Annotated in this window: 57 protein-coding genes and 1 tRNA gene (2 of these 58 only partly in view); 21 read left to right on the top strand and 37 right to left on the bottom strand. The window is 73.8% G+C overall.

Annotated elements, in window-relative coordinates; genetic code table 11:
• From CXY01_RS12805 to CXY01_RS12795, 3 genes are all read left to right on the top strand, one after another.
• Positions 1-1,630, top strand: the 3' portion of a protein-coding gene (locus tag CXY01_RS12805) for a glycoside hydrolase family 94 protein (RefSeq protein WP_146927812.1). Its footprint begins 833 nt before the window's first position; 1,630 of the gene's 2,463 nt are visible here — the last part of the coding sequence; its start codon lies beyond the left edge, outside the window; its stop codon occupies positions 1,628-1,630.
• Between the two features lie 28 nt (positions 1,631-1,658).
• A complete protein-coding gene (locus tag CXY01_RS12800; protein WP_146927811.1) occupies positions 1,659-2,645 on the top strand; it encodes an aldose epimerase family protein in 987 nt (328 codons plus the stop codon).
• Positions 2,646-2,706: 61 nt separating this feature from the next.
• A tRNA-Gly gene (locus tag CXY01_RS12795) sits at positions 2,707-2,777 on the top strand.
• Between the two features lie 29 nt (positions 2,778-2,806).
• Here CXY01_RS12795 and CXY01_RS12790 read toward each other — a convergent pair.
• On the bottom strand, positions 2,807-3,457 hold the full coding sequence (locus tag CXY01_RS12790; RefSeq protein WP_146927810.1) for a hypothetical protein: 651 nt from the start codon (positions 3,455-3,457) through the stop codon (positions 2,807-2,809).
• Positions 3,458-3,547: 90 nt separating this feature from the next.
• Here CXY01_RS12790 and CXY01_RS12785 point away from each other — a divergent pair, with 90 nt between their 5' ends.
• Positions 3,548-4,165 carry a TetR/AcrR family transcriptional regulator gene (locus CXY01_RS12785; RefSeq protein WP_246125310.1) on the top strand — a complete coding sequence of 206 codons (618 nt, stop codon included), beginning with the start codon at positions 3,548-3,550 and terminating at the stop codon, positions 4,163-4,165.
• Between the two features lie 42 nt (positions 4,166-4,207).
• On the opposite strand, the gene CXY01_RS12780 is transcribed toward CXY01_RS12785, so the two are convergent.
• Together CXY01_RS12780 and CXY01_RS12775 are read right to left on the bottom strand one after the other, a co-directional pair.
• Entirely contained in the window at positions 4,208-4,855 is a 648-nt protein-coding gene (locus CXY01_RS12780; RefSeq protein ID WP_246125308.1) for an LON peptidase substrate-binding domain-containing protein, read from the bottom strand.
• Positions 4,856-4,973: 118 nt separating this feature from the next.
• Complete coding sequence (locus CXY01_RS12775; RefSeq protein WP_246125306.1) at positions 4,974-6,431, bottom strand: YyaL domain-containing protein; 1,458 nt, start codon at positions 6,429-6,431, stop codon at positions 4,974-4,976.
• Positions 6,432-7,004: 573 nt separating this feature from the next.
• Between CXY01_RS12775 and CXY01_RS12770 the strand changes: the two genes are divergently transcribed.
• On the top strand, positions 7,005-7,775 hold the full coding sequence (locus CXY01_RS12770) for an ion transporter (RefSeq protein ID WP_146927809.1): 771 nt from the start codon (positions 7,005-7,007) through the stop codon (positions 7,773-7,775).
• On the opposite strand, the gene CXY01_RS12765 is transcribed toward CXY01_RS12770, so the two are convergent.
• Positions 7,768-8,382: a GNAT family N-acetyltransferase gene (locus tag CXY01_RS12765; RefSeq protein ID WP_146927808.1), complete on the bottom strand. Its 615-nt coding sequence runs from the start codon at positions 8,380-8,382 to the stop codon at positions 7,768-7,770. The two genes, CXY01_RS12770 and CXY01_RS12765, sit on opposite strands and share 8 nt — an antisense overlap.
• Positions 8,383-8,454: 72 nt before the next feature.
• Here CXY01_RS12765 and CXY01_RS12760 point away from each other — a divergent pair, with 72 nt between their 5' ends.
• Positions 8,455-8,694 (top strand): hypothetical protein, encoded by a 240-nt coding sequence (locus CXY01_RS12760; RefSeq protein WP_146927807.1) that lies wholly within the window; start codon positions 8,455-8,457, stop codon positions 8,692-8,694.
• A 3-nt stretch (positions 8,695-8,697) separates the two neighbouring features.
• Here CXY01_RS12760 and CXY01_RS12755 read toward each other — a convergent pair whose 3' ends face one another.
• From CXY01_RS12755 to CXY01_RS12730, 7 genes are read right to left on the bottom strand one after another with little or no spacing between them, the layout of a single operon-like run.
• Positions 8,698-9,066, bottom strand: a complete 369-nt coding sequence (locus CXY01_RS12755) for a nuclear transport factor 2 family protein (RefSeq protein WP_146927806.1) — start codon at positions 9,064-9,066, stop codon at positions 8,698-8,700.
• A 58-nt stretch (positions 9,067-9,124) separates the two neighbouring features.
• Positions 9,125-9,703 (bottom strand): hypothetical protein, encoded by a 579-nt coding sequence (locus CXY01_RS12750; RefSeq protein ID WP_146927805.1) that lies wholly within the window; start codon positions 9,701-9,703, stop codon positions 9,125-9,127.
• Positions 9,700-10,275: a DUF6286 domain-containing protein gene (locus tag CXY01_RS12745; RefSeq protein WP_146927804.1), complete on the bottom strand. Its 576-nt coding sequence runs from the start codon at positions 10,273-10,275 to the stop codon at positions 9,700-9,702. The genes CXY01_RS12750 and CXY01_RS12745 overlap by 4 nt, the downstream gene beginning before the upstream one ends.
• Positions 10,272-10,634, bottom strand: coding sequence for an Asp23/Gls24 family envelope stress response protein (locus tag CXY01_RS12740; RefSeq protein ID WP_146927803.1), 363 nt, complete (start codon positions 10,632-10,634; stop codon positions 10,272-10,274). The genes CXY01_RS12745 and CXY01_RS12740 overlap by 4 nt, the downstream gene beginning before the upstream one ends.
• A complete protein-coding gene (locus CXY01_RS20870) occupies positions 10,627-10,803 on the bottom strand; it encodes a hypothetical protein (protein ID WP_186813398.1) in 177 nt (58 codons plus the stop codon). Before CXY01_RS20870 ends, CXY01_RS12740 begins: the two co-directional genes overlap by 8 nt.
• Positions 10,804-10,812: 9 nt before the next feature.
• Positions 10,813-11,211 (bottom strand): Asp23/Gls24 family envelope stress response protein, encoded by a 399-nt coding sequence (locus CXY01_RS21195; RefSeq protein WP_246125304.1) that lies wholly within the window; start codon positions 11,209-11,211, stop codon positions 10,813-10,815.
• The gene (locus CXY01_RS12730; protein WP_146927802.1) at positions 11,208-11,663 is read right to left on the bottom strand and encodes an Asp23/Gls24 family envelope stress response protein; all 456 of its coding nucleotides are present in this window, start codon (positions 11,661-11,663) and stop codon (positions 11,208-11,210) included. Before CXY01_RS12730 ends, CXY01_RS21195 begins: the two co-directional genes overlap by 4 nt.
• Positions 11,664-11,794: 131 nt before the next feature.
• On the opposite strand from CXY01_RS12730, the gene CXY01_RS12725 reads away from it, so the two are divergent.
• The 4 genes from CXY01_RS12725 to CXY01_RS12710 are packed head-to-tail and all read left to right on the top strand — an operon-like array spanning position 11,795 to position 16,344.
• Positions 11,795-12,349, top strand: coding sequence for an RNA polymerase sigma factor (locus tag CXY01_RS12725; protein WP_146927801.1), 555 nt, complete (start codon positions 11,795-11,797; stop codon positions 12,347-12,349).
• A complete protein-coding gene (locus CXY01_RS12720) occupies positions 12,340-12,792 on the top strand; it encodes a hypothetical protein (RefSeq protein WP_146927800.1) in 453 nt (150 codons plus the stop codon). The genes CXY01_RS12725 and CXY01_RS12720 overlap by 10 nt, the downstream gene beginning before the upstream one ends.
• A 55-nt stretch (positions 12,793-12,847) precedes the next feature.
• Positions 12,848-15,433 carry a circularly permuted type 2 ATP-grasp protein gene (locus CXY01_RS12715; RefSeq protein WP_146927799.1) on the top strand — a complete coding sequence of 862 codons (2,586 nt, stop codon included), beginning with the start codon at positions 12,848-12,850 and terminating at the stop codon, positions 15,431-15,433.
• Positions 15,430-16,344 (top strand): transglutaminase family protein, encoded by a 915-nt coding sequence (locus CXY01_RS12710; protein WP_146927798.1) that lies wholly within the window; start codon positions 15,430-15,432, stop codon positions 16,342-16,344. Before CXY01_RS12715 ends, CXY01_RS12710 begins: the two co-directional genes overlap by 4 nt.
• 7 nt (positions 16,345-16,351) lie before the next feature.
• On the opposite strand, the gene CXY01_RS12705 is transcribed toward CXY01_RS12710, so the two are convergent.
• The 4 genes from CXY01_RS12705 to CXY01_RS12690 all read right to left on the bottom strand — a co-directional run bounded on the left by CXY01_RS12705 (position 16,352) and on the right by CXY01_RS12690 (position 19,602).
• Positions 16,352-17,281 (bottom strand): hypothetical protein, encoded by a 930-nt coding sequence (locus CXY01_RS12705; RefSeq protein ID WP_146927797.1) that lies wholly within the window; start codon positions 17,279-17,281, stop codon positions 16,352-16,354.
• Positions 17,282-17,440: 159 nt separating this feature from the next.
• On the bottom strand, positions 17,441-17,968 hold the full coding sequence (locus tag CXY01_RS12700; protein WP_146927796.1) for a DinB family protein: 528 nt from the start codon (positions 17,966-17,968) through the stop codon (positions 17,441-17,443).
• Positions 17,969-17,977: 9 nt separating this feature from the next.
• A complete protein-coding gene (locus CXY01_RS12695) occupies positions 17,978-18,160 on the bottom strand; it encodes a hypothetical protein (protein ID WP_146927795.1) in 183 nt (60 codons plus the stop codon).
• 182 nt (positions 18,161-18,342) lie between these two features.
• Positions 18,343-19,602, bottom strand: coding sequence for a sigma-54-dependent transcriptional regulator family protein (locus CXY01_RS12690; protein WP_246125302.1), 1,260 nt, complete (start codon positions 19,600-19,602; stop codon positions 18,343-18,345).
• A 216-nt stretch (positions 19,603-19,818) separates the two neighbouring features.
• On the opposite strand from CXY01_RS12690, the gene CXY01_RS12685 reads away from it, so the two are divergent.
• The 3 genes from CXY01_RS12685 to CXY01_RS12675 all read left to right on the top strand — a co-directional run bounded on the left by CXY01_RS12685 (position 19,819) and on the right by CXY01_RS12675 (position 23,772).
• Positions 19,819-20,436, top strand: a complete 618-nt coding sequence (locus tag CXY01_RS12685; protein ID WP_146927794.1) for a TetR/AcrR family transcriptional regulator — start codon at positions 19,819-19,821, stop codon at positions 20,434-20,436.
• 4 nt (positions 20,437-20,440) lie between these two features.
• Positions 20,441-21,577 (top strand): methyltransferase, encoded by a 1,137-nt coding sequence (locus CXY01_RS12680; RefSeq protein ID WP_246125301.1) that lies wholly within the window; start codon positions 20,441-20,443, stop codon positions 21,575-21,577.
• Between the two features lie 188 nt (positions 21,578-21,765).
• Complete coding sequence (locus CXY01_RS12675) at positions 21,766-23,772, top strand: NHL domain-containing thioredoxin family protein (RefSeq protein WP_146927793.1); 2,007 nt, start codon at positions 21,766-21,768, stop codon at positions 23,770-23,772.
• 117 nt (positions 23,773-23,889) lie between these two features.
• On the opposite strand, the gene CXY01_RS12670 is transcribed toward CXY01_RS12675, so the two are convergent.
• From CXY01_RS12670 to CXY01_RS12635, 8 genes are all read right to left on the bottom strand, one after another.
• Positions 23,890-25,326, bottom strand: a complete 1,437-nt coding sequence (locus CXY01_RS12670) for a GGDEF domain-containing protein (protein ID WP_146927837.1) — start codon at positions 25,324-25,326, stop codon at positions 23,890-23,892.
• 145 nt (positions 25,327-25,471) lie between these two features.
• The gene (locus CXY01_RS12665; protein ID WP_146927792.1) at positions 25,472-26,113 is read right to left on the bottom strand and encodes a biliverdin-producing heme oxygenase; all 642 of its coding nucleotides are present in this window, start codon (positions 26,111-26,113) and stop codon (positions 25,472-25,474) included.
• 248 nt (positions 26,114-26,361) lie between these two features.
• Positions 26,362-26,532 carry a hypothetical protein gene (locus tag CXY01_RS12660; RefSeq protein ID WP_246125299.1) on the bottom strand — a complete coding sequence of 57 codons (171 nt, stop codon included), beginning with the start codon at positions 26,530-26,532 and terminating at the stop codon, positions 26,362-26,364.
• A gap of 102 nt (positions 26,533-26,634) precedes the next feature.
• Positions 26,635-27,654, bottom strand: coding sequence for a chymotrypsin family serine protease (locus tag CXY01_RS12655; protein ID WP_246125297.1), 1,020 nt, complete (start codon positions 27,652-27,654; stop codon positions 26,635-26,637).
• A gap of 71 nt (positions 27,655-27,725) precedes the next feature.
• The gene (locus CXY01_RS12650) at positions 27,726-29,513 is read right to left on the bottom strand and encodes an ABC transporter ATP-binding protein (protein WP_146927790.1); all 1,788 of its coding nucleotides are present in this window, start codon (positions 29,511-29,513) and stop codon (positions 27,726-27,728) included.
• Positions 29,510-31,393 (bottom strand): ABC transporter ATP-binding protein, encoded by a 1,884-nt coding sequence (locus CXY01_RS12645; RefSeq protein WP_146927789.1) that lies wholly within the window; start codon positions 31,391-31,393, stop codon positions 29,510-29,512. The genes CXY01_RS12650 and CXY01_RS12645 overlap by 4 nt, the downstream gene beginning before the upstream one ends.
• On the bottom strand, positions 31,393-33,798 hold the full coding sequence (locus tag CXY01_RS12640) for a glycoside hydrolase family 9 protein (RefSeq protein WP_246125296.1): 2,406 nt from the start codon (positions 33,796-33,798) through the stop codon (positions 31,393-31,395). Before CXY01_RS12640 ends, CXY01_RS12645 begins: the two co-directional genes overlap by 1 nt.
• A 153-nt stretch (positions 33,799-33,951) precedes the next feature.
• Positions 33,952-34,665, bottom strand: a complete 714-nt coding sequence (locus CXY01_RS12635) for a helix-turn-helix transcriptional regulator (RefSeq protein WP_146927788.1) — start codon at positions 34,663-34,665, stop codon at positions 33,952-33,954.
• Positions 34,666-34,729: 64 nt separating this feature from the next.
• Between CXY01_RS12635 and CXY01_RS12630 the strand changes: the two genes are divergently transcribed.
• The 5 genes from CXY01_RS12630 (at position 34,730) to CXY01_RS12610 (ending at position 38,540) form a co-directional block, all read left to right on the top strand.
• The gene (locus CXY01_RS12630; protein ID WP_146927787.1) at positions 34,730-35,434 is read left to right on the top strand and encodes an alpha/beta fold hydrolase; all 705 of its coding nucleotides are present in this window, start codon (positions 34,730-34,732) and stop codon (positions 35,432-35,434) included.
• A gap of 92 nt (positions 35,435-35,526) precedes the next feature.
• On the top strand, positions 35,527-36,351 hold the full coding sequence (locus CXY01_RS12625) for a DUF4397 domain-containing protein (RefSeq protein WP_146927786.1): 825 nt from the start codon (positions 35,527-35,529) through the stop codon (positions 36,349-36,351).
• A 242-nt stretch (positions 36,352-36,593) separates the two neighbouring features.
• Positions 36,594-37,076 carry a class F sortase gene (locus CXY01_RS12620; RefSeq protein WP_246125294.1) on the top strand — a complete coding sequence of 161 codons (483 nt, stop codon included), beginning with the start codon at positions 36,594-36,596 and terminating at the stop codon, positions 37,074-37,076.
• 110 nt (positions 37,077-37,186) lie between these two features.
• Positions 37,187-37,744 (top strand): RNA polymerase sigma factor, encoded by a 558-nt coding sequence (locus CXY01_RS12615; protein WP_146927834.1) that lies wholly within the window; start codon positions 37,187-37,189, stop codon positions 37,742-37,744.
• Positions 37,745-37,751: 7 nt separating this feature from the next.
• On the top strand, positions 37,752-38,540 hold the full coding sequence (locus CXY01_RS12610) for an anti-sigma factor (RefSeq protein ID WP_246125292.1): 789 nt from the start codon (positions 37,752-37,754) through the stop codon (positions 38,538-38,540).
• 107 nt (positions 38,541-38,647) lie between these two features.
• Here CXY01_RS12610 and CXY01_RS21050 read toward each other — a convergent pair whose 3' ends face one another.
• From CXY01_RS21050 to CXY01_RS12575, 7 genes are all read right to left on the bottom strand, one after another.
• A complete protein-coding gene (locus CXY01_RS21050; RefSeq protein ID WP_222594549.1) occupies positions 38,648-38,953 on the bottom strand; it encodes a DUF6458 family protein in 306 nt (101 codons plus the stop codon).
• A 93-nt stretch (positions 38,954-39,046) separates the two neighbouring features.
• Entirely contained in the window at positions 39,047-41,101 is a 2,055-nt protein-coding gene (locus CXY01_RS12600; RefSeq protein ID WP_146927783.1) for a S9 family peptidase, read from the bottom strand.
• Between the two features lie 13 nt (positions 41,102-41,114).
• Complete coding sequence (locus tag CXY01_RS12595; RefSeq protein ID WP_186813397.1) at positions 41,115-42,140, bottom strand: type IV toxin-antitoxin system AbiEi family antitoxin domain-containing protein; 1,026 nt, start codon at positions 42,138-42,140, stop codon at positions 41,115-41,117.
• A gap of 260 nt (positions 42,141-42,400) precedes the next feature.
• Positions 42,401-44,491 (bottom strand): bifunctional copper resistance protein CopD/cytochrome c oxidase assembly protein, encoded by a 2,091-nt coding sequence (locus CXY01_RS12590; RefSeq protein WP_146927782.1) that lies wholly within the window; start codon positions 44,489-44,491, stop codon positions 42,401-42,403.
• Positions 44,492-44,679: 188 nt separating this feature from the next.
• The gene (locus CXY01_RS12585) at positions 44,680-45,333 is read right to left on the bottom strand and encodes a copper resistance CopC family protein (protein WP_146927781.1); all 654 of its coding nucleotides are present in this window, start codon (positions 45,331-45,333) and stop codon (positions 44,680-44,682) included.
• Entirely contained in the window at positions 45,330-46,085 is a 756-nt protein-coding gene (locus tag CXY01_RS12580) for a YcnI family copper-binding membrane protein (RefSeq protein ID WP_146927780.1), read from the bottom strand. The genes CXY01_RS12585 and CXY01_RS12580 overlap by 4 nt, the downstream gene beginning before the upstream one ends.
• 81 nt (positions 46,086-46,166) lie before the next feature.
• Positions 46,167-46,802, bottom strand: coding sequence for a hypothetical protein (locus tag CXY01_RS12575; protein ID WP_146927779.1), 636 nt, complete (start codon positions 46,800-46,802; stop codon positions 46,167-46,169).
• A gap of 173 nt (positions 46,803-46,975) precedes the next feature.
• Here CXY01_RS12575 and CXY01_RS12570 point away from each other — a divergent pair, with 173 nt between their 5' ends.
• The 3 genes from CXY01_RS12570 to CXY01_RS12560 all read left to right on the top strand — a co-directional run bounded on the left by CXY01_RS12570 (position 46,976) and on the right by CXY01_RS12560 (position 49,749).
• Entirely contained in the window at positions 46,976-48,781 is a 1,806-nt protein-coding gene (locus CXY01_RS12570) for an MDR family MFS transporter (protein ID WP_146927778.1), read from the top strand.
• A 64-nt stretch (positions 48,782-48,845) separates the two neighbouring features.
• Positions 48,846-49,307: a QcrA and Rieske domain-containing protein gene (locus CXY01_RS12565; RefSeq protein ID WP_146927777.1), complete on the top strand. Its 462-nt coding sequence runs from the start codon at positions 48,846-48,848 to the stop codon at positions 49,305-49,307.
• Position 49,308: 1 nt separating this feature from the next.
• Positions 49,309-49,749 (top strand): hypothetical protein, encoded by a 441-nt coding sequence (locus CXY01_RS12560; RefSeq protein ID WP_146927776.1) that lies wholly within the window; start codon positions 49,309-49,311, stop codon positions 49,747-49,749.
• Here CXY01_RS12560 and CXY01_RS12555 read toward each other — a convergent pair.
• The 7 genes from CXY01_RS12555 to CXY01_RS12525 all read right to left on the bottom strand — a co-directional run.
• On the bottom strand, positions 49,710-50,366 hold the full coding sequence (locus tag CXY01_RS12555; RefSeq protein ID WP_146927775.1) for a hypothetical protein: 657 nt from the start codon (positions 50,364-50,366) through the stop codon (positions 49,710-49,712). The two genes, CXY01_RS12560 and CXY01_RS12555, sit on opposite strands and share 40 nt — an antisense overlap.
• Positions 50,363-50,893, bottom strand: coding sequence for a SigE family RNA polymerase sigma factor (locus CXY01_RS12550; RefSeq protein ID WP_246125291.1), 531 nt, complete (start codon positions 50,891-50,893; stop codon positions 50,363-50,365). Before CXY01_RS12550 ends, CXY01_RS12555 begins: the two co-directional genes overlap by 4 nt.
• An 8-nt stretch (positions 50,894-50,901) precedes the next feature.
• Positions 50,902-51,921, bottom strand: coding sequence for an amidoligase family protein (locus CXY01_RS12545; protein WP_146927773.1), 1,020 nt, complete (start codon positions 51,919-51,921; stop codon positions 50,902-50,904).
• 37 nt (positions 51,922-51,958) lie between these two features.
• On the bottom strand, positions 51,959-52,513 hold the full coding sequence (locus CXY01_RS12540) for a hypothetical protein (RefSeq protein ID WP_146927772.1): 555 nt from the start codon (positions 52,511-52,513) through the stop codon (positions 51,959-51,961).
• 152 nt (positions 52,514-52,665) lie between these two features.
• On the bottom strand, positions 52,666-53,226 hold the full coding sequence (locus CXY01_RS12535) for a hypothetical protein (protein WP_146927771.1): 561 nt from the start codon (positions 53,224-53,226) through the stop codon (positions 52,666-52,668).
• A gap of 27 nt (positions 53,227-53,253) precedes the next feature.
• On the bottom strand, positions 53,254-54,735 hold the full coding sequence (locus CXY01_RS12530) for a dihydrolipoamide acetyltransferase family protein (protein ID WP_146927770.1): 1,482 nt from the start codon (positions 54,733-54,735) through the stop codon (positions 53,254-53,256).
• Positions 54,736-54,746: 11 nt separating this feature from the next.
• Positions 54,747-55,701 carry the 3' portion of an alpha-ketoacid dehydrogenase subunit beta gene (locus CXY01_RS12525; RefSeq protein WP_146927769.1) on the bottom strand. The gene runs 32 nt beyond the window's last position, so only the last 955 of its 987 coding nucleotides appear in the window; the start codon falls outside the window, past its right edge; it ends in the stop codon at positions 54,747-54,749.

Raw genomic sequence — 55,701 nt, 5'->3', positions numbered from 1 at the left:
GGCCGACGACGCCCACCAGGTGGTCAACAAGGAGCGCGCGCACGCGCTGCTGGGCCGGTTCGCGACGACCGAGCAGACGGACGCCGCGTTCGAGAAGCTCCGCGCGCACTGGACGGGCCTGCTGTCCACGTACTCGGTCAAGAGCGACGACGAGAAGCTCGACCGGATGGTCAACATCTGGAACCAGTACCAGTGCATGGTCACGTTCAACATGTCGCGCTCGGCGTCGTTCTTCGAGACCGGGATCGGCCGCGGGATGGGCTTCCGCGACTCCAACCAGGACCTGCTGGGCTTCGTGCACCTCATCCCCGAGCGGGCCCGCGAGCGCATCATCGACATCGCGTCCACGCAGTTCGAGGACGGCTCGGCGTACCACCAGTACCAGCCGCTGACGAAGCGCGGGAACAACGACATCGGCTCCGGCTTCAACGACGACCCGCTGTGGCTCATCGCCGGCGTGGCCGCGTACATCAAGGAGACCGGCGACGTCGCGATCCTCGACGAGCCGGTGCCCTTCGACAACGAGCCCGGCTCCGAGGTCCCGCTGTTCGAGCACCTGGTCCGCTCGTTCCAGTTCACGGTGGACAACCGCGGGCCGCACGGCCTGCCCCTGATCGGCCGCGCCGACTGGAACGACTGCCTGAACCTCAACTGCTTCTCCACCACCCCCGGCGAGTCGTTCCAGACCACCGAGAACCAGGCGGGCGGGGTCGCGGAGTCGGTGTTCATCGCCGCGCAGTTCGTCCTCTACGGCGCGGAGTTCGCCGAGCTGGCGTCCCGCCGCGGCCTGACGGAGGTCGCCTCGCAGGCCCGCAAGGTCGTCGACGAGGTCCGCGCCGCCGTGCTCGACCACGGCTGGGACGGCGACTGGTTCCTGCGCGCGTACGACTACTACGGCAACCCGATCGGCACGGACGCCAAGCCCGAGGGCAAGATCTGGATCGAGCCGCAGGGGTTCGCGGTCATGGCGGGCATCGGCGTGGACGGCGTCGAGCCGACGTCGCCGGCCATCAAGGCGCTCGACTCCGTCGGCGAGATGCTGGGCACCCCGCACGGCCTGGTGCTGCAGTACCCGGCGTACACGACGTACCAGATCGAGCTCGGCGAGGTCTCCACCTACCCACCGGGGTACAAGGAGAACGGTGGCATCTTCTGCCACAACAACCCCTGGGTGATCATCGGCGAGACCGTGGTGGGCCGTGGCGCCAAGGCGTTCGACTACTACAAGCGGATCACGCCGGCGTACCGCGAGGACATCTCCGACGTGCACAAGCTCGAGCCGTACGTGTACGCGCAGATGATCGCCGGCAAGGAGGCGTCGCGTGCGGGCGAGGCCAAGAACTCCTGGCTCACCGGTACGGCCGCGTGGAACTTCGTGGCGGTGTCCCAGTACCTGCTCGGCGTGCGGCCCGACTACGACGGCCTGGTCGTCGACCCGCAGATCGGTCCCGACGTCCCGTCGTTCACCGTCACGCGCGTCGCCCGCGGTGCCACGTACGAGATCCACGTGACCAACTCCGGCACGGAGGGCGCCCGCGGGCGCCTCACCGTCGACGGCACGCCGGTCGAGGGCAACCTCGTCCCGTACGCCGCCGAGGGCTCGGTCGTCCGCGTCGAGGTCACCGTCTGACCCCGCGGGGGCACGACGGGATGCTCTGATGACGGCTGTCCAGGAAGTCGAAGCGCTGACGTCGCCGTTCGGCGTCGACACGCGGCTGATCACGCTCCGCAACAGCACGTGGGAGCTCGACGTGCTGCCGGCGACGGGTGCGTCGCTCGCGGGTGGTCGCGTCCGCACGTCCGACGGCGTGTGGCGGGACCTGCTGCGCCCGACCCGCCGGACCGCGCTCGGGGAGCCGGAGAAGTGCTCCAGCTTCCCGATGGTGCCGTGGTCGAACCGGATCCGGGACGGCGTCCTGCCGTTCGGCGGGCGCACCTGGCAGCTGCAGCGCAACGGCGCGGACGGCACGGCGATCCACGGCGCCGCCCGGCACTCCGCCTGGACCGTCATCGAGCTCACCGACACCCGCGTGGTGCTCGAGCTGGACACCTGCGACCTGGTGGGCGTCAACTTCCCGTGGCGGTTCCGGTCGCAGATCACGTACGCGCTCAGCGGCGACCGGCTGACCGTCGGCACGTCGGTGCGCAACGTCGACCTCGTGCCGTTCCCCGCCGGGTTCGGGCACCACCCGTACCTGCAGCGAACGCTGTCCCCCGTCGGCACCGCCGCACCGCCGACGCCCGGCCAGCCGGTGCTCGAGGTGCCTGCGCAGAAGGGCTACTCGCTGGTCAACGCCCTCCCGTCGGGTCCCGCCGGCTCGGTCCCGCAGCGCGCCGACTTCCGCGTGGCCCGGCCGCTGACCTCCGCGTTCGTCGACGACGTGCTCACCGCGTGGGAGCCCGGCGCCCCCGTGCGGATCCGCTACCAGGACCTCGGCGTCAGCGTGGACCTGCACGCCGACCCCGTGTACGCCCACCTCGTGCTGTACGCGCCCCGCAAGCGGCCCTTCTTCGCGGTCGAGCCCGTGACCAACGTGAACGACGGCTTCGCGCTGCACGCCGCCGGGGTCCCGGGCACGGGCGTCTTCGTCCTCGACCCGGGCGAGGAACGCTGCGGGGCGTTCACGATGACGCTGCGGACCTGAGTTCGCTCGTCCGAGCCATCCAGGTATGCTCTCTTCCCGGACCGGTCCTCGACCGGTTCGCGCGGGTGTAGTTCAGTGGCAGAACTTCAGCTTCCCAAGCTGATAGCGCGAGTTCGATTCTCGTCACCCGCTCCGTGCAGGATCCCCGGGGGAGCCCCGGGTCAGCTGGCCAGGTCGTCGATCCACGAGGACCGCAGCCGGAGCGCCCGTTCGATGCTCCCCACCACGGCGGCGACGCCGACCGTGACCAGCAGCCACCCGGGCAGATTGAGCGGCGACTTGAAGGTGCCCACGGCCTGCGCGACAGGCGGGATCTCCGAGATCGTCTCGGCGAGCGCCGGCAGCGCGAGGCAGAGCCCGACGAGCACGGCCAGCAGCGAGAGCGCGCCGACACCCCTGCTGGCCACCGGGTGGTCGCGGTCGAAGCGCGCCCGCCGCCCCTCGGCGGACCGGGGGTGCGGGACGAGCTGGCGCTCCGACCCGTCGGCGGCCACGAGGTGGCACCGCTTCATGCCGAAGCCGCCGACGACGACCTCGATCTCGCCTCCGGGCACCGGGAACCGGGCGGGCACCCGCGACACCATGCGGAGCGCGCCGTCGACGTAGAGCCGGGCGCGGACCTCGCCGTCGTCCTTGTCGCCCGCCTGGCGGACGTCGACGGCGTAGGACGACGGGCGGCCGTCCGGGCCGACGAGCTCCAGCGTGAAGAGGGACCGCGACAGCAGCTGCCACCAGCGGAAGCGTGGCAGCGGGCTCCCGTCGCCCGGCTTGACTCGCTTCGCCTGCCGGCGGCGCCGCCACTCCTGCATCATCACCACGCTCCTCCCGGGTCGTTAGTACACCGTGCTAGTCGCGACGCTAGCACGGTGTACTAGTACGATGTCTGCGGAGGTGGACGCACTGTGACGACGCAGACCGGGGACGAGCACAGCACTCGGGACAAGATCCTGATCGCTGCAGCGAGCATGCTCGGAGAGAACCCGACGGCACGGCTGTCCGTCCGCTCCGTCGCGGCGCGAGCGGGAGTGAGCACCGGGTCGCTCCGGCACTTCTTCCCCACGCAGCAGGCCCTCGTGGACACCGTCGTCGCCGGCGTGTACGACGTCGAGATCCCCGGCGACCCGATCCGCGACCTCGACACACCCCCGGCCGACCGCCTCGTCGCGTGCCTGCAGCAGGTGCTCGCCCTGGTCGGGACCGGCGAGAAGGCCAGGCAGTCGTGGCGCTCGGTCCACGACGCGTACCTGGCGACCGCCCCGTCGCAGGACGCGGCGACGACCTACGTCGCGCTCGAACGCCTCGGGCGGCGGCGGTTCGAGCGGTGGCTCGCGATCCTGGCCGACGAGGGTGCGCTACCGCCGGGGGACGACGAGAAACGGGCGCGGTTCTTGATGACGGTCGTGAACGGCCTCGCGGCCGAGCGGGCACTCCCCGCCGACGGGCCGCGGCTCGCCTTCGAGGCCGCCACCCTGCGCATGGCGGTCCACGCGATCGTGCCCGACGCCGTCGGGAGGACGTGACCGGGGACGCGACGGCGACCAGCCGTGCGCCTGGAGTCTGCGTCAGCTCTCCTCGTCGTAGCCGTCGTCGGTCCAGCCTGCCGCGATGCCGTCGGCGGTCGCCCGCGTCTCGGACACCAGGCGCGTGATCAGCTCCCCTGCGGTCGACGAGCTCAGCAGCGCCTGCTGGTCCAGGGGTCCGATCGGCGCGATGCCGGCCAGCTGCCACAGGCGCTCGCCGGGGTCCTCCGACAGCGCGACGTCGGCCGGCCAGCGCAGCTCGGCGAACTCGCTCTGCCGGGACAGGGTGGTCCGCACCACGCGCTCGGCGTCGGCGAGAGCGGACAGGTCCTCCGGTGCGAGCACGAGCGGCGCCAGCTCGCGCACCCGCGCCCGGGGGAACGGCTCCTCGTCGAGCCAGTCGATCACCTCGACGCGCTCCGCACCGCGCGCGAGCAGGATGATCGACTGCTCACCGACCTCGATGGTCACGATGCTCGCCACGGTGCCGACGGCGAACCGCGTGTCACCGCCGCCCACCTCGGACCCGCGCTCGATCAGCACCACCCCGAACTCGCGGGCGGGCTGGTCGAGCACGGCGGACAGGAGCGCGAGGTAGCGGGGCTCGAAGACGCGCAGCGGCAGCGGCATGCCCGGGAACAGGACAGAGCCCAGCGGGAACATGGCCAGCTCACGGATCGCCTCGCGCACGACCTCGATCCTGCCTCACGCACCGCGGGATCCGGTCCGGGTCCTCGTTCTAGGTCGTCTGACGTGCCGCAGGGCCGCTCCCACGCGAGGACCGGCCCTGCGTCGGCGGGTCTTGGGGTCAGCTCCTCCCGCGGAGTCGGTACGGGTTCGTGCGGGTCTCGCCGTACACGAACCACGACGTCGCGCCGACGTGCTGGACCTGGAAGTAGCCGAACCCGAACCCGGAGTCGATGAGGCTGGACGCCGCGACGATGCCGCCGTCGACCTCCACGCCGCCCAGGTGCTGGCCCACGCCGAGCACGTCCTGCGCGTGCCGGGCCTGCCCGAGCAGGGCCTCCGCAGAGCGCTTGTCGCCGCGGCTGCCCCGGTCGAGCAGGGCGGTCGCCAGCTGGTTGGTGCCCTCGAGCCAGACACCCTGCGGGTGCACGGTGATGCCGTTGTACTGCGCGGTGGAGGTCAGGCTCGCGGTGCTGAACGTGACGCCGGAGAGCCGCTCGCCGTCGGGCAGCTGGGACGTGGGGGCGCTGGCGTCGTCGGTGACCGCCAGGGCCGAGCCCGCCCAGTCGAGCGCGCGGGCGTACCGCTTCTCGCGCAGCGCGAGCCAGCTCCAGGTGGCCGTGTCGAGGGGCACGGGGAACCTGTTGATCTCGACGCCGTCGTTGGTGCCGGTCCAGAACGCGCCCACCGCCGGGTCCCACATCCGGTCGACGAAGGCTCGCGCGTGGTCGGCGGCCTGGGACCACGCCCTGTCGCGCGTGAGCTCGCGGAGCATCCCGAAGAAGGCGACGCAGTCGATGTTGTGCTCGGTGGAGCCGTTGGGCACCGGCACGTTCGAGCCGTTGACCCCGAACGAGAAGCCGCCCAGCGGCTGGGTGGACCAGGTGTTCGTGGTGATCCAGGTGCCGATCCGGACGGCGGCGTCCAGGTACCGGCGGTCACGGGTCCGGGCGAAGAGCTGGGCGAGCGCGATGCCCGGCCACGCCATGTCGCCCACCGCGGTGCCGAGGAACCCGAACTGCCAGCCGATGTTGGCCGAGCCGTCCGGCAGGACGAACCCGTACGGCTGCGGGGTGCCGTCGTAGAACGTGTAGGGGCCGACGTTGTAGCCCTGCCGCAGGCGGCCGTCGGAGTAGCCGGGGTCGTGCTCCTGGGCGTAGACGAGCCCGTCGCCGATGGCCCGTGCCGTCTGCTCGGCGCTCCGGCGCCCGTCGGCGAGGAGCGCGATGACGGCCAGCGCGCTGTCGTACACGAACGCGGTGCTGAACAGGCCGAGCTCGTCGGCGTAGCTCTGCGGCAGCCGCGGTCCCGTGTTCAGGGTCGGGTAGGCCTCGGTGGCGGTCTGCAGGAACGCCACGGCGGCCCGACGCGCACCGCCGGACCCGCCGTGCGGGCGGCCGTGCGCAGCGACCGGTCCGGCGGCGGGCAGCCCGCGGGCGGACGCGCTCGTCGCACTCGCTCCGACGGCGGCTGCCGCGCCCGTCAGGACGAGGAACGACCGCCGGCTGAGCGGCGGCAGGGCCGGGTGCGTGCGGTGGACCTGGTCGGTCGGGACGGGATCGATCGGGGTGCTGGTCATCGGGGGCCCCTCCGGACGGTCGTGCGGGCCGCGACGGTGCGGCCCGGGACCACGGTAGAGACCGATCACGCGGAACGGAAGATCTGGACGTACCGGACAAGGGCAGCACGCTCCTCGGACGAGTGACACGTGTCGTCCGGACGGACGCCTGTCGGTGACACGTGTCGCTCATGAGGGCTCACGGCCGAGTGCGGCGGTGCACCCGACGGCGGTGCCGCACGGCGCCGGAACGGCTTCATGGAGGTAGCGCGCGGCTGCTGGTCGGCGCCGGGGGATGGTCACCGCGGCCGCCGAGAGCGCCTGACGTCCGCGCAGGGTCGGTCCCCCACCCTCCTGGGGGACCGGCCCTGCGACGTCACGCTTAGAGTGCCCCCGATCACAGCGGGAGTCAAGCAGTCATTGACCGTCGTCATACTGGAGTCGTGACCGCTGTGACCATGACAGCGGGCCAAGGCACGCCCGGAGCGCCCGCGGGCGCGGTGGTCGCCGCCGCCGTACCGGGCTGCCGGCGCGGCCGGAGCCTGTCGGCGCGGGAGCGGGCTGACGCCTCGACCTGCGTGCCAGACTCCTGCCGTGACCGCGCCACGCAGCGAGCTGAAAGGCATCGGCTACGAGATCTTCATCGGCGCGCTGTCGTTGCTCTCGATCTTCAACCTGTTCCTCGTCCTCGCCCTCCGGCAGGACAGCGACCTGCAGAACGTCCTGCTGATCATGAACGCGATCTTCAGCGGCGTCTTCCTGATCGACTTCAGCTACCGGCTGGCCACGGCCCCGTCGCGCTCGGACTACTTCTTCCGGCACTTCGGCTGGGCGGACCTGCTGGCCAGCCTGCCGTTCGCCGAGCTCAAGTTCCTGCGCATCTTCCGGCTGGTCCGCGTCGTCCGGCTCATGCGCGAGGTCGGCGGTCGCAAGGTGCTGCGGACTCTGGTCCGCGACCGGGCCGGGAGCGCGCTGTTCACCCTGCTGCTCACGGGCATCCTCGTCCTGCAGTTCGGCAGCCTCACCATCCTGCGCATCGAGGACGACGCCCCGGGCGCCAACATCACGACCGCGTCGGACGCGCTCTGGTACACGATCGTCACCATCTCGACCGTCGGCTACGGCGACCAGTACCCGGTCACGGACGCGGGCCGGGTCGTCGGCGCGATGATCATCGTCGTCGGCGTCGGCATCTTCGGGACGTTCACCGGCTACCTGGCCAACCTGTTCCTGTCACCGCGGAAGAAGGCGCCCCAGCCCGTCGACGCGCTGACCCAGCTGCGGCAGGTGCTCGACGTGCCGGGCGTGACGGTCGACGACGTCGACCGCGTGCTCGCCCTGCACCGGGACGAGCCCGTCACGTGAGGTCGAGCGTCAGCGTCCTGCCCCACTCGTGGCGGGCGGCCTCGGTGAACCCGACCCGCGTGTAGAACGCGATGGCGCCCTCGTTCCGGCTGTCGACCCCGAGGTGCAGCCCGGGGATCCCGCGCTCGCGCAGTGCCGCCGCGAGGCTCTCGACGAGCCGGCGCCCGAGGCCCTGACCCTGCGCCCGCGGCAGCAGGTCGATGTGCATGTGCGCGGGGAACCCGTCGAAGAGCGTGTCGTCGGCGGTGGCCCACTCGTGGATGCGCGCGACGAGCACGTGGTCCTCGGTGCCGTCGCGCGGGTCCTCCCGCACCGGGTACCGGGCACGCAGGGTCGGCCACCACTCCCGCTCGAGCCACTGCTCGAACCGGTGCGTGTCGGCCGTCGCGACGATGTACCCCACCGGACCGAGGTCGTCGACCACCACGAACGTCAGGCCGGGGTCCGCCACCGGGTACGGCCCGGCGTACAGGTGCCCCAGCAGGTCGGGGTCGCGGTAGAGCGCGCTGGCGTCGTTGCCGGCCTCCCCGGTGAGCAGGCAGATGCGGTAGAGCGCGGGCAGGTCGGAGGGGTGGAACGGGCGGATCGTCCCGGGCACGGCAGGCATGTTCACGACTTTCTCACGCCTTCACAGCATTCTCGGTTCCAGGATCAGCCCGGACGTGCCGATATCCAGGGAGTGACGCTCATCACCGACTCCGCCCCCGACCTGCTGCACCAGGCGTTCATCGTCGCCGTCGGCAAGTGCGACGACGACGGCAATCCCCTGGGCCCGCTGTACAGCGTGCTGAGCAGCGCGACGACGTTCCACGCGAGCGTCGTCGTCTCGACACCTGAGGAGGCGTTCGCGCTCGCCCGCGAGCGGATCGCCGCCCAGCCCGACCCCGACGCCTGGCAGATCGTCTCGCTCCTGCACTGAGAGTCAGTCCGAGGCGGTGTACGACTTCTCCGGCCAGTAGGCCCACTCCTCGAACAGCTCCGCGCGCCCGTCCGGCCGGAACCGCAGCACCCACAGGTCGCGGTACTCCTGCGGCTCGTCGCCGCCGTACCGCACCTCCACCCGGACGACGGCGTCAGCACCGTCCGCCGCGACCACCGTGGCCGTCATCGTGAACGGCGTGTCGTCCAGCCAGAACCCCTTGATCGCGTCGAGCCCCTCCAACGGCTCCGCGTAGGGGGAGCGCAGGTAGCGCGCGTCCTGCGCGAAAAGCCCGTCCAGGGCGTCGACGTCCTGCGCCCGCCACGCCTGCTCGTACCGCTCGACCCACCCCGTGACCGCGTCCCGACCCATCGGTGGCCTCCTCCGCTCGCGTGTGCCTCCGAGTCTCCACCCGACCACCGACGCGCGGTCAGCGCACCCGCGGCCCGACCTCCCCACGGCGCAGGACCGACAGCTCGACGCGCGAGCGCAGCTGGTCGGCGGGCAGCACGTGCGCCAGGTCGGCGAGCACCCGGTCGCACGCGGCGACGACCGCACCGAGGTCCGCGTCCGGGTCGACCGTGGCTCGCAGGCGCACGACCTGCTCCCCCCGGTCGGCCAGCACGGCACCGCGCGCGGACCGGATCAGCGGGTCGTCGGCCAGCACCTCCGCGGCGGTCGCGACGGCCGGGCCCGGGTCGACGACGAGCCTGCCGGGCTGCTCCCCCGACGGCAGCCGGAGCGAGCCGACGGAGCGCCGCGGCAGGTGCGCGATCAGCCAGCACAGCCCGATGACCACGAGCGCGCTCCCGGCCACTCCGGCGAGCACCGCGAATCCCGACGCCCCGGTGATCTCACCGGTGTCGACGGAGACCTCGTCGGGGACGTCCGGCCACACGGAGCCCAGGAAGCCCGTCTGCCAGCCCACGGCGGCCACCCCGAGCACGACCAGCACGAGGCCGAGCAGCAGCACGAGCACCCGGTCGAAGGCCAGGATCGACCGCCTCATCGCCCGTCACCGCCCGCGTGCAGGCCGGCGGTCACGCGGCTGACGACCTTCACGGACAGCGGCTGCACCAGCGGCTCCAGCCGCTCGGTGACGGCTGCGCGGACGGCGGCGGTCACGTCGTCCCCCTCGAGCGTGCTCACCGTGACGGTCACCGCGCGACGGGTGGCCGACGCCCTCGCGGACAGCACCCGGTCGACGTCGTCGGCGGCGGACGCGGCGAGCCGGGCGGCGTCGCCGGTGCCGAGGGTCGTGCCCGTCGACGACCTGACGTCGAGCCGGGTGCGGACGCGGCGACCGAGGGCGACGACCACGAGCCACAGCCCGAGGAGGGCCACGACGACGCCGACGGCCGTGACGACCGCGGACGGCACCAGGCCGTCGAGCCTGTCGACGGCGGGTGCGACCCACGGTGAACCGTCCACCTGCCCGGCCGCGACGAGGGCCTCACGGAGCACGAGCACGCCCACGACGACGAGCAGGACGGCGAGCGCGATGCTCCACCACGCGACCCGGCCGGCCCGGGTGGCCACGGCAGCCGGGGCGAAGGCGCGCGGGACCTCCACGTGCGTCATCGCACCCTCGCGACCGGTCGGGCGCTCGCCGCACGGACGACCTCGCGCACGGCGACGCTCACGTGGGCGAGGTCCTGACCCGCCAGGCGCCCGAGCTGCTGGTGCAGGGCGGCCTGGACACCGGTGGTGACCTCGGCGGCCGAGGCCGGCCACAGGATCGCCACCTCGACCTCGACGCGCGCCCGGGTGCCGGCGCGCTGCCAGTGCACGCGCGGGTAGCCGCGGCCGAGCGTCCGCTCCACGGCGCCCGACGACTCCTCGGGCGCCACGCCGGGGACGTCGAGGGTGACCTGGCGGGCGATCCTCGTCAGGGCGCGGTCGGCGATCACGAGGCCGCCGCGGGCGCCCCCGTCAGCCACGGCCGCGGCCGGACAGGCTGGTGACGTCGATCCGGCCGTCGACGACGAGGCCGACGACCACGCCGACGGCCCCGAGGACGACGGCGAGCATGAACATGTCGAACCCGCCGACGGCGGCGACGAGGGCGAGCAGCAGGCCGGCGAACAGCCCGATGGCGACAGATGACACGGTGGCTCCTCAGACGATGGTGTCGATGTCCTCGACGTGGACGCGGACGGGCATGGGCGCGACCGCGGAGACGGCTCGCTGGACCCTCGCCGCCGTCTCGGGCACCGGGGCGAGGTCGTCGACGACGACGTGCACCTCGGTGCCGTCGTCGTCGATCCGGACGCCGGTGACCCGGCGGCCGGGCAGATAGGTGCCCAGCTCACCGAAGCGTCCGCCGTGCAGCCGGACGACGCCGGGGACGCCCAGGACGGCCGCGGCGACGATCTCGGCAGGGGTGCGCGGTTCCGGGTCCGGGACGACGTCGTCGAGAACGACGACGACCTCGACGTCGGGCTCGACGCCGCCGAGCGGCGCCAGGTCCGGCGCCACCTCCAGCGGCGTCGGGACCTGCTCCGGGACCTGGGTCACTGGACCCGCTGCTCCTGCGGGGCGGCCGGCTGCGCGTCGTCCTGCGGCAGGTGCACGTCGTTCACGGTCACGTTGACCTCGACGACGTGCAGGCCGGTCATGCGCTCGACGGCGCTGATGACGTTGCGCCGGATGCCGTCGGCGAGGTCGGCGATCGAGACGCCGTACTCGGCGACCAGGTCGAGGTCGACGGCCGCCTCGGTCTCGCCCACCTCGACGGAGACGCCCTGCGAGTGGTTGGTGCGGGCGCCCGGGATGCGCTCGCGCAGGTTGCCGATCGCGCGGGCGGTGCCGCCGCCGAGGGAGTGCACCCCGGCGACCTCCCCGGCGGCGATGCCGGCGATCTTGCTGACGACCGTGTCGGCGATCGTCGTGCTGCCCTCGGGCGTGACGAGCGCGCTCTGTCGGACGCGGGCGGCGGGTGCGGTGACGGTCGTGGCGGACTCGCTCATGGTGACCTCTCTCGGCTGGTGACGTACGTACGGTTGGTCGCCGTTCGGGGCGGTTCGTCACGGACGGCCGATGTGACGTGTGTCACACCGCCAGGATGCGGCGGGGCGCCTTCGGCCGCACGCTGCTCGGGATGGACGCAGACGAGATCCCGGACGAGGTGCTCGCCCGCCGGGCGGCGCTGCTCGACCGCGCCGCGTTCCGGGTGATCGTCGACCGACATGGTCCGGCGCTCTATCGCTACGCCCGTCGCATGCTCGATGATCCACAGGACACCGAGGACTGCGTCCAGGAGGCGTTCGCCGCCGCGTGGACCTCGTTGCCGCAGTTCGCGGGCCGGTCGTCGCTGCGCACCTGGCTGTTCGCCATCACGGCGCACAAGGTCCGGTCGTCGCAACGCCGGCGGACCCGCACGGCACTCCCGCTCCCGTTCGTCGCCGACGACGAGGTGGACCGTCACGCGGTCGACCCCGAACGCTCGGCCGAGGGGACCGACCTGCTCGAGGCGCTCAACGCGGCGCTGCGGGAGCTCCCGCCGGGGCCGCGCTCCGCGTGGTTGCTGCGGGAGGTCGAGGGCCTGTCGTACGAGCAGATCGCCGAGGTGTCGGGAACGACGACGAGCACGGTCCGTGGCCAGCTCCACCGGGCACGCGGACACCTGGTCCAGCGGATGGAGGCATGGCGATGAACGGGGAGCAGCTGCTCACGCAGGCCACCCGCTCGCTGCGCGAGCACACCGACGCCGGCTGGGTCGCCCTGCGCGACGACGTCGTGGCGGCCGCCGTGAAAGCGTTCCGGCCGTCCGCACCGGTCCGCGGCCGGCTGCCCGGCGGTGAGCTGTGGGTGGCCTCCGCGGTGCTGGTGTCGCGCGTCCGGGTGGCCGTCGCCGGGGTGCCCGACGCCGCCGCCCTGCGCATCACCTGCACCACGACCGCCGACGACGAGCTGGACCGGCTCACGGTGGAGCTCGTCGCGCTGTACGGCACGCCGCTGGTCCCGCTGGCCGCCGAGGTCCGCCGTGCCGCCGCCGCGACCGTCGCACGGACCCTCGGCCTGGCCGACCCGCCGCTGGACCGGGTGCGCGTCGACGTCTCGGTGCAGGACGTGACACCGGACGCGCGACTGCTGTGACGCCGTCGGCGGGCCGCTGGACCGGACCCCCCCGTCGTAGGCGACACTCCTGGGTGTGACCGACCTGCTCTCCTCCCCACGCCTGCAGGGCGAGTCGGGGGTGGTCGACCATCGCGCCGACTGGTCGTGGCTGCCCGACCCCGCGGACGCGCCCACCGGACCGGGCCTGGCCCGCGCGCGCGACGAGACAGAGCGGCTGCTCGCCGACCACGGTGTCACCTACGGCGCGGACCAGGAGGACGGGGAGCACCCGTGGCACCTGGATCCGCTGCCCGTCATCGTCGACGAGCCGGAGTGGGCCCGCCTCGACGCGGCGCTGGTGCAGCGGGCCGAGCTGCTGGACGCGATCCTGCAGGACGCGTACGGCCACCGGCTCCTGCTGACCGACAAGCTGCTGCCGCCCACCGTCGTGCTCGGTCACCCCGGCTTCGTGCGGGCCGTCGACGGGCTGCGGCTGCCCGGCGGCCGCGAGCTGGTGCTCACCGCGACGGACCTGGTCCGCGACAGCGCGGGCGGGTGGTGCGCGGTCGCCGACCGGACCCAGGCACCGTCGGGCGTCGGCTACGCGATGGAGGACCGCCGCGTCGTGTCGCAGGTGCTGTCGGGCGTCTACCGGCAGGCGTCGATCCAGCGCCTCGGACCGTTCTTCCGTGCGCTCCGGCTCGCGCTCCGGGACGTCGCCCCGGGACGGACCGAGCAGCCGCGCGTCGTCCTGCTGACCTCCGGACCGTCCAGCGAGACCGCGTTCGACCAGGCGTACCTCGCCTCGATGCTGGGCCTTCCGCTGGTCGAGGGGTCGGACCTGCTGGTCCGCGACGGCCGGGTGTGGATGCGCGGCGTCGAGGGTCTCGAGCCCGTCGACGTCGTCCTGCGCCGCGTCGACGCGGAGTGGTGCGACCCGCTGGACCTGCGCCAGGGGTCGCGGCTCGGCGTGCCGGGCCTGGTCCGGGCGGTCCGCGCCGGGACGGTGAGCGTGGTCAACCCCCTCGGCAGCTCGGTGCTGGAGAACCCGGCGCTGCTCACGTACCTGCCCCGGCTGGCCAACGCGGTGCTCGGTCAGGACCTCGCGCTCGCGTCCGCCCCCACCTGGTGGTGCGGCGACCCGAGGTCCCTGCAGCACGTCCTGACGCACCTGGAACGGCTCGTGGTGCTGCCGACCGTCCGCGGCACCGACGTCGGCACCATCCTGGGCTGGACCCTGAGCCACCGCGAGCGCGAGCAGCTGGCCGCCCGGATCACCGCGGAGCCGTGGCACTGGGTGGGCCAGGAGCCCGTGGGCCCGGCCGGCCCGACGGTCGACGGGCTGCCGGTGGGCGTCGGCAGCGACCTGCCCTCCGCGGAGGGCGTCGGTCCCGCCGACCTCGGTCCGCGCGCCGCGGTGCTGCGGACCTACGCGGTCGCGCACGGCGGGTCGTACACGGTCCTGGCGGGAGGACTGGCGCGCGTCGCGGCGGGGCACGTCGTGTCCTCCTCCCTGGGCGCCGCCGCGAAGGACGTCTGGGTGCTCTCCACCCAGCCGGACGCGCCCGTCGAACCGTGGGTCCCGTCCGACGAGTCGGCCGCCGGCGAGGTCGCGACGCCACGCCGCACGGCCACCGGCATCTCGCCGCGCACCGCCGAGAACCTCTACTGGATGGGCCGCTACGCCGAGCGGGCCGAGGACGCCAGCCGGGTGCTCCGCGTCGTGGTCGACCGCTGGGACGACTTCCACCAGCGGCCGGCCTCCGCGGGCGGCCGGGCGCTCGACGTGCTCATCTCCTCGCTCACCCCCACGGACCAGAGGAGGCCGTCGTTCCGGGACCTGGTCCTGGACCCGCGCACCGCGGGGACCGTCGCGCGCTCGGTCCGCCGGCTCGCCGCCGCGGCGGCCGCGGTGCGCGACCAGCTGTCCACCGACACGTTCGGCCCGCTCGCCCGCATCGAGCGGGCCCTGCGCGACGAGCGCGGCAGGACGCGCGGCCGGACGCACGGCCGGGACGCGCTCGACCTCGGGGTCGATGCCGGCAACACCGTCACGGCCGGGCTGCGGCCCGCGCTCGACAAGGTGCTGGAGGGACTGCTCGCCATCGCCGGGATCACCGCCGAGGGTCTGGTCCGCGACGTCGGCTGGCAGTTCCTCGACGCCGGCCGGCGCATCGAGCGCGCGCAGCACCTGGTCGAGAGCCTGCTGGCCACGGTCGTGCAGCGGCGGCCCGCCGACGTCGACGCCGTGGTCCTCGAGTCGGTGCTGCTCGCGCACGAGTCGGCGATCACGTACCGGCGTCGTCATCAGACGGGCGCCGGGCTGGCGGAGGTGCTGGACCTGCTGCTGCTCGACGGCACCAACCCGCGGTCGCTCGCCTACCAGCTGGACCGGCTCCAGGAGTCGCTCGCCCTGGTCCCGCTCGCCGGCCGCGCCCCCGACCAGCGCGACCACCTGCTCAACGACGTCGTCGACCTGCTGGCCGAGGTCGACCCGGTCGCCGTCGCCGCCGCGGTCACCGACGACGGCCGCCGCGCCCGGCTCGCGGAGACCCTGGAGTCGATGCTCTGGCGCCTGCACTCCGCGGCCGACGAGATCGAGCGCGTGCACTTCGTCCGGCTCTCCCCCAGCCGTGCGCTCGAGGACCCCTGGGACGCCCGGGACGGTGGTGGCGAGTGAGCCGCACCTACGACCTGGTCCACCGCACCACGTACTCGTACGCGAACGTGGTGACCGACTCCTACGGCCGCACGACGATGACGCCCCGGGACGTGCCGGGGCAGACGTGCCTGTCGACGTCGGTCGAGATCGAGCCGGCACCCGCCGACACCAACCAGTGGGTCGACTACTACGGGAACCGCACGACGTACTTCGGTGTCACGACGCCGCACACCAGGCTCGTGGTCACCTCCCGGTCCACCGTCGAGGTCACCCGGCAGGCGCCCGACCCCGCGGTGCTGCCCTCGGTCGGGTGGCACGACGTGGCGCGCCGCGTGGCGGCCGGCGAGGTCGGCCGGCTGGACCCGAGCATCGTCGACCTGCGCGAGGCGCTGCTGCCGTCGCCGCACGTGACGTTCGCCGACGAGGTCCGTGACTGGGCGGCCCCGACGTTCGAGGCCGACCGGCCGGTGGTCGAGGTGCTGGTCGAGCTGGCGCACCGGATCCGCACCGAGCTGGCTTACCGGTCGGGCTCCACCACCGTGCACACCACGCAGGCCCAGCTGCTCGCGCAGAAGGCGGGCGTCTGCCAGGACTTCGCGCACCTGATGATCGCGGCCCTGCGTCTGCACGGGCTGCCCGCCCGGTACTCCAGCGGCTACATCGAGACCCGCCCGCCGGCGGGCCGGGAGAAGCTCCGGGGTGCCGACGCGTCGCACGCGTGGGTGTCCGCGTGGGTGCCCGGCGCCGGCTGGGTGGAGGTCGACCCCACCAACGACCAGCTCGTCGACGACCGGTACGTGCTGCTCGGCTGGGGCCGCGACTACGACGACGTCCCGCCGCTGCGCGGGGTCATCTTCACCGAGGGCTCCGGCTCCCGGCTCACCGTGTCGGTCGACCTGGTGCCCAGCGGCAGCGAGCCGTTCGCCTGACCCTCGGTCAGCGGGGTGCGGTCGCCCGGTCCTGCAGCTCCCCGGGCGGGACGATGAACCCGCCGCTGTCGACGACGGTCCCGCCGACCGCCCGCCACAGCGCCGCGGCGATGCGCGCGACCGAGGGCACCACCCTCGACCGGGCGATGAGGTGCAGCTGCGAGGGGGTGGCCAGCCGCAGCTCCTCGGGCTCCGGCGGGATCCAGGTCACGTGGTACGACCACGGCCCGAACTCGCGCCAGTCGAGCCGGGACAGCGCCACGGGCACCTCCGTCGAGCGTCCCGTCCGCACGGTGATCGCCCCGTCGTACTCGAACGTCGCCGTCACGGAGAACGTGGGCGGACCCGACGTCCCGTCCGACTGCTGCGGGTGCGGGACGTCCGTGGGCCCCACGCGCGCTCCGGTCATGGCCGGCCGCACCAGCGGCAGCGCGTCCTGCGCGGACAGCGGCATGGCCGACCACAGCGTGAGGTCCACCGCCGCGCCCGGGTCGGGCACCACCACGGCGTGCGCGCGGTCCACGGGGACGATGCTGCCGGCGGCCCGGCGCGCGGCCGCAGCCATCCAGCCGTAGACCAGGTCGAGGGACGCCCGCGGGTCGGCGGGGACCAGCGCGTACAGGTCCACCTCGGGGACCGCGAGACCGGCCGACTGCGCCGTGGACCGGCCCGCCGGCACCGGCCCCTCGAGGGAGGCGGCGCCGTCCAGCCGGAGGAGGCCGGGGCTCGACTCGGTCACGGTGACGGCGATCCCGCGGAACCGGGCTCCGGTCATCGGGCGGGACCGCGCCGCCGCGTCGGCGCTCACCGGTTCCCGCGTCCACGCGGCGTCGGGGAACCAGGCGGTGGCCAGGACGACGACGTCCGTGCCACGGGGCACCACGAGGACGTTGCGGCCGTCCAGCTCCTCGGGGAGGTCGACCAACGGCAGGCTCATGCCCGAGGACCGTACACAGGTTGTGATTCGTGCGGGTGAAGTCCCGGCGCGCCTTTCGGCGAGTCCGGGCTGGTCAGCGAGTTGTCCACAGGTTCACCCGTGTTGCACACGTCTGTGGACAGAACCTGTGGACAGAGTCTGTTGGTCGCTCTGCTCCGATCAGGCGTGCACGTCGTGCAGGTGGTGCACCACGTCGTGCAGGAAGTACTGCCCCAGCGTCAGCACCGTGAACTCCGACCCGTTCGAGCGCCGGCCCGACCGGTCCCACTGGTCGTCGGCCACCGAGTCGAACGCCGCGGCCGTGCGGTCCGCCGCGTCGGCCAGCTCGACCGCGACCACCTGCGGGTCCTGCAGGTCGTACCGGTCCGCGAGCGCCGTCGCGTCCTGGTCCCAGTTCTCGAACAGGGGGTCGTCCTGCGTCAGCAGCAGCTCGAGGCGGCCACCGAAGATCCGCATGACGTCGCGCACGTGCGCGCCGTACTCCAGCGTCGACCACGTCGTCGCGTCGGGACGCTCGCGGGCGTCGGCCCGGTGCAGTGCGGACACCCACCGCGGCGACAGGTCGCGCACGGTGCCGCCGATGGCAGGCCCGTCGACGTCGGCGGCGGTGAACCCGCACTCGGGGCAGCGCTGCGACAGGACCCAGGTCCAGTCCTTGGTGTCGGGCTGGATCTCCTCGTTCGTCATGCAGGAAGGCTAGTGGTCCGCCTCGTGGCCCGAGTGCGTCAGGGACCAGGCCGCGCACGGCAGGTCGCGCTGCCGGTACCGGGACTCGTCGATGCGCCCGGCTGCGGGGGCGACGAACTCACCGGCGATCCAGCCGTCGTCACGCGTGTCGAGCCCGACGTCGCGTCCGGGCTTCCCTGCGTCGGTGTTCATCGTTCCCCCCTGGTCATCCCCTGCTGTCGAGCGCCGCGGCCGGGCGAAGCTCCCCTCCGATCCTCGCCCAGCCGCCGCTCGTCTGCCCCCCGGCCCGCAGGGGCCGCCTCGCTACGTGAGGAACGTAGGGCGTGGCCCGTTGCAGGAACGTTGCAGGTGAGCGTCGGATCCGGGCGGGTCCGTCAGGCGTGCCTGGGCGCCCCGAGACGGTGGCCCAGCAGGTCGAGCCGGCCGACGGCGCGGACGTGCACCGGGGAGCCCTTGGGGGCCAGCCAGGCGAGCCGCTCCCAGGCCTGCCAGTCGTCGGCACCCGCGTCGGAAGCGAGCCAGCGGCTGACCACGCCGGGTAGCGGGCTGGCCAGCACGGCGGCGCGCACGTCGGCGGCGAGCTCGTCACGGATCCGCTCGACGCCCGGCGCGACGGACCGGGGCAGGACGGGACCGGGGTACGCGGTGAGGGCGGCGTCGACGTCGCCGGTGTCGAGCAGGGCGTGCACCATGTCGACGTCGGTCCGCAGGGGTGCCGTCAGGCGGTAGGGGCGGGACTCGCTCAGCAGGGGTCCGACGAGCCGGCGCAGGCGCGAGACCTCGGCGCGCACCGTGACGTCCGACAGCTCGTGCTCGCTGAGCAGCACGGCGAGCTCGTCGGCGCTGAGCCCGGCCGGGTGGCGGGCGAGGAGCAGGAGGAGCTCGGCGTGCCGCAGGCTCAACCGGACGTCGGTGCCGCTGATGTGCACCGTCGGGGTGGTGAGCACCCGCAGGCGCGCGGTCGTCGTGCCGCTCAGCACGATGACGGGGTGCTTGTCGGTGGGCGGCGCGACACGGGCGAGCTCGGCCTCGACGGCCGCGACCGTGGCGCGCACCAGCGACATGACGAGACCGGACGCCACCATCGAGCCGCCGGTCACGTCGAGCACGCCGAGGACCTGACCGCTCGCGGCGTGGATGGGCACGGCGGTGCAGTTCCACGGCTGGACCTTGCGCGCGTAGTGCTCCGTCTCGACCACCTGGACCGGCTGGTCGGTGGCCAGGGCGGTGCCGAGCGCGTTGGTGCCGGCGGAGTCCTCGCGCCACACCCCGCCCTCGACGAAGCCGACGCCCTCGACCCGGCGCCGCAGCGACAGGTCGCCCTCGACCCACAGCATCCGGCCGACGTCGTCGGTCAGGGCGGTCACCCAGCCGGCGTCGGCCCCGGGGGCCACGAGCAGGTCCCGGACCACGGGCATGGCTGCCGCGAGCGCGAGGGAGCTGCGGTAGCCGGTGAGGTCGTTGCCGCCCATGTCGACGGGCGCGTTCTGCACCTCGGGGTCCACGCCGCTGCGCTGGCTGCGTCGCCAGGAGTCGGCGACGATCGACCGGACGGCACGGCTGGAGACCTGGCCGGTGGTGACGAAACGCTCGTGGGCAGCGCGCACCCGGGCGGTGTCCATGATCTCCGTCATCCGGCCTCCTCCCGACCGCGTCGTCGAGAACGCACGCTCGCGCGGGGACGTCCTGGCCCCCGCGCATGACCGAGTGTACGAACACCCTGCGGCGATTCGTGCCCATTTACGGCCGTTCTGCCGCGTGATCACGCGGATATGGCCCATTTCTCGGCTCATCGGACCCGTCTCGGGGGCCCGCCCCCACTTGATGACAGAACGTGCGATGATGTCACGATGCCCAAGATCATCGGCGGGTCCCTGCACGAGCACCGGGAGCAGACCCGCCAGAAGCTCTTCGCGGCCCTCTCGGCGCTCATGGCTGACCAGGGGTTCGACGCGATCACGCTCGCCGAGATCGCGTCCGCGGCGGGCGTGGGACGCACCGCCGTCTACAACCACTTCCCCGACAAGGAGTCCCTCCTGCTCGGGTTCATCACGCACGAGACCGAGCAGTACGCGGCCACGCTGCAGCGCGCGCTGGACGACATCGAGGACCCCACGGAGCAGCTCCAGACCTACGTCCGGCAGCAGGCGGCGCTGACGAAGGTGTACCACCTGGCCCCCGGCCCGGAGCTGCGGTCCGTGCTCTCGCGCGGCACCCAGCAGCGCGTCCGTGAGCACGTCATGGTGGTCGAGCAGATCCTGCGTCGCATCCTCGCCGCGGGCATCGAGTCCGGCGCCTTCCCCTCGCAGGACCTCGACGTCACCGTCCCGCTCATCAACGCGTGCCTGTCCGGTCGGGGCGTCCCCGCGGACGGGCCCGAGCGCGACCGGGCGATCGCGCAGACCGAGGCGTTCGTGCTCCGGGCTGTCGGGGCGGACGCCGTCGCACCCGCCCCCGTGCCGGCCTGACCCGGTGGCACGACGCGCACGGGGTGCCACACCTCCCGCCCACCACGGCAGCCATCCCGTCGGCCGGCGACCTCGGTCCCGGCCACCCGCCCGGCGGTCGACCAGCCTCGAGCTGACGTTCCTGCCCGGGCTCGGCGACGTGCTGGCCGACGAGGCCGCCGAGGTGCTCATGCTCGACGGGCCTCCGACGCCCGTCCCGGGCCGCGACGACGCCCTCGACGCGTCCCACTGGGGCCCGCTCACCGCCGTCCTGGACCTGCGCACGGCCGTCGCCGCCTTCGTCGTCCTGCGCTTCGACGTCCCCCGCCCCAAGTCGCTGACCAGCGGCGACCACCTCCAGCGCATCGTCGACGCCATGTACTCCTCGCTGCGGGTCGGCAGCTCCTCGTCCTTCCGGTTCGAGGCCGCGGGCAGCGACTCGACGGTGTTCGCCCGGCTGGCGGAGCTGCTCGCCGAGGCCACGGGCCTGCGCTACGACGACGCGCAGGGCGAGCTCGTCCTGCGGGTGCGGCGCGGCGTGCGCCCCGGACCGTCCGGCGACCCGGGCTGGGACGTCCTCGTCCGTGTCGGCGCACGCCCGCTGTCCGCACGCCGGTGGCGGGTCACCGACTTCCCCGGTGCCGCGAACGCGACGATCGCCGCGGCGATGGTGCGTCTCGGCGGCGTCGCCGAGCATGACCGGGTGCTCAACCTCATGTGCGGTTCCGGGACGCTCCTGGTCGAGCGGCTCTCCGCGGGACCGGCCGCGGACGCCGCCGGGGTCGACCTGTCCGACGACGCCCTGACGGCCGCGTCGGAGAACCTTGGCGCCGGCGCGGTGGACGCGCGGCTGCTGCGCGCCGACTGCACCGGGCCCGCGCTGACCGAGGCCGTCGGCACCGGGTGGGACCTGCTGCTCGCCGACCCGCCGTGGGGCACCCTGCACGGCTCGCACGCCACCAACGCCGAGGTGCACGCCGGCATGCTGCAGGCCGCCTACGACGTCGCCGCACCCGGCGCCCGGTTCGTCGTCCTCACCCACGAGGTCAAGGTCATGGAACGGTGCCTGCGCGACGCCGACGCCCTCTGGCGTGTCCGCTCGACCACGCGCGTGTTCGCCAAGGGCCACCACCCCCGCATCTACGTCCTCGACCGCACCTGACGGCTGCTGCCGCGGCCCGGACGTCCGCACGATCGAGCGCCCGGACGACCGGATCTGCGGACGTCCGCTCGGCACCGACGCGACGTCCGCACGATCGAGCGTCCCGACGACCGGATGTGCGGACGTCCTGGTTCAGCCGTCTGCGGACGGCGGCGCAGCGTGGGCTTCTCGTCGCGCAGAATGAGGCCGTGCGAGAGAGTCGACTTCCCCGGGTCCGTGCGTCCGAGCTCGTCGGGCGGGGGTGGCTGAACACCGGCGGCCGCGACGTCACGCTGGCGGACCTGCGCGGCAAGATCGTCATCCTCGACTTCTGGACCTTCTGCTGCATCAACTGCCTGCACGTCCTGGACGAGCTGCGCGAGCTCGAGGAGCAGCACCGCGACGTCCTGGTCATCGTCGGGGTGCACTCCCCGAAGTTCGTGCACGAGGCCGACCCGGTGGCGCTCGCCGCGGCGGTCGAGCGGTACGAGGTGCACCACCCGGTCCTCGACGACCCGCAGCTGGTCACGTGGTCGGCGTACACCGCGCGGGCGTGGCCGACGCTCGTGGTGATCGACCCCGAGGGCTACGTGGTCGCGCAGATGGCCGGCGAGGGGCACAGGCGCAACGTCGAGATCCTGGTCGGCGAGCTGATCGCTGAGCACGAGGCCAAGGGCACGCTGCACCGCGGCGACGGGCCGTACGTGCCGCCGGCGCCCAGCGAGGGGACGCTGCGGTTCCCCGCGAAGGCGGTCGTGCTGCCCGACGGGCACCTGCTGGTCGCCGACGCCGGGCACCACAGCCTGGCCGAGCTCGAGGCCGACGGCGAGACGCTGGTCCGGCGCATCGGGTCCGGCGAGCGCGGCCTGGTGGACGGGGGTCCCGACGAGGCGCGGTTCAGCGAGCCGAACGGTCTGTGCCTGGTGCCCGACGAGCTGCGCCCCTGGCTCGGGTACGACGTCCTCGTCGCCGACACGGTCAACCACGCCCTGCGCGGGGTCCGGCTGGCCGACGGGCACGTGACGACGGTCGCCGGCACCGGTGAGCAGTACATGGTCGGCGCGGCCGACAACCTCCTGGCCGTGGACGAGGACCAGCTCGACGAGGGGCTCGCCTCCGAGCCGGTGGTCGGCGAGCCGGGCGACGAGGTCGCCGCGTACGCGTCGTCGCTGGGCCTCACCGCCGGCGACGACCGCGCCGAGGCACGCGGCAGGCACGCGCAGCCCGCGGCGTCGTTCGTGCCCGGACCTCGTCGGCAGAAGCTCTCCTCGCCGTGGGACGTCGCGTGGTCCGCGCCGCTCGGGGCGTTCGTCGTCGCGATGGCCGGCAACCACACCCTGTGGGCGTTCGACGACAAGCAGGGCTCGATCGACCTCCTCGGCGGCACGATGAACGAGGGCCTCCTGGACGGACCGCTGCACGAGGCCTGGTTCGCGCAGCCCTCGGGTCTCGCCGTCGCGGCCGACGACCGGATCTGGCTGGCCGACGCCGAGACGTCCGCGCTGCGCTGGGTGGACCCGGTGGAGCGGACGGTGCACACCGTCGTCGGCGAGGGGCTGTTCGACTTCGGGCACCGCGACGGTCCCGCCGACGAGGCGCGCCTGCAGCACCCGCTCGGCGTCGCGGTGCTTCCCGACGGCTCGGTGGTCGTCGCCGACACGTACAACGGCGCCGTCCGCCGGTACGCCGACGGTGAGGTCACCACCCTGGCCACCGACCTCGCCGAGCCCAGCGGGATCGTCGTCCTCGACGGCGGTTCGACCCTGCTGGTGGTGGAGTCCGCCGCGCACCGGCTCACGCGGATCGCGCTGCCCGCGACGCTCGTCGGCCAGATCCTGGACTCCGGCTCCCACCGCACCCAGCGGCCCGTCACGGAGCTGTCCCCGGGCGAGGTCCGGCTCGACGTCGTGTTCACGCCGGCCGCCGGGCAGAAGTACGACGACCGTTACGGCCCGTCCACCCGACTGCAGGTCTCGTCGACCCCGCCGGGGCTGCTGCTCGACGGCGCCGGCGACGACGTCCCCCTCGACCGCGTCCTGCGCCTCGACCCGGCCGTGACCGAGGGTGTCCTGCACGTCACCGCGCACGCCGCCAGCTGCGACGCCGACCCCGCGATCGAGTACCCGGCGTGCCACCTGAACGCGCAGGACTGGGGTGTGCCCGTCCGGCTCGTCGAGGGCGCCGCGACGACGCTCACCCTGCCGCTGCACGGCTGAGCCGGGCCGGCACGCGCGTGCTCGTCGCGCTTGCTCGTCGCGAGCGGGCCGCACGCGCTGCTCGTCGCGGGCCGGTGCGCGCTCGCCCGTCGCAGGCCCGCGCGGTGATCGTGACGGCTAGCGAGCGCCCAGGATCGCGACAGCCGCGAGCGCGTCGAGCGACGTCGCGACGACCTCACCGGTGGCGGCCGTGGCGGACATGCCGATCTCGACCTGCCACAGGTCGTGCATGACCACGGCAGTGGACGACTCCACGCCGATCTCCGCCGGGCTGCCGCCCCGGGCCACCGCGGACGGCGGCTCGGCGGGGCTGCGGCGCGTGAGGACCGCCCACGCGGACCCACCGAGGGTCTCGGTGGCTGCCGCCGCGAACGCGCAGAGCCGCGGGACGACGCCGGACTGCGCGGCGACGATCGCGGCGGTCCCGGCCACCAGCACACGCTCGGCCGTGACCGCGGGGTCCGCCGCGGCCGGCACCATCGAGCGCAGCGCCCGTGCCCGGGCGCGCTTGGCCTTGTACTGCGCGGTGTCGGCCTGCCGGAAGAGGTGCCGCGCGGACACGGAACCGGTGACCGCGGTGGAGGCGATGCCGTAGGAGATCGCCGCACCGTGCGGCAGCGGGAACGCCGCGATCATGGACGCCATGACGTCCGCGACCTCCGCGCGGCGACGCCCGACGGTCACCAGGCAGAACTCGTCGCCGCCGATCCGGGCCGCCGTCGACCCCGGCAGCGCGGCGGCCGCGCGGCCCAGGACGTCGGCGACGGAGCGCAGCAGGTCGTCACCGGTGTCGTGGCCCAGCTCGTCGTTGACCCGCTTGAGCCCGTCGACGTCGCACATGACGATGCAGGTCTCGTGGCCGGACTCGAGTGCCGCCTCGGCCTCGGCGTCCGCGATGCGGCGGTTGGCCAGACCCGTCAGCGGGTCGTCGGCGACGAGGTGACGCACCTGCGCCTCGAGGTCGACGCGGGCGACCGCCCCGGCGACGAGCGCGGCGAGCACCTCGGCTCGCGCGATGTCGTCGACCCGGAACGGCAGTCCCGGGCGTCCACGGACGGCGTACAGCTGGCCCCACACGCTGCCGTTGACCAGCAGCGGCGCGGCCAGCGCCGACGCGAGGTCGAGCTCCCGCAGCATGTCGACCTCGACGGGGTCGCCCGCGTCGGGGTCGTCCGGGACGGTCGGCTCGTCGTGCACGGTGCGGGCGTGGGCGACCCAGCTGGCGCGGTCCCGGATGAGGGCGCGCAGGGCGGGGCGGTCGTCGGCCCGGTAGGAGGCCCGCGCCATCCAGACGGCGCGGGGGTCCACCGGCGGCGGCTCCACCACGACGGTCCGGCACGTGTCCTGGTCGATCCGGCAGAACGCGACGTTGCCCGCGTCGAGCACCTCGACACCGGTGGAGGTGGCCACGTGGGCGACCTCGTCGATCGACCGGCAGCGGTCGAGCCGGTGCGCCGCCAGGGCGAGCGCGCGCACGCCGACGAGGCGCGCGGCGGACCTGTTGTCCGCGCGCGCGCCCTGAGCGGCCGAGCTGCGACGCGTCACGTCGCCCATCATCGACCCTCGATCCCACATGGAGCGACGCAGACGGATGAGAGGTCCATGAGATCACCCGTCCTGGCGTAGCGGAAGCGCTTGCGCACTCCGATCCGACGCCGGCTGCGCCACGCTCGTGGGGCGTGCGCCGGCGGCGCCACGCTCATCGGACGTGCGCCGCTCCGAGCTCACCGAAGACGTCGGCGTTGAGCCGGAACGCGAGGCACGCCTCCGCGACGACATCGGCGCGGGCCTGGGCGTCGAGCGGCAGCGCGTCGAGCCGCTCGCGGTAGACGTCCTTGAACGGCTTGAGCTTGTGGATCTCGGGGAAGTCGTAGAACGCGATGCCCTCGGACGTGAAGCCGTAGTGACGCTGGAGCATCCGCTTGATGATCTGGCCGCCGGACAGGTCCCCGAGGTAGCGCGTGTAGGCGTGCGCGGCGTACCGGGGCAACGAGTCCGCGGCCTGCGCGAGCCGGTCGACGTAGACCTGCGTGGCGGGCAGGATCCGGATCCGGGCGCTCCAGTCGGCGCCGTAGAGGTAGGCGAGGTCCTGCTCGATCGCCGGCACGCGGGTGAGCTCGTGGAAGACGAGGTCACCGTCGTCCGTCAGCCGGGACCCGGCGGCCTCGAGCGCGGTGTAGACGGCGAGCTGCTGGGCCGCCAGGTCCGCGTACGCGGCGCGGTCCAGCCGGCCGGAGAGCAGCTCCTCGACGAACCCGGAGCGCTCCGCCGTCTCGTGCTCGTGCCGGGTTCCCTCGCGCAGCGCTGACGAGAGCGGGACCTGGACGGCGGTGACGGTCACGGGACTCCTTGGTGCTGACGCAATGTCAGGAAACAGTAGCCCAGGAGGTAAGGCGCGCCTACTCTCCTCACCCACGCAGGTGAGCCCGTCCCGCACCGCGCCTGGGTCGCCGTCACCGCGCACGCGAATGGGTCCCGCACCGTCACGGGCCCGGCCGCGCCGGAGCGCCCGCGAGCGGCACGACGAGACCGCCGCGCGCGACCCAGCAGGTCAGAGCACCCGACGACCCAGGTCGTTCGGGCAGTGGGTCAGGCGCTGGCGCGGATGGCGCCGACCACGCGCACCCGGACGTCGACGCCGTCCACCGCACCGGGGAGGTCGGAGCCGGGGTCCCGTGACATGTTCACCTGGAGCTGGTACCCGTCGGCGGCGCGCGCGATCCCGATCCCGCGCACGTCCGGGCGCCCCTTCAAGGTCATTCGCAGGCGCTCTTTCGCTGCCCGGGCCTGTTCGAGGTCCGCCATGTGTCCCGCCTTCCGCCGACCGTGACGGCCGCGGGGAGGCGGCTGGACACACGGTCGTCAGACCAGTGTGACCCCTAGAGCGTCCAGAACGGCATCGATCGGATTGATGTATGTCAAACCCGAGCCATTCTCCCCTCCTGACTCCGACCCTGCAAAGAGCAGCCCGAGGGCCACGCCGTCCGCCCGGTACACCAGCGAGCCGGAGTCGCCGCCGCGGGAGAAGGGGCCCGTCCCCGTGGACTCGACCTCGATCTGGTTGTCGAAGCTGATCTCGCCGAGCTCCTCGCCGTAGCCGACGACCACGTTGTCCAGCTCGATCGCGGTGACGCGTCCGCGCGTGACGGAGGTGGTGCGGCCGATCTTGGCCACCTCCTCGCCGCCGAGGGCGACCGCCGTGGTCGTGATCCGTCCGACGGGGTACTCCGGGTCCACCTCCTGGTCGTCCAGCAGGGCGATGGCGCAGTCCACCGTGGCGTCCCGCTCGGCGCTCAGGTCGATCCGCGCGGCCAGCGTCCCGACGCGGTCCCGGGGAGCCTGTCCGCCGTCGGCCGGGCCGGGCTGCACGATCACGTCACCGACCCTCGCCTGCGGCGACCCGGACAGCACGTGGTAGTTGGACAGCGCGTGGACCACCCCGTCCTTGTGGACGAACGCGCCCAGGGTGCCGGCGGTGACGTCGACGTGGGCGATGGAGATGCCCGGGCGCAGCGGGCGCGTGCGGCCGGTCTCGCCCAGCGCACGAGCGGTGATCACCGGTGGGCGGGGGCGGACCTTCGACGGGTCGTCGCCGACCGCGAGAGTCCTTATCCGGCCCGTGCGCCGGACGTCCGCGTCCAGCCCGACCTCCTGGACCACCTTGCGTGCGATGCGCCGGACGGACGGCAGGCCGAGGCGGTACCGGACCGCGAGCGCGTAGGACCCGTCGGGCTGGGGCGCGAGGCCGATGGCGAGCGCGGGCCCGCCGTCGGCGACGTCGGACGGCCGGACCACCCGCTCGGACAGCTCTCGTGCGTAGTCGACCGCCTGCGCCTTGGTCTCGCGTGCCGTGCCGTGGTCCATGTAGTTCCCCCTGGTCATATCGTCCGGTACCTCCCGGAGCGCCGCCAGTCTGCCGTCCGCCACCGACATCCGCAGGCGAACGGGGAACCTCAGAGGTACGCCGCGGCCTGGATCCCGAACAGCTCGGCGTACAGCCCGCCCTGCGCCACCAGCTCCTCGTGCGAGCCCGCCTCGACGATGCGGTGGTCGGCCACGACGAGGATGAGGTCGGCCATCCGGACGGTCGAGAACCGGTGCGAGACCAGCACGGTCACCGCGCCCGTCGTCGCGCCGACGGCCTTCGCGTGGGCCGCGTACCGCTCGTACAGGTCGTGCTCGGCCTGTGCGTCGAGGGCCGACGTCGGCTCGTCGAGGACCACCAGCAAGGGCTGCTCGCGCATCATCGCCCGGCCGAGCGCCAGCTTCTGCCACTGCCCGCCGGAGAGCTGGGCGCCGTCGGCGTGGCTGGTGCCCAGCTGGGTGTCCAGCCCCTCCTCCAGACGGGTCAGCACGTCGGAGGAGTGCGCGCGGTCCAGGGCGCCGAGCACCGCCTCGTCGGACTCGATCCGCGGCAGGTCCCCGACACCGACGTTCTGGCGCGCGAGCAGCTCGAACCGGCAGAAGTCCTGGAAGCCCGCCGCGGTGCGGTCGCGCCACCCGACGGGGTCGAGGTCGTGCAGGTCGACGCCGTCTACCGTGATGGTGCCCGTCGTCGGCGCGTAGAACCGGCACAGGAGCTTGACCAGCGTGGTCTTGCCCGCGCCGTTCTCGCCGACGATCGCGACGCTGGTGCCGGCGGGCAGCACCAGGTCGACCGCCTCCAGCACGGGGGCGTCGGTGCCCGGGTAGGCGAACGAGACGCCGTCGAACCGGATGCCGTCGCGCAGGACGTCGGGGGCCGGCACCTGCGCGCCGTGCACCGTCTGCGCCTGCACCAGCGACCGCATCCACGCGAGGTCCGTCATGCTCCGGGCCGCCCGCTGGAGCTGCTGGAGGATGGTGACCGCAGCCGTGACCTGCTGGTTCACCTGCGACGCGAGCGTGATCACCAGCACCACGTCGCCGACCGTGCGCTGCCCGGCGACCGCGTCCCGCAGCACCACGAGGGTCGCCGCCACGTACGCGACCGCGAACGCGAGCTGTCCGGCTGCGCGCAGGGCGTCGGCGCGGACCTCGCCCGCCCACAGGATCGCGGTCGCCGCCTCCCACGACGTGCGCAGGCGGCCCCGGACCTCCTCGCCGAGCCCGCACGTGCGCAGCTCCTTGGCCGCCGCGGCGTCCAGCGACAGGACGAACAGGTGCCGGGCGCGCCGGTTGTCCGCAGCGGCGGCCGCGCGGGCCTCGCCGAGGACGTTCTCCGCGCGCCGGCCGAGGACCAGCGGCGGCAGCGCGGCGAGCGGCAGGAGCAGCAGCCACGGGTTGAGCTCGGCGAGCAGGACGCCCGTGATGACCAGCGCGACGCCCAGCCCGACGGCGGAGAGCAGCGCCTGCATCGACCCCCAGCCGGACCGGTTCAGCTCGGTGCGCAGCACCTGCAGGCGGTCGGCGTACTCCGGGCGCTCGTGGTGCTCGATGCCGGGCGAGTCGTGCGAGAGCGAGATGAGGTCGCGCTCCAGGCGCATGACCGCCGCGTCGCCCAGCTCGAAGTAGAAGATGTGCGCGAAGTGCCCCGCGGTCAGGGCGGCCACCACGAGCACCGCGACGAGCACGGCGGCGGTCGACGCCCGCCGCGCGTCCCCGGCGACGGCCGCGTCGGTCAGCACCGCGAGCGCGGGGGCGGCCAGCGGCAGCGCCACCGACTGCAGCACCATCAGCACCGCGGACAGCGTGAGCTTGCTGGGGCTGATGCTCCCCGCCAGCCGGAACAGCGCCCAGCTCCCGGACAGGGTCTGCCTCATGACTCCACCTCGTTCCCGTCGGCGTCCAGACCGGCGGCGAACCGCTCGGCCTGCAGCCGGAAGAGCCGCGCGTAGTGCCCGTCGGCGACGACGAGCTCGTCGTGCGTGCCCTGCTCGACCACCCGCCCGGCGTCGATGACGACGATCCGGTCCGCGCGTCGCACGCTGGAGAACCGGTGCGAGATCAGGACCGACGTGACCCCGCGCGTGAGCTCCACGAACCGGTCGAAGAAGTCGGCCTCCGCCCGGACGTCGAGCGCGGACGTGGGTTCGTCCAGCACCAGCAGGCGTGCGCCCGCGTCGAGCGCGTACAGGGACCGCGCGATGGCGATCCGCTGCCACTGCCCGCCGGACAGGTCCGCGCCGCCCTCGTACGCGCGGGACAGGGTCGTGGCGAACCCGGCCGGCAGCGCGTCGACGGCCTCGGCGATGCCGGCGCGCTCGGCGGCGCCGCGCAGGACCGCCGGGTCCCGCGGCACGTGCACCGCCCCGACCGCGATGTTGTCCGCGGCGGACAGCTCGTACCGGACGAAGTCCTGGAACACGACGCTGACCTGGCGGCGCCAGGCGGCGACGTCGAGGGCGGCGAGGTCGGTGCCGTCCACCGTGAGGCGGCCGGACGTGGGCTCGTGCAGGCGCGTGAGGAGCTTGACCAGCGTCGTCTTGCCCGCGCCGTTCACGCCGACGATCGCCGTGCACAGCCCCGCGGGCAGCTCCAGGTCCAGGCCGTCGAGCACGGGACGGCTGCTGCCGGGGTAGGTGAAGTGCACGTCGTCGAACCGCAGGCCGCTCGACGGAGCGTCCGGCGGCACGGGAAGACCGGGACCGGTCTGCGGGAGCCGGGCCTCGGCCGCCGCCATCCGGTCCTCGAACTCGGCGAGCGCCGCGACGGCCTGCATCCCGTACTGCGTCTGCACGTCCGACTCCGGGTAGTACTCGCCGAGCGCGATCGCGGCGACGACCGACTGGATGCCGAGCGCGAGCGCGGTCAGCGTGATCTCCCCCGCCGACGCGGACCGGGCGATGGACACCAGCACGCCCGCGCTGATCACCAGCCCGACCGCGGTGTAGACGAGGTACGGCACCAGGTAGAGCTGGCGCCGGCGCGCGGCCACGGGGTCGAGCATGTGCTGGGTCGCGTCCGTGTACTCGTCGGAGAACCAGCCGGCGAGCCCGAAGACCCGCATCTCCTTGGCAGCCTCGGGGCCCATCGCCACCTCGCGCAGGTACACCGACCGGCGCCGGAAGCCGACGACCTCCTTCCACACCTGCGAGTACCGGCGCAGCCCGCCGCGCTGCCCGTAGCGGAACACGAGCGTCGCGACGAGGATCGCCGCCGCCGCCGGCCACGACACGACCACGCCGATCACCGCGGCGAACCCCACGAGCTGCACGTACCGCGCGACGAGCGCCAGCAGCCCCGCGGCCGACGCACCGGGGCTGCGGAAGTCGGCCTCGAACTCGCGGGTCGCCTCCGTCAGGGCCTCCAGGGTGGCCTGGTCCTCCATCGGCGCGATGCTGGTCGACCGCAGCGCGATCCGCAGCGCCCGGTCCCGCAGGGCACCGTCGATCCGGCGCTGCATGCGGACGCCGAGCGCGGTCTGCAGGGGCGCGAGCACCTGGCGCGCGAGGAAGAGGACCGCGGCCAGCACGAACGTGCGGACGAGCGCGCCCCACGCCGCCGAGCCGGTGCCGCCGTCGACCGCCGCGGGCACCTGCCCGACCACCACGCTGGTGGCCAGCACGAACGCGACGGGCAGCAGGCCGAGCACGACGTCGAGCAGCAGCAGGGCGGCCACCAGCCCGCCGCCGGCCGTCGGCAGCAGGCGAGCGATGACGAACCGCGGCACGACCGCGGACCGGTACCAGGACCGGAGCATCAGGACCTCCTCCTGCGACGGCGCAGCACCAGCAGCACGGCGAGCAGCCCGGCGACCAGGACACCCGCGGCCGCCACGACCCAGACGAGCGTCGGCTGCTCGACCCCGTAGGAGGTGCCCACGAACGTCGCGCCGCTGTCGGCGACCTCGTCGGAGGACGCCCAGGCCGCCATCCACGTCAGCGACGAGTTCCAGTTGATCGTCATCTCGTTGGTGGACCAGGACTGGATGTTGTCCAGGTAGCACCGCTGCGCGACGCACCCCTGCGGCCACGTCTGCGCGGCCACCGGGTCCTGGATCGAGCTGTTGGGACCGCCCGACAGGGTGCCCGCCGGCGGGTGCGGGAGGGTCGGGTCCAGCTGCGCGGCGAACGTCCGGTGGTGCTGGTTCTGCGAGAACTGGGTGCCGTAGCCGGTGACGTAGGACTGGTCGAGCGCGTTGCGGCCGAGCACGTAGTCCAGGCTCTCCAGCGCGGCCGTCCGGTACGCAGGGTCCCCGGTGAGGTCCGCGGCGGCCGCCAGCGTCACCGCGTTGTTGAGGATGATCCCGTTGGAGCCCCACTCGAACCGGGCGTCGGACGGCTGGTACGGCTGCCCGAAGAACGCCTTGCCCTGCTGGTAGAGCGCGAAGTCGGCGAGCGTCACCACCGAGTCGCGGACGGCCTCGCGGTCGGGCAGCTCGCTGGGCACCAGCGCGAGGTCCATCCGGCCGAGGGCCGCCGTGCGCTGCCAGTCGAACGCGACTGCTCCTTGCAGGTCCGCCGTGTGCACCGGGGACGCGGCGACGGCGTCGGCGAACTCGTCGTCGCCCGTCGTCAGGTACAGCTCGGCGGCCGCCCAGTAGTGCTCGTCGGACACGTCCTTGTCGTCGTACGGACCGCCGCCCTCGTTGCCGTCGAGCGCGGAGGCGTACAGGTCGGGCGTCTCCGCGGCCGCGGCCCACGCCACGCGCGCCGACTCGAGCAGGCTCGCGGCGAACTCCTCGTCGTACGGCTCCCACAGCCGGGCACCCTTGGCCGCGACCGCGGCGAGGTTGAGCGTCGCCGCGGTCGACGGCCGGTGCACCTGACGCGCCTGCGCGTCCTCGTGGGGTGCCAGCGGCAGACCCGTCCAGCCGTCGTCCTGCACCTTGTGGAACACCAGGCCGGCGTACTGCTCGCCGTCCGGCACCTGCATCCGCTGCATCCACTCGAGCTGCCAGCGGGCCTCGTCCAGCACGTCCGGCACGCCGTTGCCCGCCTCCGGGATCGACGCGGTGCCGTCGGCGAGCGGACCCGCCTCGGCCGCCTCCCGGCCCTGCGCGACCAGCGCGCGCTCCCACGTGTCGAGCACCTGGTGCACCGCGATGCCGCCGTTGACCACGTACTTGCCGTGGTCGCCCGCGTCGTACCAGCCGCCGCGCACGTCGAAGGTGCCGTCGCAGGTCCAGCCCGCGTACCAGGGCCGCGGCGCCTGGCAGCCGACCGCCGTGTCGCCGGTGTTGGGTGCGACGTCCAGGTGCCCGGCGGGCCGTGCGTACTCGTCGCCGACGAGGTCGCCGTCGATCTCGGTCCCGCTCCGGGCCAGGTAGAAGTAGCCGAGCGCGTCCGTGGTGAGGTCCGCGTACAGGTCGGCGTCGATCGCGAACGGGTGGCTGGTCTCGCCGTCCGCGATGAGCGTGAACCCCGTGCCGGTGACGTCCTCGTCGGAGAAGTCGATGAGGTGCACGTTCTCCTCCGCGGTGCGGTCCTCGCCGCGCGGGGTCGTCGCGCCCGTCGCGACCTCCTCGCCGGAGGCGTCGAGCAGCTGCCACGGCAGCGCGTCCGTCTCCTCCGTCACCAGCGACGCCCGCTTGGGCCCGGTCGGCAGGTAGCCCAGCTGGTTCACGCGGACGCGCGTCGCCGTCTCCTGCTCGAACGGGGCAGGCAGCTCGCCGGTGTGGACCGACACGTCGTCGACGCAGAACCGCCAGTCGTCCGGTGCCCCGCCCACCTGGAACACGACCTGCCCCGCTGGCCAGTCCATCGTCGAGGTGAACCCGACCTCGTAGGGCTTCGGCTCCGCCTGCATGATCGGGCCGACCTCGGAGGTCGACGTCCACGGCTCGGTGTTCATCTGCACGAGCGCACGGATGGGCACCTCGGCGGTCCCGCTCACCGTGAAGCCGAACCGGTACGTCTCGCCCTTGACCAGCGGCACGCCGTCGACCCCGACGATCGACGACCACGCGCTCGCCGACCCGCCCGGCACGTCCACGCAGAGGCTTCCCGACGAGGTGTCCGCGACCATGTCCGGCGTCGTCCACCATGGCGCTGCCGCGGCGTCGAACGACCCGTTCGGGATCAGCTCGGGACCGTCGGCCGCGGCCGCGGGAGGCGCGGCGGCCATTCCCAGGAGGACGAGCGCCAGGGGCAGGGCTGAACGCACGCAGACTCCTTCGTGGGCGGTGAGAGCGCTGCCAAACTAGCGTCCAGGAGTCGCGGGCTCCACGGGTTTGACGATCCGACACCCGAGATCGTGGGTCGGACTCGAGATCGTGCGTGCGAACCCACGATCTCGGGCCGAACCCACGATCTCGCGTCAGTCCGACGGCCGGGCGGACACCGGGCGGGCGTCCGGTGGGGGCTCGCCGACGTCGGCGACCGAGCGCGGCTCGTACTGCTCCGGGGTCAGGTCGGCGCGCACGATGCGGTCCAGGCGGAACCAGCGCATCGCGTCGCGCCACCGGCACCATGCCGCGACGTACCAGTGGCCGCCCGTGCGGGCGAGCAGCACGGGCTCGACGCGCCGCCGGCTGACCGTGTGGTCGAAGCTGCGGTACTCGATCGCGAGCACCCGGTGCCGCCCGAGCGACTCCTCGACCGCGCGCAGCACCTGGGGACCCGCCACGTCACCGACCGTCTCCGGCCGGGACCACACACGGCCCGACAGCTCGTCGGCACGCGCGCGGTCGGTGGCCGGCAGCGCGTCGAGCACCTTGGCGCGGGCCGCCTCCGCGTCGGTGCCGAACGGGCTGCCCGCCGGCAGCGCCCGCACGGCGAGCGCCAGGGCCACCGCCTGCGACGGCGTGAAGTTGACGGGCGGGAGGCCGACGGACGCCTCCAGCACGTAGCCGCCGCCGAGCCCCGCCTGGGCGACGACGGGGAGACCGGCCTGCTGGAGCGCCGAGACGTCGCGCTTGACCGTTCGCGGGGACACCTCGAACAGGCGCGCCAGCCGCGTGCTCGTCGTCCCGGAGCGACCGACGCGACGCAGCTCCTCGGCGAGCGCGTACAGACGGTCGGTGCGGTTCATGGTGCCAGCATGGTGACACAAAGGTGACATCCCGGTGTCACCGGACCGGGTGGACGCTGGAAGCATGACCACCACACACCTGATCCTGATCCCCGGTTTCTGGCTCGGCGGCTGGGCGTGGGAGCACGTCGCCGCCGCCCTCCCCGACGGTCTCGACGTCCACACGCCGACCCTCCCGGGCGTCGAGCCCGGCGCCGACCGCGGCGGCATCACGCGCGCCGACCACGTCCGCGCACTCACCGACCTCGTCGACAGCCTCGACGGTGACGTCGTGCTCGTCGGCCACAGCGGCGGCGGCGCGCTCGTCGGCGAGGTCGTCGACAAGCGGCCCGACCGCGTGCGCCGCGCCGTCTACGTCGACTCCGGCCCGCTCGAGGACGGCGCGGCCATCGACGCCTCCGCCGTCCAGCAGGACGAGGTGCCCCTGCCCACGTGGGAGGAGTTCGCCGCCCAGGGCTCGAGCATCGAGGGCATCTCCGAGGAGGGGCTGGCGGAGTTCCGCCGTCGCGCGGTCCCGCACCCGGCGAACGTCGTGCGCGGAGCGGTGCACGTCAGCGACCCCCGACGGTTCGACGTCCCCGCCACCGCGATCTGCACCAGCCTGTCGTCGGAGCAGCTCAAGCCCATGGCGCACGGCGGCCCGCCGTTCCACACGGAGCTGGGCGAGGTCAGGGACCTCACGTACGTCGACCTGCCCACCGGGCACTGGCCGATGTTCTCCCGGCCGGCCGACCTCGCGGCGGCGATCGCGCAGGCTGCTCGCGACTAGGTGCATCCGAGAACGGCCCGGCGGGTGAAGAGGGGGTGTCAGCACATCGGCCGCCCGACGTACCCGCCGGGCCAGTCCTCGAAGGACGCACCATGCGCGCACGCCTCCTGTCCGGCATCGCAGCCGGCACCCTCGCCCTCGTCACGCTCGCCGCCGTCCCGGCCTCGGCCGCCGACCCGGCCAAGCTCTCCGTCCTGCACGGCGTCCCCGGCCTCACCGTCGACGTCTGGGTCAACGGCGAGCGCACGCTCGACGACTTCACGCCCGGCACCCTCGCCGGACCGCTCGACCTGCCCGCCGGCACGTACACGGTGGCCATCACGGCCGCCGACGCCGCCGACGCCAGCGCCCCCGCCATCGGACCGGTCGACCTGGCTCTCGAGGCCGGCAAGAACTACACGGCCGTCGCGCACCTGGACGGCGCCGGCGCCCCGACCGCCACGCTGTTCACCAACGACATCTCCACCACGGCCGCGGGCGAGGGCCGGCTCACGGTCCGGCACGTCGCCGCGGCGCCGGGCGTCGACATCCTCGCGGGCACCACGCCCGTGATCACCAACCTGACCAACCCGAACGAGCAGGTGCTCAACCTGCCCGCCGGCACCGTCTCCGCCAGCGTGACCGCCACCGGCACCACGACGCCGGCCCTCCTCGGCCCGGCCGACGTGCCGGTGACCGAGGGCACCAACACGATCGTCTACGCGTGGGGCAGCGCGACCGCGTCGCCCGCCACGCTGGCGCTCGCCACGCAGACCATCACCGGCCTGCACAGCAACCCGTCCGGCGTGAACGCCGGCGAGGTCGGCCTCGTGTCCGACGGTGGCTCGTCCGCCTGGACCTTCGCGATCGCCGGTCTGGCCATCGCCGGTCTGATCGGGGCAGTGTCCGTCCGTCGCGCCGCCGCGCAGCGGAGCTGACTGCTCCCATGACCACCACGTCGCGACCCGGGAGTGCGTCCGCGCGCTCCCGGGTCTCGGCACGCGTGCTCGCAAGGATCGCCGCACTCGGCACTGCGCTGGGTATGACGGCCCTGCTGACCGCGTGCACCGGCCCGGACTCTGCACCCGGGCCGGCGGTCGCGGCGTCGCCGTCCGCCTCGGCGACGCCGCGACCGACCCCCGAGGCCCCTGCCGTGCCGTCCGTTCCCTCCGTCCCAATCGTGGAGGCGACCCTCGCGCCGGTCGCCGCCACCCCGCCGCCCGTGCAGCTCGTGGTGCCGGACGTCGGGATCGACATGGCCGTGGACCCCGTCGGGGTGCGCGACGACGGCGAGATGCAGATCCCCGAGGACGCCAACCGCGCCGGCTGGTACCAGTTCGGCCCCGCACCCGCCGACCCCGCCGGCGCGACGGTCATCGCCGCGCACGTCGACAGCGTCCAGACGGGGATCGGCCAGTTCGCGAAGCTCCTCGACGTCGGCGTCGGCGCCGCGGTGACGATCACGGCCGCCGACGGCACGACCCATCAGTACCGCGTCGTCACGGTCGAGAAGATGGCCAAGGAGGGAGCGCCCGTGGACCAGTGGTTCGACCGCTCCGGCGCGCCGCGGCTCGTGCTCGTGACCTGCGGTGGCACGTTCCGCCGCGACATCGGGCACTATACGGACAATGTCGTCGTCACGGCCGAGCCGATCAGTGGGTAGACGTGACTACGCTGCTGAGCGCTCCCGTCGTCAGGGAGCCGACGAGGGAGGAGCCGTCCGTGAGCGCACTCGCGCCCGGGTCTGCTGACTCGTCGCGCCCTGCGCACCGGATGGACCCTGACGGCGAGAACGTCGAGGAGCTCGGTGCAGCGTTCGCGCAGGGCGACGAGGCGGCGATCGCCGAGGCGTACCGCCGCTGGTCCACGCTCGTGCACACCGTCGCGCTCCGCTCGCTCGGCAGCGTCACCGACGCGGAGGACGTGACGCAGCAGGTGTTCGTCGAGGCGTGGCGCAGCCGGGAACGGTTCGACCCCAGCAAGTCCCGGCTCCCCGCGTGGATCCTCGGCATCACCCGGCACGTCGTCGCGGACACCCACGAGAAGCGGGCCCGCGACCGACGGCTGCGGGACAAGTCCGTGGCCGGCGCCGAGGAGCTGCCCGTGCCGTCCGTCGACACCCGCGTGGTCGACCGCGTGGTGGTCGCCGACGAGCTCGACCGGCTCGGGGACCCGCAGCGCACCATCCTGCGGCTCGCGTTCTACGACGACCTCACGCACGACCAGATCGCACACCGGCTCGACCTGCCGCTCGGCACGGTCAAGAGCCACGTCCGGCGCAGCCTGGCCCGGCTGCGGACCCGATGGGAGGTGGACGGTGCCGTTCGATGAGTCCCACGTGGACGACGATCTGCTCGCGCTCCTCGCCCTCGGCGAGCCCGCCGGCTCCACCGCCGACCTCGCGCACGTCGAGGAGTGCGAGCGGTGCGCCGACGAGCTCGCGTCCCTGACCGACGTCGTCAGCCTCGCCCGCTCCGGTGGCGCCGACGCCCCGCTCGTCGCGCCCGCGCCGCACGTGTGGGACCGCGTCGCCGCGGAGCTCGGCCTCGCCGCCGCAGGAGGGGTGGGTGCCTCGGCGCCGTCGTCGCCCGCCTGGGTGACCTCGTCGCCCGCCCCGGTCGCCTCGTCGGCCGCCCCGGTGGTCTCGTCGCCCGAGCACGCCGTCGCGACGGTGATCCCGCTCGAGTCCCGTAGGCCGCGCGCCGGTCGGTGGATCGCCGCGGCCGCGGCCGTCGGCCTGGTGGTCGGCGGGGGCGGTGCGTGGTGGGTGGCTTCGCAGGAGGACCCCGTCACGGTGATCGCCACCGCGGTCCTCGAGCCGCTGCCCGGGTGGGACGCCTCCGGCTCCGCCGTCGTGGAGACGCTGTCCGACGGCTCCCGGGTGCTCGTGGTCGACCTCGCCCAGAGCGAGTCCTCCGACGACGGCTTCCGGGAGGTCTGGCTGCTCAAGCCCGACGTGAGCGGACTGGTCAGCGTCGGGACCCTCGACGGGGCGTCCGGCCGGTTCGACCTGCCGGCCGGCCTCGACCTCGACCAGTTCTCCGTGGTCGACGTGTCCGAGGAGCAGTTCGACGGCGACCCCGCCCACTCCGGCGACTCGATCGTGCGCGGCCCGCTCGAGGCGTGAGCACGCAGGTACCGCCCGAGGCGTGAGCGCACCGGTCGCAGTGAGCACGCCGCCAGCATGAGAAACGCCCCCTCCCGGCTGGGAGGGGGCGTTCTCTGCGTGGTGTGTCAGACGGCCGGCGGCGCGGCCGGGGGCTGCTGCTGCTGGACCGGCTGGACCGGCTGCACCGGCTGAGCGGCCGGGGCGGCCTGAGCCGGCGGCGCGTTGGGCGTGGTGCGCTGCTCGACGACCGCCGTGTGCGACGTGTTGCTCCGCTGGGCGTTGAACACGATCGCCAGGATGAGCGCGATGACGCCCGCACCCATGCAGATGTAGCCGATCACCGTGAGGTTGACCCCGTCGATGGCGTCGCTGACGCCGAACGAGAGGATCGCGCCGATGACGATGAGGGCGATTCCGCCTCCGATACCCATTGTCGGGTCCTTCCGTCGAGCCGCGCGCGGGTCGCCCGGCCTCGACCGGCGAGTCTGGTGCCGACCGGGCCGACGCGCACGTCGAGAGCGCTCCTAACCCAGGATCTCCGGATAAACCGGTGCGTTCTCACCCGTCCGGGCGAGCACGTGCTCCGCCAGGAACGCCTCGACCACCTGGTACCAGACGATCGCGTGCTGCGGGGTGAGCACCCAGTGGTTCTCGTCGGGGAAGTACAGGAACCGGTGGGGCGTCTTGCCGTCCTCGTCGGCGGGCAGCCCGCTCTTGGCCAGCAGCTCGTACCAGAGGCGCAGGCCCTCGCCGATCGGCACCCGGTAGTCCTTGTCGCCGTGCACGACGAGCATCGGGGTGACGATCTTCTCGACGAACCGGTGCGGCGAGTTCTCGAGCGCCATCTCCTCGGTCATCTCGCGCTCCCAGTAGTAGGCCGCGTCCGTCGTCGGCCCGAACTGGTCCAGCGCCCACAGGCTGGCGTGCGTGACGATCGCCCGGAACCGGTCCGTGTGCCCCGCCACCCAGTTGGCCATGTAGCCCCCGAACGACCCGCCCATCGCGGCCGTCCGCGTCTCGTCGATGTCGTCCCGCTGCACCACCGCGTCCGTGATGGCCATCAGGTCCGTGTACGGGGCCGCGCCCCACGACCCCCAGCCGGCCTGCACGAAGTCCTGGCCGTACCCGGTGGACAGCGCCGGGTCGGGCAGCAGGACGGCGTAGCCGCGCGCGACGAGGATCCACGGGTTCCACCGCCACGACCACGCGTTCCACGACCCGAGCGGACCACCGTGAATCCACAAGAGCAGCGGCGCCTTCTCGCCGGTCCTCGGGAGTGCCAGCCACGCGCGGACGCGTCGCCCGTCGGCAGCCGTCGTCTCCACCTCGGTCAGCGTGCCGGGCAGCTCGGGGGTCGCGGCCGGGCTGCGCAGGGCCGTCGTGGCACCGGTCTCCAGGTCGATGCGCACCGGGTGCGACGGCGCCTCGTACGACGAGCGCAGCGCGAACGCGACCGAGCCGTCCGGACTCACCGACACGTCGGTGAACGTCGCGTCGTCGCTGGTCAGGCGCGTGACCTCGTCCGACTCCAGGTCGACCCGGAACACCGGCCCGCGGCCGTCGTCGTCAGCCGTGACCAGCAGGCCCGTGCTGTCGGGCAGCCACACCGGGTGCTGCGGCCACCGGTCCCAGCTCTCGACGAGCGTCCGCGGCTCCCCGCCGGCCAGCGCGACCAGCTGCAGCGTGACCCGCGGGGCCTCGTCCGGCGTGGACACGGTCTCGCGCACGTACGCGACCCACTGCCCGTCCGGGGAGATCGCCGGCGACCAGAGCTCGGCCGCGAGGTCGTCGGCGAGCACCCGGTGCTCCCCGGATGCCACGTCGATCGCGACCAGCCGCCCGCGCTGCGCCCCGCGCGCCAGCGGCACGTTCCACCCGGTGACCACCGTGCGCCCGTCGGGGCTGATGGCGGCCGCCTGCTCGACGAGCGCCGACCGCGCCCCGGGCGTCACGTCCGTCAGCGCCACGCGCGGGTCCTTCGCCCCCGCCAGCGGCGCGACGACGTCCGCGCCGATGTCCGCGACGAACAGGTGCGGCGACTCGGGCCCCAGGTCGTGGTCCCAGTACCGGATCGGGTAGCCGTCGTGCAGGATCGCCTGGACCAACTTGTCCTTGCGGGCCTTGCGCAGCCGCTCGTCGGTCTCCGCGTCCGTCGCGCTGGGCAGGACGTCCGAGCTGATCAGCAGCACGTCGGCGTCCCGGGCCACCTGCACCCCGCCCAGCCCCGCCGCCCGGTCCGCGACCACGCGCGCCTCCGCGCCGTCGCGCGGCATCAGCCACAGCGCCGGCACCGGCTCGTCGTCGTCCGCCTTCCCGTCCGGGTCCGGCCGCGCGCTCGTGAACAGCAGGTCTCCCTCCTGCGTGAACGCCGCGCTGGCCTCGCCCTTGGCGCTGCGGGTCAGCCGCCGCGCCGGCTTCTCCCCCGTCGGGTCCACCTCCCACAGCGCGGTCACGAACTTGATCGCCTTGGCATCGAGCGTCGCGACGCTCACCACCACCCGCGACCCGTCCGGCGACACCACCAGCCCGCTCACCCGAGGGATGGCGACGTACTGCTCGAGATCATGAAACGAAGTCATGCGCTCCGTCCTATCACCCGCCGCTGGGTGACGTCCCGGCGACGAACCCGACATGGGTGCCGTGACGGGCATCGATGACGACACCCATGTCGGGTTCGGCGGCGGTGGCGGCGCGTGCGAGGGCGGCGCGGATCGTTGTGGGGAGGTAGGTCGGCGTTCTCAGGTCGTTCGACGTGAAGCGGAGGATGTCTACCCGGCCCGTGCTGATCAGTGCGTTCTGACGGGTGCGGTCGCGCAGGAGCGCGTCCGGTCGGTCGTGGAACTCGCGGCCGTCGATCTCTGCGATCAGCCACCGTCCCTGTGGCAGGCGCCACCCCAGGTCGCCGCGCCCGAGCAGCCGACCCCGTGCCGATCGGATCTCCACCTGGAGCTCGTCCGGCGGGATCCCCGCGTCGACGCAGTGGAGCCGGGCGATCGTCTCCAGCGGTGACTCGGCGCGTCGGTCGACCAGCGCCCACCAGGACGACAGCGCTGCGGCTCCGCGGCGGCCTCGCGCGCGCTCGCGGACCGTCGTGTAGGCGGTGTCGGAGAGCGATCCTCGACGGAGCACGCCGTCCAGCACCGCGACGGCGTGCACCCGAGGCAGCTCGGGAAGCGCCTGCACCAGCGCGGGCACGAGCTCGGCGATCGCACGGTCCCCGTACCGGAGCGTCTCGAAGCCCCCGAACGTGCGGACACGGACGCCCCCGCGGTTGCGACCCGCGGTGCCACCGGGCAGCGCGATCTCCGGCGCGATGTCCCGCGGGAGCCCCTCCACCCGGTGCAGAGCCAGCGCACACGGGCCGACGGCCACCGCGCCCGGCCCGAACGCCAGCATGCCGAGCCACGCCGCGCGACGTCGCCGATGGTCCGCGTCGTGGCGTCGGTCACGAGCCGGCTCGACGTCGAACACGCCCCTCGTCGGACGCTCCCAGACCTCGTCCCGCACGAGCCGCCCACGCCGCGCGGCACCCACCCCGGCACGATCACACTGGCCCGCCGACACCAGTCCCTCCTGCCGGCGCGCCAGCGTCAGCAACGACAGAGGCGGCAGCTGCACGGAACGCACACCGCACCCCACCACCGGTGCGACCGCCCTCACGCCTGTCCCGACGACTCGGTGGAGACGACCCGCCCCCACCGGCCTGTGGACGCCTCACAGAGCCCCGCGTCCAACGCCGGTGCGCGAACGCGCACGCCTGAACCCGGCCGACACGCACTCCCCCCGTGAACCCGACATGGGTGTCGTGACTCGACTCAGAACGTCACCCATGTCGGGTTCGGCCACTGGGACGCGGCGGGCGGACCCGGGTGGGGGCGTCAGGGGGTCGGGTGGGTGTCGCGGTCGGCCAGGCCGGCCAGCATCGCGTTGTAGTCGTCGAGCTCCTTGTCGCCGTCGCGGTCGACCTGGCGGTCGCGGCGGCGGGCGGTGCGGTCGTCGTCGCGGGACCAGGCCAGCGCGACGCCGACGGCGAGGAGCAGGGTGGGGATCTCGCCGATGCCCCACGTGATGGCGCCGCCCAGCTGCTGGTCGGCGATCGCGGACGGACCCCAGGGGCGGCCCATGAGCCCGAACCAGTCGGCGACGAAGAGCGACTCGCCGGACACGAGGGTCACGCCGAAGAACGCGTGGAACACCATCGTCCCGAAGAGCAGGAGCAGTCGCTGCGGGTACGGGAGGCGACGAGGGCCGGGGTCGATGCCGACGAGCGCATTCACGAACAGGTACCCGGCGGCGGTGAAGTGCACGACCATCGCGAGGTGGCCGACGGGGCTGCGCAGCGACCACTCGAACAGGCCCGAGTAGTAGAAGAGCAGCATCGACCCGATGAAGTTCACGGCGGCGACGACGGGGTGGGCGAGGAAGTGCCCGACGTGGCTGTCGACGAGGGTCAGGATCCACTCGCGCGGTCCACGGGAGTCGTCGTCGCGGAGCTGGGTCGAGCGGACGGGCAGGGCGCGCAGCGCGAGGGTGATGGGTGCCGACAGTGCGAGGAACAGCGGCACGACCATCGCGAGCACCATGTGCTGGACCATGTGCGCGCTGAACAGGACGTGCCCGTAGAGGGCGGGTCCGCCGTTGGTGGCCCAGAAGAACAGGACCATGCCGACGGTCCAGGACGCGGCGCGCGCCATCGACCACGAGTCGCCGCGGCGACGCAGCCGCAGCACCCACCGCCAGTAGACGACCAGCCCGGCGACGGCCGCCGACGCGAGGACGAGGTCCCAGCGCCACTCGGTGATCCAGCGCAGCCCGGCCGGCTCGGGCGGCAGCGGGTGGCCGGTGAGCTGGTAGGCGGGCGACGGGTCGGCCGGCGGCTCCTCGGGCACGGGCGGCGCGGTCTCCCCGAGCGCGACGGCCACCCCGGAGACGGCACCCATGACGGTCAGCTCGACGAGGACCAGGCGCCAGAACAGCCAGTCGGTGGTGCGCGTCGCCAGCTGCGGGACGACCGCGCGGCGGTGCGCCAGGCCGAGCAGCCCCAGCACGCCGAACAGCGCGAGCTTTGCCAGCAGCAGCAGACCGTAGGTGGTGGTCAGGTCCGCCCAGCCGGTGGTGCGCAGGAGGCCGTTGACCAGCCCCGACACGGCGACGGCGACGAAGCACCAGCCGGCGATGACGGAGTACCGCGCGACCGACGCGGACAGGTCGGTGCCGACGCGCCGGACGAGCAGGGCGAGGGCCGCGAGCGCACCGATCCAGATCGCGGCGCCGACGAGGTGGACCACCATCGACGACGTGGCGATGTCGTGCCCGGACGCACCGGCCGCGTGCCCGAGCTGCGCCTGCTGCCAGAGCGCGACGAGGACGATCGCAGCGGTCCACGCGGCGCCGGTGGGCGTGGTGACGACGAGCGCGAGCGCGGTGACGACGGCCGCGACGGTGGTGATCAGCAGCAGCGTGCGGCCGAGGTCGATCTGCGTGACGAACACCCCGAGCTCCGCGCCGAACGACGCCGAGTCGAGCGGACGCCCGGCGACGTTGGCGTAGGTGAGCACCAGGTGCACGACCGACAGGAGCGTCCAGGTGCCCGCCGCGAACCCGGCGACCACCGTGCTGCGCGGGTACGCCCGGCCGTCGGCGGTACCGATTCCCGCGCGTGCGGCGCGGGTGGACGCGACCGCGGCCCGGCGCGGCAGCACGCACACGGCCAGCACGAGCGCGCCGAGCGTCACGGAGCCCGCGAGCTCGGTGAGCGTCTCGGTCGCCGGCAGCCCCCAGCGCACGGCGGCGCCGGGGTCGCGGACCAGCGCGGGCAGCGCCGCACCGGAGAACGCGACGCCGAGCAGCGCCGCGGCGACGGCCGCGAGCACCAGCGTGAGCACACGCCAGGGGCTCGGGGGCCGACGCGCGTCGACCCCCGGCCCACCGGCACCGGCACGGCCGGCGCTCGTCACCGGCGCAGTCATCTCACCAGGGTAGGTCGCCGCGGCGGCCTGCCGGACATGCCGTCGGTCACGTCTCGTAGGTCCGGCGTCCCGACGCCGAACCGCACGACCCGGCCCGGCCTGCACAGACGAGCCCACCGAGCCGAGCTCTCACCGACGTGGCCCGGGCCCCGGTTGCGGACTGCCGGAGCACCCGAGCGAGACCTCGCTCACGGGCCCGGGGCGGCGCCCGGTGCGGATCCCTCGGGCGGCTGCGTCGGTGACGAGGCCGGGCGCCGCCGCAGCAGCAGCCACGCCACGACGCCGGCGACCACGATGAACGCCGCGGCGATCCCGAGGAGGACCGGCCCGGAGATGCGCTCCTCCTCGACGGGCGGGGCGGCCACGGTCGCTGAGGGCTCGGCCGACGCCGACTCGCTCGCCTGGACCTCGGCGGAGGTGGTCGGCGAGGGGGTCATCGTCGGGGCGGCCGTCGCGACCCCGTACGAGGTGGCCTCCGCCGCGGTGAACCGGTACTGCCCCTCGATCGGGTGCCCGTCCGCGGACGTGACGCGGTAGATGACCGTGTACTCGCCCGCGGGGAGCTCGCCGGTGACCGCGATGCCGGCGGTGTTGTCGACGAGGATCGGCGGGCCGATGTTGACCATCGTCTCGTCGGCGGTGTGGACCATGATCTGGGTCCCCACCATCAGCACGGGCTCGTTGAAGGTGAGCGTGACCGTCTCCGGGACCACCGGGACGGTCGAACCCTCGGCCGGGTCGGTGCTCTGCAGCACGTTGTGCGCCTGGGCGGCGGGGGCCGCGAGGACGAGAGCCGCGAGGCCGAGCAGGATGCCGAGCACCGCGGCGAGCGCGCGCCTCACGCGTCGCTCCGGCGACGCCGCCCGAGGACGGCGACCACCAGCGCGACGACGCCCAGGGCGAGCCCGGCCGCGCCGAGCAGCCGGGCGAGGGTGTCCGGCTCCGCCGTCGTGGGCGCGGACGCGGTGACGGTCGCGGCGTCCTCGACGTCGGCGACGCCGACCTGGTCGACCGCCTCGTCGGAGGACTCGTCGGCACCGCCGTGCCCGTCGTCGGACGCCTCCGTCGTGGTCAGCTCCGGGGCCGGGTGGGCGGGTTCCTCGGCGCCCTCCTCCGCGACGTCGGCCCAGTCGACGACGGTGCCGTCGGTGTAGGTCTGGTGCGCGGGCAGGACGAGCCGCGTGCCGGCGTCGGGCAGCGGGCCGGCGGACACCTCGAACTCCTGGAACTGCCCGTCCGCGATCTCGGCGCCGGCCTGCGCGGTCCGCACGACCCGGGAGGGCGCCTCGGTCAGCCGGGTGCCGGAGAAGTCGACGGGCTCGGGCAGGGGGGCCGTCTCGACGGTCGCGGTCCAGCCGGGCACGGGCTTGGTGGACACCGACAGGAGCGGGGTGTCGGTCGGCAGGTCGACGGTGACCTGCGACGTCGCCGCCGTCTCCGACTCGTTGGGGACGCGGAAGGTGAGCACGGTCCATCCTCCCGCGGTGGTCTGCTCGGGGACCACCCGGACGTGGGCGGACGCGGCTGCGGCGGGCAGGACGGCGAGGGTGGCGGCGACGAGGGCGGTCGCGCCGAGACGGCTGATCGAAGACATGACAGGTCCCTTGAGGGTGGTGGCGGTGGTCGACGGCGGGCGCGCGCGCACGATCCCGGACGACCGCCGGTCAGCGACCGGTCAGCGGGGAGGGACCGTGGGCGACTGCTGCCACGCGGGCGGACCGCGCAGGGGGACGACGTCACGCCACCAGGCGTGCCCTGACCAGGGGACCTCGGCCGGCGTCGGCAGCGAGGGACGGGGGACGACGACGACGGGCGCCGGCCCGCCGACGAGCGGCCGGAGCCAGGCGAGCAGCCACCAGAGCGCGCGGTCGGCGCCGACGATCAGGAGGGCGGCGGCGAGGGTCGCGACGACGTGCAGCACGAGCATCGCGGAGGTGCCGAGCAGCGGCTGCGCGAGCGCGGGGTCGGCGGCCGCGCAGGTGGCCGTCATGACCATGCCCGCGTGGTGCTGGTGGCCGACGAGCGCGGCCGGGTCGGTCGGCGTGCAGCTCATGGACGTGAAGAGGCTGAACGTGGAGTGTGCCGCGGTCTGCCCGGCGCCGAGCAGGACGACGGCTCCGACGGGACCGAGCCGCCGGGCGGTGAGCACCACGGCGGCGGCGAGGACGATCGCGGTCAGGGCGACGAGCACGCCCGCGGGGGGCAGCGCGCCGCCGGCCAGCACGTGCGCGAGGCCCGCGAGCGCGACGGTCACCACGGCGACGACGACCCCGCGCGCGAGGCGCAGAGGGCCGGTCGCGGGCGTGGGCATCCCGACACGGTAGACCTCGGGGACGGCCGACGTCCGCCCTGCTGAAGCGTTTATCCACTGGCCGGGCACGTGGACGGGCCCCTGTGGTGGGGAACACGTCGCGGGTGCACCGTTGTTGCGGAACTCGTGCAGGATGGTTGTCCTGCGCAATCAATTCCGGCGGAGAAGGTCCGATGTCCTCACAGCCCAGCACCGCCACCGCACCGCAGACGTTCGTGCCGCCGACGCACCGCGAGATCCTCACGATCCTCGGCGGACTCATGCTGGGCATGTTCCTCGCGGCGCTCGACCAGACGATCGTCGCGACGTCCATCCGGACCATCGGCGACGACCTGCACGGCCTGTCGCTGCAGGCGTGGGTGACCACGGCGTACCTGCTGACCGCGACGATCTCGACGCCGCTGTACGGCAAGCTCTCGGACATCTACGGCCGCAAGCCGCTGTACCTCATCTCGATCTCGATCTTCGTGGTGGGCTCGCTGCTGTCCGGCACCGCCGACTCCATGTACCAGCTCGCGGTCTACCGGGGCGTGCAGGGCCTCGGCGCGGGCGGCCTCATGGCGCTCGCGATCACGATCCTCGGTGACCTCGTCGCGCCCCGGGAGCGTGCCCGGTACCAGGGCTACTTCCTCGCCGTCTTCGGCACCGCGTCGGTCCTCGGTCCCGTGGTCGGCGGGTTCTTCGCCGGCGCCGAGACCATCCTCGGCATCACCGGCTGGCGCTGGGTCTTCCTCATCAACGTGCCCATCGGCATCCTCGCGATCGTCGTCGTCGCGCGCGTCCTGCACCTGCCGCCGCTGCGGCGGGTCCAGCACCGGATCGACTACCCGGGCGCGCTCGCGCTCGTCGTCGCGCTGGTGCCGTTGCTGGTGGTCGCCGAGCAGGGCCGCATCTGGGGCTGGGACTCGCCGCGCTCGATCGCCTGCTACGCCGTCGGCGTGCTCGGGGTCGCGGCGTTCCTGCTGGCCGAGCGGTACGCCAAGGCCGACGCGATCCTGCCGCTCTCGCTCTTCCGGAACCGCACGTTCTCCGTCGGCGCGGCCGCCAACACCGTGATCGGTCTGGGCATGTTCGGCGGCCTGGCGACGCTGCCGCTGTACCTGCAGATCGTCAAGGGCCAGTCACCCACCGAGGCCGGCCTGACGCTCATCCCGTTCACGCTCGGGATCATGACGGGCTCGATCGTCGCCGGTCAGACCACCTCCCGGACCGGCCGGTACAAGGCGTTCCCCGTCGTCGGCACCATCCTCATGGGCCTCGGCGCGCTGTTCTTCTCGCGCCTGGAGCCGGGAACCACGCTGCCGTACGTGTTCGCGGTCTCGATCCTGTTCGGGCTGGGCCTGGGCTTCACGATGCAGCCGCTGGTGCTGGCCGTGCAGAACGCCGTGGAGGTCCGGGACATGGGCGTCGCGACGTCCTCCTCGCTGTTCTTCCGGCAGATGGGCGGCACCCTGGGGACCGCCGTGTTCCTGTCGGTGCTGTTCTCGACGGTCGGCGGCAACATCGCGGCCGCGTTCCGGACCGCCTCGGCGACGCCCGAGTTCCAGGCGGCCGTCGCCGACCCGGCGGTCGTGGCCGACCCCGCGAACGCCCCCGTGCTGGGCATGCTGCAGGGCGGCGGCACGGTGCCGTCGCTGGACGACTCGTCGTTCATCAACAACCTCGACCCGCGGCTCGCGGCACCGTTCCTCGACGGGTTCGCGCAGTCGGTGGACACCGTGCTCCTGCTGGCCGCGTTCATCATGGTGTTCGGCGTGATCCTCACGATCATGCTGCCCGAGCTGCCGCTGCGGAACGTGTCCGGCATCCAGGGGCGGTTCGACGACGACGCCGCCGCGGCTGCGGCCCCCGCGCAGGCGGCCACCTCGGTCACGGCCGTGGCCGGCGTGACATCGATCGTCGCCGACGAGGCCGCCGTGGACCGCGCGCGGGACGCACCACCGGCCAGGTCGGGCGAGATTCATCCTTCTGCCGACTGAACCTCGACCGGCCCTACGCCGTGACAGAGGTGTCAGCCCCACCAGGACCGATCCGGAGGCCCCGATGTCCGCGACAGCACAGAGCACCGCCCACACCTGCACCGGCTGCCTGGACAGGCGGGAGGTGCTGGTCCGGGCCGGGCTGGTGACCATGGGCGTCGCCGCCGCGGGCGTGCTCGCGGCGTGCGGAGGCTCCGAGGCCCCGGCGAGCGAGGCACCTGCCGAGAGCGGCGGGGCGTTGGCGCAGCTGGCGGACATCCCCGTCGGGGGAGCCGTGTCCGCGAAGCTCGCCGACGGTCAGCCGATCATCCTGGTGCAGCCCGAGAAGGGCACCGTGGTCGCCCTGACCGCGGTCTGCACGCACCAGCAGTGCACCGTCGCGCCGGAGGGCGACGAGCTGAGGTGCCCCTGCCACGGCTCGGTGTTCGACCTGACGGGCGCCAACGTGTCCGGCCCCGCTCCCTCGCCGCTGGCGCAGTTCGACGTGCACGTCAGCAACGGTGCCGTGCTCGCCGGGAAGGCGTGACATGGGCTGGCGTACCGGGTGGCAGGCCGGCTCCGACCTCCTACGGGCGCTCCTGTCGGCCTGCGTCATGCTCTCCGCCGTGGTCCACCTGGACCTCTGGGCGAACGGCATGAACATGCTCGAGGTCGTCGGGCCCGCCTTCCTGCTGAACGGCGTCGGCGGGCTCGTGCTCGGCGTCCTCGTGCTCGTCTGGCGGCACTGGCTCCCGCTGCTGGGCGCGATCGCGTTCGGCGTCGCCACGCTCGCGGCGTTCGTCATCTCGACGACGCCGGGCGGCTTCTTCGGCGTGCACGAGCAGTGGGTGGGCATCCCCGTGTGGCTGTCCGCGATCTCGGAGATCGGCGCGATCGTGCTCGGCGTCGCGGCGCTGCTGGTGGAACGCCGCGCAACCGTCCCGACGGCTCAGCCCAGCGGCAGCGTCTCCCCGTCGAGGACCAGCTGACCGGCTCGCGCCTTGGTCTCCATCGGGTCGGTGCCCCACAGCTCGGCGAGCGTCTCGAGGTCCTCGACGGTGTAGCCCGCCTCCCAGAACGCGTCGTAGGCGGCCTGCTTCTGGTCCGACCCGGTGCCGTCCGGTGCGGTCGCGCCCGGTCCGACCGGCGGCGTCTGCCCGTCCAGGAGGAGCTGCCCGGCCTGCGCCTTGGTCGCGGTCGCGTCGAGGTGCCACAGGTCCGCGAGCGCCTCGACGTCGTCGATGGTGTAGCCCGCGCCCCAGAACGCCTCGTACTGCTCGCGCGTGTACCCGTCGGGCATCGCCGACCACTCCAGCCCGACGGACTGCGCGACGCCCTCGACCACCCGGGCGACGTCGGAGTAGGGGTTCGCCGCAGCAGCTGCACCCGCCCCGGCGACGGCCAGCGTCGACGTGAGGACGCCCGCGGCGACCAGCCGGCCACCGCGCCGCGCGAGGACGCGCACCGGCACGTCGGGCACGTGGGCCAGCTCCGCCTGGATCCGGGCCGCGACGACGGCCGGGTCGGGCTGGTCGGCGTCGCGCGAGTGCAGCGCGCGGGTGATCCGCGCGACCAGCTCGTCGTCGTGCGGCCGGTTCGTGCTCATCGCTGCTCCGTTCGGGTCGTGAGGTCGGTGTCGCGCAGGGTGGCCAGCGCCCGGCTGGCGTGGGACCGGACCGTGGCCGGCGAGGTGCCCAGGACCTCGGAGATCTCCGCGTCGCTGAGGCCCTCGTAGTACCGCAGGACCAGCACGGTCCGTTGTCGTGGGGGCAGCGCCTCGAGGTGCCGCCACATCGCGTCCTCCTCGACCACCCCGTGGGCGTGGTCGCCGTGGGAGTCGGCGTGGGCGGCCAGGACCTCGTCGGCCGCCGGCCGGATGGTGCGGACGTGCCACCGGCGCCGCCACGAGAGGTGCTCGTTGGTGACCATCCGCCTCAGGTACAGGTCGGGCCGCGCCATGAGCGCGATCCGGTTCCAGCGCACGTGCGCCCGCAGGAGCACCTCCTGCACCAGGTCGGCGGCCGTGTGCCCGTCGCCGGTCAGGACGGTCGCGTACCGCAGCAGCCCCGCGAGGTGGACGCGGACCAGGTGGTCGAGCTCCGGCTCCACCACCGGGACGGGCGTGCTGTCCACGCCGGCGGTCACCGTCGGACCCCGAGGAGGTCGTCGAGGGTCGCGTGGTCGGTGGGGCGCGGCAGCGGGGTCGGGTCGAGGCAGCGGCCGAGCAGGGACTCGACCAGCGCGGCGCGCTCCACGATGCCCGGCCCGTCGATGGCTCCGGGCAGGATCCGCACCTCGAGGGTGTCCCGCGCAGGTGTGTCGGTGACCAGCTGCGCGAGGTTGACGTCGGCGTACTTGGTGAGCCCCGTCGCGAGCTCCCGGGCGTCGCCGGTGGACTCCACGAGGTCCAGCAGCGCCTCGGGCAGGGGCGCCAGCCGGCGGCACGCCGGGTTGGTGCCGAGCGCCGCCCACAGCTGGGACCGCCAGTGGCCGAACAGCCGCACGACGTTGGCGAAGGCCTCGGGCCGGCGGAACGGTGCACCGTCGACGTGCAGGTGCACGGCGGCCTCCTGCGGCACGGTGAAGCCCAGCTCGCGCGCCGGCACCAGCAGCCGCTCCAGGGCCGCGGCGTGGTCCGTCCCGATCGGAGGCGTGATGATCTCGCACGGGCGCTCCCGGCCCGCCGGGAGCGGCGTGGCGACGGCCACCGTGGCTCCCGAGGCGTCGTCGACGCGCGCCGCGGAGCCGACGAGGTCGGTGCGCACCCCGAACAGCGCCGCGACCGGGTCGAGCACCGTGTCCAGCGGCGCGGCCGGGTCGGCGTGCCGCTCGATCAGCCGCAGCAGCCGGGCGTCGTCGCACAGGACCCGGTACCAGCCCCGCCGCCGGGGCGCCCCGCGCGGCAGGTCGGCCTCGATCGTGATGTCGTCGACCAGCCGCGCCACGGGACGCCCGTCCGCGTCGACCACGTCGAACGCCGGCGACAGGTGCCGGAACACTCCGACGCCCGGCACGACCGACGGCTCGGAGTCGGTGTGGAAGGACCGCCGCACCCGGCCGCCCAGGCGCGCGGCCAGCTCGTCGGCCAGCACCTGCCGGTCCGACCCGGCAGGGGCCAGCAGCTCGATCTCGAACCCGGTCCGCAGCGTCAGCTCGTCCACGTCGTTCTCCTCACGAGGGTCGTGCCGGGCGACGGGCTCAGGACTGGCCGGCGGGCGTCCCGCTGGGCGCCACGGGAGGAGTCTGCCCGTCCAGGAGCATCTGCCCGGCACGGGCCTTGGTCTCCGCGAAGTCGCTGTTCCAGATCGCGCCGAGCGCCTCGACGTCCTCGGAGGTGTAGCCGGCGTCCCAGAACGCCGCGAACTGCTCGTCGGTGACGGGCACCGCACCCTCGTCAACGACCGGTCCGGGCGGCACCGGCACCGGCACCGGCTGCCCGTCGAGGATCAGCTGCCCGGCACGTGCCTTGGTCTCGGTGGTGCCCAGGTTCCACAACGCACCGAGCTCCTCGACGTCCTCGGACGTGTACCCCGCTCCCCAGAACGCCTCGTACTGCTGCGGCGTGTACCCGTCGGGCATCGACGACCAGTCCACGCCCGCGGACTGCAGGATCTCGGTCACCGAGCGGGACAGGGCCGACGTGGGCGCCGCCGCGGTCGCGACCCCCGTCCCGACGACGCACAGGCCCGCCGCGACGACCCCGATGGCGACGAGGCGGCGGGCGGGGCGGTGGTGCGTGGTGGTGACGTCCATGGGGTCCTCCGGGGCTGCGCGGGGATGTGCGTACCCCTCTAGAACGCGGCTCGACGCCCAGGTGTGGAGTCCGGTCCCTACGCGCCCTCGAGCAGCCGACGCTCGTACGCCGCGACGACCTGCGCCGACGTCCACCCCTCGGTGCCGACGGCCTAGTCACGCCCGACGTACGGCCCGCGCCCGCGCTCCGCCCCGAGCCAGCACGCCTCGTCGAGGAACACCGCGCGCGCCTGCGCGAACGACCGCGACGCGAACAGGGTGCTCGTGGTCCCGCCGTCCCGGTAGCCGACGACGAAGCCCTCCTCGAACGTGATCGCCTCGGGCGCGACCGTCGTCCCGATGGCGAAGTCGACGCCGTCGACCAGGTCGTTGTCGAGGGCGTCGTCGCGCAGGTCGGCCAGCTCGGGGGTCGGCGGCTGCGACGGCACGCCGGTGACCTCGACGCCGGTCGGCTGCGCGTCGGACACCTTGACCAGCACCCGGAACCGCCGCAGGTCGCGCACGGTCAGCGGGACGCGGTTGGTGTCCAGGAACCGGTGGACGCCCGCGTCCTCCTCCAGCAGCACCAGCCCGTCGACCACCAGCGGGTTGGCGGTGTCCACCCGGTACCGGTGCGCGTCCGGCCGGCCGGTGACCGGACGCAGGACGTCGCCGCGCTCGTAGCCGACCCGTTCGAGCTCGAGGTCGTCGTGCTCGGTCAGGGTCCGGATCATCGGGCGAGTGTCACACGCGACGGACGCTCAGCCCCACACGAGGCCGTGCGACGGGTCGTGCAGCACCCGGGCGACGTCCGCCAGCACCTGCGAGCCCAGCGCCCCGTCCACCAGCCGGTGGTCGAAGCTCAGCGCCAGCTGCGTGACGTGCCGGATCCGGATCTTGCCCTTGTGCACCCAGGGCTGCTCGCGGATGGCACCGAACGCGAGGATCGCCGCTTCCCCCGGGTTGATGATCGGCGTGCCCGTGTCGATGCCGAAGACGCCCACGTTCGTGATCGTGATGGTGCCGTCGGACATGTCCGACGGGGACGTCTTGCCGGCTCGCGCGGTCGACGTCAGGTCCGCCAGCGCCCCCGCCAGGTCCTTGAGGTTCAGGCGGTGCGCGTCCTTCATGTTGGGTACGACGAGCCCGCGGGGGGTCGCCGCCGCGATCCCGAGGTTGATGTAGTGCTTGTAGACGATCTCCTGCGCGGCCTCGTCCCAGCTCCCGTTGATCTCCGGGTGCCGGCGGACGGCGAGCATCAGAGCCTTGGCCGCGATGAGCAGCGGCGTGACGCGGACGTCGGCGAACTCGCGGTCGGCACGCAGGCGCTCGACCAGCTTCATCGTCTTCGTGACGTCGACCGTGTGGAAGACCGTGACGTGGGGGGCGGTGAACGCGCTGGTCACCATCGCCTCGGCGGTCCGCTTGCGCACCGACTTGACCGGCACGCGCGTCTGGCGGCCGTCGGACGACACCGTGCCGCTCGCCAGCCACGGGGCGTCGTCGCCGGGGTAGGTGGCGAGCGTGCGCGCCTCGGCCTGGGCAGCGCGCGCGAGCACGTCCTCGCGGGTGACGATGCCGCCCGGCCCCGTCGGGGAGACCGAGTCGAGGTCCACGCCGAGCTCGCGGGCCAGCTTGCGGACCGGCGGCTTGGCGAGCGCGTGGCGGGTGGCCTCGCGCTGCGACGAGGTGGCGGCGGGTGCCGACGGTGTCGCGACGGGTGCGGACGACGTGGCAGCGGGCGAGCCGTCCGGCGTGCGGCCGCGGCGGCCGGCGGCCGGCTCCGCGAGCCCGTAGCCGACGAGCACCGCCTCGCGCGCGGCGGGCTCGGCGGCCGGCTCCGGTGCGCGGGCCGGGCGGGCCGCCTCGATCTCGTCGGAGCCTCCGGGCTCCACGCCCGCGTGCCGGTCGTGCCCACCGTGGTGGCCGTGCTCGATCGCGCCGCCGGACTGCGGGGCCGCGGCGGGCGGGGCCTCGTCCGCGGGTGCCTCGCCGTGCGGGTCGGTGTCGACCTCGATGATCGGCGTGCCGACGTCCACGGTCTGGCCGGGCTCGACCATCAGCCGCGTCACCACGCCGGCCCACGGGCTCGGCAGGTCGACGAGCGACTTCGCGGTCTCGATCTCGACGATCGTCTGGTTGACCTCGACGGTGTCGCCGACGGCCACGTGCCAGGCGACGATCTCGGCCTCGGTCAGGCCCTCGCCCGCGTCCGGGAGCGGGAACTGCTGGAAGGTCGGCACGGGGGGTCTCCTCAGAAGGCCAGCGAGCGGTCGACGGCGTCGAGGACGCGGTCCAGCCCGGGCAGGTAGTCGTGCTCGATCTTGGCCACCGGGTACGGGGTGTGGAAGCCGCCGACGCGCAGGACGGGCGCCTCCAGGTGGAAGAAGCAGTCCTCGGTGATGCGTGCGGCCACCTCGGCACCGGTGCCGTAGAGGACCGGTGCCTCGTGCACGACGACGCAGCGACCCGTCCGCCTGACCGAGGCCGCGACCGTGGCGGTGTCCAGCGGCGACAGCGTGCGCAGGTCGATCACCTCGATCGACGTGCCCTCCGCTGCGGCCGTCTCGGCGGCCTTCAGGGCGGTCTGCACGGTCGGGCCGTAGGCGACGAGCGTCAGGTCGGTGCCGGCGCGCAGGACCTTCGCCGTGTCGAGCGCCGGGTGCGGGGCTCCGACCGCGGCATCCAGGTCGACGTCGCCCTTCTCCCAGTAGCGGCCCTTCGGCTCGAAGAACAGCACCGGGTCCGGCGACGCGATGGCCTGCTGGATCATCGTGAACGCCTCGGCCGGGCTCGACGGGCTGATCACCCGCAGGCCGGCGGTGTGCGCGAACAGCGCCTCGGGCGACTCGCTGTGGTGCTCGACCGCGCCGATCCCGCCGCCGTACGGCACGCGGATGACGACGGGGAGCGTGAGCCGGCCCTGCGAGCGGTAGTGCATCTTGGCCAGCTGCGTCGTGATCTGGTCGAACGCCGGGAAGATGAACCCGTCGAACTGGATCTCGCACACGGGCCGGTAGCCGCGCATCGCCAGCCCGATCGCGGTCCCGACGATGCCCGACTCGGCCAGCGGGGTGTCGACCACGCGCTCCTGGCCGAAGTCCTTCTGCAGCCCGTCGGTCACCCGGAAGACGCCGCCGAGCGCCCCGATGTCCTCGCCCATGAGGAGCACCTTGGGGCTCTGCTCGAGCGCCTTGCGCAGGCCGTGG

Source organism: Cellulomonas xylanilytica (genome assembly GCF_007989805.1).
In the GTDB taxonomy this organism is placed as follows: Bacteria; Actinomycetota; Actinomycetes; order Actinomycetales; family Cellulomonadaceae; genus Cellulomonas; species Cellulomonas xylanilytica.
Note: the sequence above shows the minus strand (reverse complement) of the source record. Positions and strands in the feature narration are given on the sequence as shown.

Excerpts from the sequence above, each read along its gene's own strand:
- CXY01_RS12800 (WP_146927811.1), top strand. The coding sequence starts at position 1,659 with ATGACGGCTGTCCAGGAAGTCGAAGCGCTGACGTCGCCGTTCGGCGTC.
- CXY01_RS12790 (WP_146927810.1), bottom strand. The coding sequence starts at position 3,457 with ATGATGCAGGAGTGGCGGCGCCGCCGGCAGGCGAAGCGAGTCAAGCCG.
- CXY01_RS12775 (WP_246125306.1), bottom strand. The coding sequence starts at position 6,431 with ATGACCAGCACCCCGATCGATCCCGTCCCGACCGACCAGGTCCACCGC.
- CXY01_RS12765 (WP_146927808.1), bottom strand. The coding sequence starts at position 8,382 with ATGCCTGCCGTGCCCGGGACGATCCGCCCGTTCCACCCCTCCGACCTG.
- CXY01_RS12755 (WP_146927806.1), bottom strand. The coding sequence starts at position 9,066 with ATGGGTCGGGACGCGGTCACGGGGTGGGTCGAGCGGTACGAGCAGGCG.
- CXY01_RS12750 (WP_146927805.1), bottom strand. The coding sequence starts at position 9,703 with ATGAGGCGGTCGATCCTGGCCTTCGACCGGGTGCTCGTGCTGCTGCTC.
- CXY01_RS12745 (WP_146927804.1), bottom strand. The coding sequence starts at position 10,275 with ATGACGCACGTGGAGGTCCCGCGCGCCTTCGCCCCGGCTGCCGTGGCC.
- CXY01_RS12730 (WP_146927802.1), bottom strand. The coding sequence starts at position 11,663 with ATGAGCGAGTCCGCCACGACCGTCACCGCACCCGCCGCCCGCGTCCGA.
- CXY01_RS12725 (WP_146927801.1), top strand. The coding sequence starts at position 11,795 with ATGGACGCAGACGAGATCCCGGACGAGGTGCTCGCCCGCCGGGCGGCG.
- CXY01_RS12720 (WP_146927800.1), top strand. The coding sequence starts at position 12,340 with ATGGCGATGAACGGGGAGCAGCTGCTCACGCAGGCCACCCGCTCGCTG.
- CXY01_RS12705 (WP_146927797.1), bottom strand. The coding sequence starts at position 17,281 with ATGAGCCTGCCGTTGGTCGACCTCCCCGAGGAGCTGGACGGCCGCAAC.
- CXY01_RS12700 (WP_146927796.1), bottom strand. The coding sequence starts at position 17,968 with ATGACGAACGAGGAGATCCAGCCCGACACCAAGGACTGGACCTGGGTC.
- CXY01_RS12695 (WP_146927795.1), bottom strand. The coding sequence starts at position 18,160 with ATGAACACCGACGCAGGGAAGCCCGGACGCGACGTCGGGCTCGACACG.
- CXY01_RS12690 (WP_246125302.1), bottom strand. The coding sequence starts at position 19,602 with ATGACGGAGATCATGGACACCGCCCGGGTGCGCGCTGCCCACGAGCGT.
- CXY01_RS12685 (WP_146927794.1), top strand. The coding sequence starts at position 19,819 with ATGCCCAAGATCATCGGCGGGTCCCTGCACGAGCACCGGGAGCAGACC.
- CXY01_RS12670 (WP_146927837.1), bottom strand. The coding sequence starts at position 25,326 with ATGGGCGACGTGACGCGTCGCAGCTCGGCCGCTCAGGGCGCGCGCGCG.
- CXY01_RS12660 (WP_246125299.1), bottom strand. The coding sequence starts at position 26,532 with ATGACCTTGAAGGGGCGCCCGGACGTGCGCGGGATCGGGATCGCGCGC.
- CXY01_RS12655 (WP_246125297.1), bottom strand. The coding sequence starts at position 27,654 with ATGACCAGGGGGAACTACATGGACCACGGCACGGCACGCGAGACCAAG.
- CXY01_RS12650 (WP_146927790.1), bottom strand. The coding sequence starts at position 29,513 with ATGAGGCAGACCCTGTCCGGGAGCTGGGCGCTGTTCCGGCTGGCGGGG.
- CXY01_RS12645 (WP_146927789.1), bottom strand. The coding sequence starts at position 31,393 with ATGCTCCGGTCCTGGTACCGGTCCGCGGTCGTGCCGCGGTTCGTCATC.
- CXY01_RS12635 (WP_146927788.1), bottom strand. The coding sequence starts at position 34,665 with ATGAACCGCACCGACCGTCTGTACGCGCTCGCCGAGGAGCTGCGTCGC.
- CXY01_RS12630 (WP_146927787.1), top strand. The coding sequence starts at position 34,730 with ATGACCACCACACACCTGATCCTGATCCCCGGTTTCTGGCTCGGCGGC.
- CXY01_RS12625 (WP_146927786.1), top strand. The coding sequence starts at position 35,527 with ATGCGCGCACGCCTCCTGTCCGGCATCGCAGCCGGCACCCTCGCCCTC.
- CXY01_RS12615 (WP_146927834.1), top strand. The coding sequence starts at position 37,187 with ATGGACCCTGACGGCGAGAACGTCGAGGAGCTCGGTGCAGCGTTCGCG.
- CXY01_RS21050 (WP_222594549.1), bottom strand. The coding sequence starts at position 38,953 with ATGGGTATCGGAGGCGGAATCGCCCTCATCGTCATCGGCGCGATCCTC.
- CXY01_RS12600 (WP_146927783.1), bottom strand. The coding sequence starts at position 41,101 with ATGACTTCGTTTCATGATCTCGAGCAGTACGTCGCCATCCCTCGGGTG.
- CXY01_RS12590 (WP_146927782.1), bottom strand. The coding sequence starts at position 44,491 with ATGACTGCGCCGGTGACGAGCGCCGGCCGTGCCGGTGCCGGTGGGCCG.
- CXY01_RS12580 (WP_146927780.1), bottom strand. The coding sequence starts at position 46,085 with ATGTCTTCGATCAGCCGTCTCGGCGCGACCGCCCTCGTCGCCGCCACC.
- CXY01_RS12575 (WP_146927779.1), bottom strand. The coding sequence starts at position 46,802 with ATGCCCACGCCCGCGACCGGCCCTCTGCGCCTCGCGCGCGGGGTCGTC.
- CXY01_RS12570 (WP_146927778.1), top strand. The coding sequence starts at position 46,976 with ATGTCCTCACAGCCCAGCACCGCCACCGCACCGCAGACGTTCGTGCCG.
- CXY01_RS12565 (WP_146927777.1), top strand. The coding sequence starts at position 48,846 with ATGTCCGCGACAGCACAGAGCACCGCCCACACCTGCACCGGCTGCCTG.
- CXY01_RS12560 (WP_146927776.1), top strand. The coding sequence starts at position 49,309 with ATGGGCTGGCGTACCGGGTGGCAGGCCGGCTCCGACCTCCTACGGGCG.
- CXY01_RS12555 (WP_146927775.1), bottom strand. The coding sequence starts at position 50,366 with ATGAGCACGAACCGGCCGCACGACGACGAGCTGGTCGCGCGGATCACC.
- CXY01_RS12540 (WP_146927772.1), bottom strand. The coding sequence starts at position 52,513 with ATGGACGTCACCACCACGCACCACCGCCCCGCCCGCCGCCTCGTCGCC.
- CXY01_RS12535 (WP_146927771.1), bottom strand. The coding sequence starts at position 53,226 with ATGATCCGGACCCTGACCGAGCACGACGACCTCGAGCTCGAACGGGTC.